The sequence below is a fragment of the Ruegeria sp. H8 genome, assembly GCF_056532905.1.
The window spans coordinates 509,706-565,602 of the sequence record NZ_JBQFNY010000001.1; the positions used below are offsets into that span (position 1 = coordinate 509,706).

The following is a 55,897-nucleotide window of genomic DNA, read 5'->3' on the forward strand; positions in this document are numbered from 1 at the left end:
CGGATCAACCGCCGCATTGGTCGCCTATGCGCTGAAACACCGAAATTAAGAGCGAAAAAATGCCGCCCACGGCCGTGTTGGGCTGCATTCTTTTATTGTCAGACAATTAAATGATTGGCAGGGTTCCTCCGTAGGAAACGACTGTATTGACGCATCGGGTCACGCCCCAAGCCGTCAATGCCAGATGGATAAGGCAGAGGCCATCCAAGGTCTCGCCAAGGACGGGAGGATGTCCATGCTAGGACAGATGATGACGCAGCCCCTGCTGGTTTCGTCGCTGATCGATCATGCAGACCGCTATCACGGCCAGACCGAGATTGTTTCGGTTGAAACGGATGGAACGGTCACTGAAACCAACTGGTCCGAGATTGCGGAGAATGCCCGACGAATGGCGTCGGCCTTGACCAATCTGGGGCTGGAACCGCAGGACAGAATCGGGACACTGGCCTGGAACAATCGGCGGCATCTTGAAATCTATTTTGCCACGTCGGGCGCGGGCTATGTCTGTCACACGGTCAATCCCCGCCTGTTCCCCGAGCAGCTGACTTTTATCATCAACCATGCCCAGGACAGGGTTCTGTTCTTTGATGCGACGTTCATTCCGCTGGTCGCCGCGCTGCATGACGCTTTGTCCGAAGTTCAGCATTTTGTCCTCATGGGGCCTCGCAATGAAGAGGCTGCGGCTCAGGTTCCTGATCTGAAGTTCTATGACGAGTTGATCCAGACAGGAGATGCGGATTTCCAATGGCCTGACCTGGATGAAAAGACGGCCTGCGGTCTGTGCTATACGTCGGGAACCACGGGCAACCCCAAGGGCGTGTTGTATTCCCATCGGTCAACACTGCTGCACAGCTTTGCATCGAACACACGGGATGTGATCGGGTATTCAGCGATGGATGTTGTCATGCCGGTTGTGCCGATGTTCCACGTCAACGCCTGGGGGTCGCCCTACGCCTGCGCCATGTCGGGATCGCGGCTTGTGCTGCCCGGGCCGGATTTGCACGGCGAAGCGCTGGTCAATCTGATCGACACCTATGGCGTGACTTTGGCCATGGGCGTGCCGACCATCTGGCAGGGCTTGCTGGCCCATGCCGCGGCATGCGGAACCGAACTCAAAAGCCTTGAACGCACGGTTATCGGCGGCGCCGCGTGCCCTCCGTCGATGATCGAAACGTTCCGCGAAACCTATGGCGTTGACACGGTCCACGCCTGGGGCATGAGCGAGATGAGCCCGCTGGGAACGACGAATTATCCCTTGGCCAAACACCTGAAGCTGCCGCCGGAGGAACAGCACAAGATCCGTCTGAGCCAGGGCAGACCACCCTTTGGGGTCGAGTTGAAAATCGTGGACGAAGATGGGAATGATCTGCCGCATGACGGCGAAACCCAGGGCGATTTGATGGTGCGGGGTCACTGGGTTCTGGACAGCTACTTCCAGTTGCAGGATCAGGGTCTGTTGCAGGATGGCTGGTTCGCCACCGGGGATGTGGCCACTTTGGACCCGGATGGCTACATGACCATTCGCGACAGATCCAAGGACATCATCAAATCCGGCGGGGAATGGATCAGTTCGGTCGAGCTTGAGAACATCGCCGTGGCCCACCCCCAGCTTGCAACGGCCGCCGTGGTTGGTGTTCCGCATCCGAAATGGGATGAACGCCCCTTGCTGGTTGCCGTGAAAGCCGATGGTGAAAATCCCGGCGAAGAGGATTTGCTTGCCTTTTTCGAAGGCAAAATCGCCAAGTGGCAGATCCCGGACAAGGTTGTCTTTGTCGACGCATTGCCGCTGAGCGCGACCGGAAAGGTATTGAAACGCAAGCTTCGGGCCGAGTTCGGCGACGCCCTGACAGGCTAGGTCTGCTGCGTTATGGGGAACTGGCTCCGGCGGTAGGGATCGAACCTACGACCAATTGATTAACAGTCAACTGCTCTACCGCTGAGCTACGCCGGAACGGTTCGCGCCGTATAGCAATCCGGTTTCCCGACGTCCAGAGGGTGCGTGTGTTTTTCGACGAAAAAAACCGGCATAAATCGATGTGATTTTTGACGGTAACGCAGGTCTGAACGAAGGGGGGATTTTGGCTCCGGCGGTAGGGATCGAACCTACGACCAATTGATTAACAGTCAACTGCTCTACCGCTGAGCTACGCCGGAACTGAGGCGCATATAGCAACCCCGATTCCGGACGTCCAGTGGTTAAGTACGAGAACCATCAAAAAATTTTGCAGTTTTAGCGAACCCGCCGGAAAACAGATGAAACTGACAGGGGGCCAATGGGGGTCACTTTGTTTTTCCCAGTCAGATCAACGAGATGAGCAAAAACGTTGCGCTCGGCCGCGGGCAACAATGCCGCTGGCGTATCCGTATAGATGCGCTCGGCCAGATGCCGCGCTGTCCCGTCTTCTTCTTCCAATGCGCTCAGAATCTGGGCCTCGCGGGTCTGGCGATGTGCAATCAGCCAGTCCAAACGTTCGGCAGGGCTGGTGATCGGTGCGCCATGGCCTGCATGGAAAACTGACCAGTCGCGCGCGCGCAGCCGATAGCAGGCAGTCATGAAGTCGGTTAGATCACCATCCGGAGGGGACACCAACGAGCTGGCCCACCCCATGACATGATCCGCCGTGAAACAGATGTTCTGCCAGGCCAGAGCAATGTGATTGCCCAGATGGCCCGGTGTGTGAATGACCTCAAGCTGCCACCCGTCGCCATTGATGGTCTCACCATCCGCCACTTCGGCATCAGGGCGAAACGTGGTGTCGATGCCTTCGCCGCCGCCGGTCAGCCCCTGCGCGGCAAGATCGGTCATGACGGCGCTGCGCCCCGCCTCGGGCCCACCATAAGCATAAATCGTCGCCCCTGTGCGCGCCGCCAGCGGAGCTGCCAAGGGTGAATGGTCCACATGCGTATGTGTGACAATGATATGGCTGATCCTTTGACCCGGCGCCAAGGAATCCAGAATTGCGCCCAGATGTGCCTCGCTTGCGGGGCCTGGATCGATGACGGCAATGTCGCGTTCACCCAGCAGATACGTGTTAGTACCGCGATAGGTCATCGGAGAGGGATTCGGGGCCAGAATACGCTGCAAACCCGGATGCAGTTCCTCTGGCTGGCCGACGGGCGGATCGAAATCATCTGGTGCCTGCATTCTGTGCTCTTTCTCTTGTCCGGGCAGCCCGTTAGGTTTAGCGCATGTCTTCGCACTGGCTCAAACCTTATATGCCTCGCAGTCTTTACGCCCGGGCGGCGCTGATCCTGGTTTTACCTGTGATCGTGCTGTTGCTGGTCGTGGGAATCGCGTTCCTTCAAAAGCATCTTGAGGATGTCACCGGCCAGATGACGCGCGCGGCATCCCGCGAGGTGATGCTGATTTCGACAATGATCGAGGACGCTGAAACGCAACAACAGGCGCTGGCGTCGATTCGTCCCGATTTGCAGGCCCTTGAGATGAAGGCCAGGTTTCTGGGCGTCAACGAACAGCCTGAGATTGGCGCGCGGCGATGGTACGATTTCATCGCCCCGCAGGTCGAATCCGAACTGTATGCCAGGTTGCCCAATCTTGCCGCCGTGGCGTTACCCAGCAGCAAAGAAGCGCGGGTTTATCTGAAGACGCATCTGGGGTTGCTGCAATTGACGTTCGATCGGCGCAGGTTGTCGCCCGCGGCTCCGCATCAATTGATCGTCACCATGGTGTTCTTTGCGGTCATCATGACGACGATCTCCTTTCTTTACATGCGGAATCAATTGCGTCCCATTACGCGCCTCGCTGATGCGGCGCAGGCATTCGGGCGGGGGCGAATCGTTCCGTATTCACCCGGTGGTGCTATCGAGGTGCGCGCGGCGGGAAATGCGTTTCTGGACATGCGGTCCCGGATCGAACGCCAGATCGAACAACGGACGTTGATGCTGTCGGGTGTCAGCCACGATCTGCGGACCCCGTTGACACGTTTGAAGCTTGGACTGTCGATGTTGCCGGAAGACGAGGCCGCACCGTTGCAAAAGGATGTCACGGAAATGCAATCGTTGCTGGATGCGTTTCTGGATTTTTCGCGTGGGGCTGCCGAGGGATCGACGGAAGAGGTCCAACCGGATGAATTCCTCCGCCAGATCGTGGATGATGCAAAACGGGCCGGTCATCAGGCAGAGCTGATCGCGGTCGAAGGGCAGGGGACGGTCATGATACGCCCCATGGCTGTACGCCGGGCGGTGGAAAACCTGATTGGAAATGCCATGCGCTATGGCAGCCGGGCCGAGCTCAGCCTGTTTTTGAACGCGAAATCGATGCGCATCCGCGTTGAGGATGACGGCCCTGGTATACCTGCGGACCAACGTACAGAGGCGGTAAAGCCTTTCACGCGACTCGACCCGGCTCGCAATCAGAATCAGGGCAGTGGCGTTGGCCTTGGTCTTGCGATTGTGGCGGATGTCGCGCGCGCGCACGGTGGAGCTTTGCGTCTGTCGAAAAGTGAACGTCTCGGAGGGCTCTGCGCGGACATTATTATCGGGCGATAGACCCCCTGTTATGTCTGCGCATGGGGTTCAATTTTGTTAATTTGTCTCGCCATGGCATCCTGTCCCCATAGTTTTTTGCTTTTTTGGGGGCGCATAGGATGGTTATCGCAGGATTCGTGAAATTGGCCGAAAAGGGGTTTGTCGGGTGCGCGACACTTGCGGCCTTGCTGCCTCTTTGGCAGTGGTATGACGAAACCGATGAAAGGCGGGTGGAACGCCTGACCGGTTTTATCGGGGCAGGCGATACATGTCTGAAATGGTTGCGGTCCGACCTGATCGAGCCGTTGGCATCCGAGTTGTGGCATGCGTCGCAGCAGGACGTGGTGGAAGGCGACGAGGATCTGGCACCTCTTCCGGTTCAGGTGCGTGCCAATATGGCGATATTTTGCGCTGAAATGCTGGACTATTTGCAGAATGACTTCGGCAAGTTCGATGAGCCTCTTGCCTATGATTACTACATGATGATCATGGATGCGTCGTTCTGGGTCGATCCTGATGAATTCGAGACCTATTTGGAGGCGGTGCATCAAGATCCGAGCCTGTCCGGCAGTCACGAGGATTACAGCTTTGGTGGGCGCGACGGCTATTCCTATGAATGGCAAGTAACCCAAGAGGAGCTCGACGCCTATTTTGGGTTCGAAGATTCGGACGGATAAGCCAGCGCATCAACGTCCAGACGGCAACAACCCACTCGGATGTTTCGGCGAAATGGTAGGCCCGGAGGGACTCGAACCCCCAACCAAAGCGTTATGAGCGCTCTGCTCTAACCAATTGAGCTACAGGCCCGCCTAGGCGCTTGGGTATCACGGTGAACAGCCGCGTCAAGCCTGACCGTTGCAACAAACGCCACAATCGACTAACCCGCCCGCAAAGCTTTCTTGAGGGACCGGACATGACAGCGGGTAAAAACGGAATCACCTATGCCGATGCAGGTGTGGATATCGACGCAGGCAACGCCCTGGTCGATCGGATCAAACCCGCCGCCAAGCGGACCAACCGCCCCGGTGTGATGAGCGGTCTGGGTGGATTTGGCGCGCTGTTCGATCTGAAGGCTGCCGGATACCAGGACCCGATCCTGGTCGGTGCGACGGATGGTGTGGGCACCAAGCTGCGGATTGCGATTAATACCGGCGTCGTGGACGGGGTCGGCGTCGATCTGGTGGCCATGTGCGTGAATGACCTGATCTGTCAGGGGGCCGAGCCGCTGTTCTTCCTCGACTATTTCGCGACCGGCAGGCTGGATACCGATACGGCGGCGCGGATCATCGAAGGGATTGCCGAAGGCTGTGCGCAGTCTGGCTGTGCCCTGATCGGTGGTGAAACCGCCGAGATGCCGGGAATGTATCCCGATGGCGATTTTGATCTGGCCGGATTTGCAGTCGGTGCGATGGAACGCGGCGCAGATCTGCCCGCGGGCGTTCAAGCCGGTGACGTCCTTTTGGGTCTGGCCTCGAACGGGGTGCATTCCAACGGCTATTCGCTTGTGCGCAAGCTGGTCGAACTGTCCGGTCTGGGCTGGGATTCGCCGTCGCCCTTCGGAGAGGGCAACTTGGGTGAGGCACTTCTGACGCCCACACGCCTTTACGTGAAACCGGCTTTGGCTGCGGTTCGTGCGGGTGGTGTTCACGCGCTGGCGCATATCACCGGCGGCGGGTTGACCGAAAATCTTCCGCGCGTGTTGCCCCAAGGGCTGGGGGCCCGGATCGATCTGGATAGCTGGCAGTTGCCCCCTGTCTTCGGTTGGATGGCGAAGACCGGCAGTATCGTTGAGTCTGAAATGCTCAAGACTTTCAATTGCGGCATCGGCCTTATTGTCGTGTGCACCGCGGACAAGGCGGGTGAGCTGTCGGCCCTGCTGGCGGATGCCGGTGAAACCGTCGCTCGGATCGGTACTGTCACGGAAACGCCCGGCGTTGCCTATTCGGGCAAACTGCTGTGAGCCAGAAGCGCGTCGCGATCCTGATCTCCGGGGGCGGGTCGAACATGGTGTCGCTTGTTGACAGCATGACCAAAGATCATCCGGCGCGGCCCTGTTTGGTGTTGTCTAATGACGCGCAGGCAGGCGGGCTGAAAAAAGCTGCGGACCGTGGCATTCCGACCGCAGTGGTTGATCATCGCCCTTTCAAGGGGAACCGCAGCGCCTTTGAAGCCGAGCTTTTGAAGCCCCTGCAAGAGGCGCAACCCGACATTGTCTGTCTGGCTGGCTTCATGCGGGTTCTGACAGCGGATTTCGTGTCTCGGTTTCAAGGGCGGATGCTGAATATCCACCCTTCATTATTGCCAAAATACAAAGGGTTAAACACCCATGCCCGCGCGATTCAAGCCGGAGATTCCGAACACGGCTGCTCGGTGCACGAAGTGACGGCGGCACTGGATGACGGCCCGATTCTGGGCCAGGCACGGGTGCCGATCCATGCCGATGATACACCGGAAACGCTGGCTGCGCGGGTGCTGGTGTGGGAGCATAAGCTCTACCCTGAAGTGCTGCGGCGCTTTGCAGAAGGCAACAGGTCGCCCGTCCTGTTGCCGTGAACGCTCGGTGGGTGATTTACACCCGTGCAATAATCGGCCTATGGTCGTCGACAACGCTCGGGACGAGTACAAAAACGGGCAGGCACAAAAACAAGAGCGATACTAGTACGGCGCATGAAAACCCTGACGACGACGCAAGAGCTGGCCGATTTCTGCAAGGCCGCCGAAGGCTATCCCTATATCACGGTCGACACCGAATTTCTGCGCGAGCGGACGTACTACTCCAAGCTATGCCTGGTGCAGTTGGCTGTCCCGTCCGAGGATGAAGACAGCGCGGTTCTGGTCGATCCGCTTGCCGATGGCTTGTCGCTTGACCCGCTTTACGATCTTTTCCGGAATGAAAGCGTGGTCAAGGTGTTCCATGCTGCCCGCCAGGACCTTGAGATTTTCTGGGTCGAAGCCGGCGTTTTTCCCAAGCCGCTGTTCGACACACAGGTCGCAGCGATGGTGTGCGGCTTTGGCGAACAGGTTGGCTATGAAACTCTGGTTCGGAAAATCTGCAAGCAGGGCGTCGACAAGACCTCTCGGTTCACCGACTGGTCCCGGCGCCCGTTGACCGATGCTCAAAAAAACTATGCTCTGGCAGACGTGACGCATCTGCGCGGGATCTATGAATACCTGGCCGCAGAACTTGAAAAGACGCAGCGCAGCCATTGGGTTGCCGAAGAATTGCGGACGCTGACACAGCCTGCCACATATGACATCCGCCCTGAGGACGCATGGAAGCGGGTAAAGACGCGTACGAACTCGGCCAAGTTTCTGGCCGTAGTGCGGGAATTGGCGCAGTTTCGCGAAGCCTATGCGCAGGAAAACAACGTGCCACGGAACCGCGTATTCAAAGACGACGCGCTGATCGAGCTGGCATCGACCAAACCCAAAACACATTCGGATTTGGGCGGATCCCGCCTGTTGCTGCGCGAAGCCCGCAAAGGGGCGATCGCCGAAGGTATTCTGGCAGCGGTCAAGCGTGGCGTGAATTGCCCGCCCGACAAATTGCCCAAGGTCGACACTTCGCGCGACAAGCTCAAGGTCAATCCGGCGCTGGCTGACCTGCTGAGGGTTCTGCTGAAGTCCAAAACCGAAAGTTCAGGTGTTGCGGCGAAATTGATCGCCACAAGTTCGGACCTGGATCAGATTGCGGCCGGCGAGCGGGATGTTCCAGCCTTGTCGGGATGGCGGTTCGAGGTCTTTGGCGAGGATGCTCTCAAGTTGTGCGAAGGAAAGATTGCCCTGGCGGCCAAAGGGCAGTCGGTCAAGGTCGTGTCCCTGTAACCGCGCTTACCGGCGCCGTGATTCCAGTGCGTTCTGTTGTCCGACCACGCGGACCAGCCGAATACCTTCCAGTTCCTGATTCGAGATATTGATGGCGTCCGATACCATCCGGGTACGTTCCGACCCTTGCGGCGTCTCATAGCTGGGGTAGTTCACACGGAACACGAATTCCAAAGTTCCGTTCTTCTGGTTTTCTTCCTTTTCAACAGGAACCAGACGCGCGTTGAATGCCCCCTGTCGGACAGCCGTGCCAGACGCATAGATGATCGCGCCGGTGGGGGTTGGGTCGATGCGCAACTCGTCGATCTGACCAATTGGAATGCTGGTGTCTTCGGCATCGGGGCGGGAAAACAGGCCGGTTCCTCCGCCTTGCTTCGGAACCAGTGCGTCGGCGGCATTTGGGTCGGGCGGTGTTTCGGCTTCGACAGATCTGCTGGATCCGAACCAGTTTGAAGGGTTCACCCGAGAGTCACGCCAGCTGCTGCATGCAGTCAGGGTCAGCGTGGCGATGATGAGAACGGACAGAGATTTTTGCATGGACCCACAGACTTTCACACGAGTTCAGGCAATGGGTTAGCGCATATTCTTCGCGTTGAAAAGCCACCGCGGGGGCTGGACAGTGGCGGGTCACCGGCTTAGGTCACAATTGTGAATGCAACCAAAGGATCACCGCATCATGGCCACGCCCGCCTTTGAAGAGATTGTCGAGGATTTCGAGTTTCTCGAGGATTGGGAAGACCGGTATCGCCATGTTATCGATCAGGGCAAGGCGATGGAGCCGTTGGACGACGCATTCAAGGTTCCGGCGACAAAAGTGCATGGATGCGCCAGTCAGGTCTGGCTGCATCCGATGATTGAATCCGGCGTCTTCAAGTTCGATGGTGACAGCGATGCACTGATCGTGCGTGGGCTGATCGCTGTTCTTCGATCCTTGTACAACGGTTTGCCCGTGGCCGAAGTTCCCAAAGTCGATGCGGGGGCGGAACTGGCACGCCTTGGCCTGAACGACCACCTGTCCGCTCAGCGCTCAAACGGCCTGCGGTCGATGATCGAACGCATCCGGCAGGTCGCACAGGAAAACGCCTGACCTCATCTTGGGCGGTTTGCCCAGTCCGACAGCGTGTTTTCCAGATCGCCGTAACCGGTGAACCGGCGTTCGAATTCAAGCCCCATCCGGTCTGCGCATTCGCGCGCGCGTTCCGTCAGTTCTGGTCTGTCGATCTGGGCCTGATAGACAAGTTTGGTGTAATTGCCGAAATACATGTCACGCAGTTCCGGGTAGCGGTCCAGGCCCAGTGGTTTCCAGACAAAGGCGTCGAATTGCCGGGCCAGGAAATCTGTCAGATAGAACGCGGTTGTTTCGTCTTCTCCGCGGTCCTGAAAGGCCTGATTTCCTTCGAAGAAGGAATAGCAATGGGGACCCTTCACCATTTCGACCCCAAGTTTCTCGCAGGCGGCCTGAAGCAGACCCCCGGTGCCGCAATCGGCGTAAACGATGTAGATCTTGTCAAAATCGCCTTGATGCTTGGCCACGGCGTCTTCCACGGCCTGGGTGATCCGCTCCGGGTGAACGTGCAGGATCGCCGGCAGGCAGGTCAAAGCCATGTGATCCCAGCCATTCCGTGTTTTGATGTCCAGTATTTCGCGCGCAAGAGCGCCGCAGGCAATCAACAGGATGCCTCCCTTGCCCGTATCGTCATAACCCTTCGTGGTCAGGCTTGCATCATCTGGCAGGGATTCGTTTGACATCACTTGGCATCCTCCGGGGCTTTAGCCATAGGAGGATGATTGGGGCCGTTGGGCAAGCCCCGATCCGACATCTCATGTCAGGCCGCCGACGCATGCGCTTCGAACGCGGTCAGCAGGGGCCGGGCCAGCGGACCGTACGCGGCAACACCGTTCAGCGACAGTTCCGGAAACAGCGACAGGATTTCTTGCCGTGCGGCAGACCCGAGACTGTCCCAGATTTGCGCGCCGGGATGAAAGCTCTCGCTCAGGCAATCTTCGGCCCAGAGCAGCTCATGCCGGTCGAACAGCAAATGGATGTAGGTCACCACCCCTCCGGGTCGCAGTATGATGTCGGACCCGTTCACGAGATGTTTGGCAGGCGCCAGGGCTTCGCGATGTCCGGTGTGCAGCTCGAGACGCCAATCCCCAATCAGCATGCGGTGCTGTTGTGACACCAGAAGGTCGCGCGTGTTTCCGATGGCGCCTGCTTTGAAGAGAATTGGCGCATGCGGACCCGTTGCCTTGACGGTTCGCCGCCCCATCCAACGCAGGGGTTGCAGCCCATGATCATGGGTTACGATCCGGTCGCCGACGGACAGGGTTTCAATCGGTCGCGCGCCTTGTTCGGTGCGGATCATCGTTCCGGGGGTAAAGCAGGGCACCAGATCCCAATCTTCACGGCGGGATGTCAGGCCTGAATACCGGTTTCCGGCAAGGCTGTTGAGCGTGATCGAGCGGACAGGGCCAGCCTCCAAGGCGGATTGGTCCGAATTGTCCGAGAATTCCGGCATCAGATAGGTGTTGCCATTCACATCCTGCGCCACAACTGCGGAAATCCTGGCAGTTGATCCGTCAAAATAGGTGATCGTGGCGTTGTAGACCGAAGTGCCATCGAATGTCTGAGGCGTCCCGCCATCGATCGAAAACCGATCATTGGCCGACATGTTGTTCATGTTGTAATACGAACCCGGATTGCCGACCGGGCTCCAGGTGACGCTGTTGTGAGCCAGCGGATCGTTGGACCCGCCAAAGGTTTTCCCCACAAGCGCCGAAGCGTTTTCAGCTGTGTTGTTGCCTTCGAAACTGTCGATATCGGCAAGTTTGCCGAGCGAGATGGCTGTGAACGTAGTCGGCACGAGACCCCCTGAGGATGTGGATGCCTCGTTCTTTTAGACCTGCTTTGGTTTAGAATTGGATAATCCGGATTTTCCGGTGGCAAAGCGCTTCAGAATCGAAAAGGCCGCCCGGATCGGACGGCCTTTCAATCAGTATTATTCGGGTCTTAGCCAGCCAGTTGATTGTGCTTGCGGCCCACGAATTCCTTGGCGGTTTCCACTGCAACAGCTGCGTCGCGGCAATAGGCATCCGCGCCAATGGCCTTTCCGAACTCTTCATTCAGGGGCGCGCCGCCGACCAGAACGATGTAATCGTCGCGGACGCCCTGTTCGACCATCGTGTCGATGACCACTTTCATGTAAGGCATCGTAGTGGTCAGCAGGGCCGACATGCCCAGAATGTCGGGTTGTTCGTTTTCCAGTGCTTCCAGGTAGTTTTCGACCGGGTTGTTGATGCCCAGATCGACAACTTCGAAGCCCGCGCCTTCCATCATCATCGAAACAAGGTTCTTGCCGATGTCGTGGATGTCGCCCTTCACGGTGCCGATGACCATCTTGCCGACGCGCGGTGCACCGGTTTCGGCCAGCAGCGGCTTGAGAATGGACATGCCGCCCTTCATGGCGTTTGCGGCCAGCAGAACTTCGGGGACGAACAGGATGCCGTCGCGGAAGTCATGGCCCACGATGGTCATACCGCCAACCAGAGCCTTGGTCAGGATGTCATAAGGTGTCCATCCGCGTTCCAGCAGGATGTTGGTACCTTCTTCGATCTCTTCCTTCAGGCCATCATAGAGATCGTCGAACATCTGCTCGACCAGTTCGTCGTCATTCAGTTCGGACAGGACGATGTCTTCTTCGTCGGACATGGGGTATTCCCTGTGCTGGGCGGGCCATCGACCCGTGGTGGCATTTTTTTCCGTTTTGGCCAAAACGTCGCATCCTGACTGTGACGATTGCGACGTCGGTCGTTTCGGGACCGACCTATATGACAAAAAATGTGGGGGCTCGATAGAAAAGTCTGCAAGATCATCCTGCGGAGATTTCATCTCGCTTCAATCCGTCGGTGATTTGGCGGGGCTTGCGCCAAATTGGCGACGGGCCTATGTTTGCGAGGGAACAAAAGAAGAACAAACTGACATGACTATCGCGCGGACGATCAAGGCAAGAGGAACAACGACGAACGAAGCTGGTCGGTTTGAACGTTTTGCCACCACGGCCACCGAAGACGGGTGGGACATTGAGGAAGAATTGCCGCCGCTGCGGACCGAGACACGCGAAGAGGTTGCGCGCAGCGCTATTGCTTACAACCGATCCCCTGACTTGCCCTTCGATCGGTCGATCAACCCGTACCGGGGATGTGAACATGGCTGCGTTTACTGTTTTGCGCGGCCCAGCCACGCGTATCTTGGGCTATCGGCAGGATTGGATTTCGAAACCCGCCTGATCGCTCGACCCAACATGGGGCGTGTTCTGCGCAAGGAATTGTCTGCCAGATCCTACAAAGTCGCGCCGATTGCAATTGGTACGAATACGGACCCGTATCAGCCGATTGAGAAAAAGCACATGATTACAAAGTCATGCCTTGAGGTTTTGAGTGAGTTCAACCACCCGGTCGCGATCGTCACCAAGGGTACCCTGATAGAGAGGGATCTGGAGTTGCTTGCCGACATGGCATGCCGGGGGCTGGTGCGGGTTGGTATTTCGCTGACAACGTTGGATGCGGATTTGTCCCGCCGGATGGAACCACGGGCGCCGTCGCCTCTTCGGCGGTTGCGCGTGATCCGAACGCTGACGGAAGCGGGCGTTCCGGTGCGTGTCATGACGTCACCCATCGTGCCGGGGCTGACGGATCATGAACTGGAAAGCCTTCTGGAGGCCGGGAAAGAGGCTGGTGCGGATGCCGCAAGCTGGATCATGTTGCGCCTGCCGCGCGAAGTATCGCAGCTTTGGCAGGGCTGGCTTGCCGATCATGAGCCGTCGCGAGCGGAAAAGGTCATGTCCAAACTGCGGGAAATGCATGGAGGGCGGGATTACGATCCGCGTTGGGGGCACAGAATGCGGGGCGAGGGTGAGTATGCCGGGATCATCGCTCAAAGGTTCTTGAAGACCTGCAAACGTCTGGGGCTGTCCATAAAATCGGCCCCATTGCGTTGCGACTTGTTTGCGGTGCCACCGCAGCCTGGGGATCAGATGAGCCTTTTCTGAGGTCGTGCGCCCCGGCTTGTCCGGTGCTGTCTTGCGCGGGAAAACACCGGGTCGTCGCGCTCTCATTGCTTCAGCCCAAACAAAAAGACCCCGGCAGTACCGGGGCCTTCGAAACAGATTGACGTGAGGCGCGTATCAGCGATTTTCGATATCCACGTAATCGCGCAGCGTTTCGCCCAGGTACAGCTGACGCGGGCGTCCGATTTTGTTTTGCGGATCGGCGATCATCTCTTTCCACTGGCTGACCCAGCCAACAGTGCGTGACAGGGCGAAGATCGGCGTGAACATCGAGGTCGGGAAACCCATCGCTTCGAGGATGATGCCCGAGTAGAAGTCGACATTCGGGAACAGCTTTTTCTCGGCGAAGTACGGGTCTTCCAGCGCTTCGCGTTCCAGTTCCTTGGCAACCTGCAATTTCGGGTTGTCTTCAACGCCCAGCAGATCAAGAACTTCGTCTGCCGATTGCTTCATCACTTTGGCGCGCGGGTCGAAATTCTTGTAAACGCGGTGACCAAAGCCCATCAGGCGGAACGGATCGTTCTTGTCTTTGGCGCGGGCAATAAACTCGGGGATGCGATCAACGGTGCCGATCTCTTCCAGCATCTCCAGGCAAGCCTGATTTGCGCCGCCATGTGCCGGACCCCAAAGGCAAGCGATGCCGGCGGCGATACAGGCAAACGGGTTTGCCCCCGAGGACGACGCCAGACGCACGGTCGATGTCGAGGCATTCTGTTCGTGATCCGCATGCAGCGTAAAGATGCGGTCCATGGCGCGGCTGAGGATCGGGTTGACCTCATATTCCTCGGCAGGAACGCTGAAACACATGCGCAGGAAGTTCGACGCATAGTCCAGATCGTTGCGCGGATACACGAAAGGCTGACCGGTGTGGTACTTGTAGGCCCATGCAGCAATTGTCGGCATCTTGGCGATCAGACGATGCGATGCGATTTCACGCTGCTGCGGGTCCGAGATATCCGTTGAATCGTGATAGAAGGCCGACATCGCGCCGACAACGCCGACCATGATGGCCATCGGGTGCGCGTCGCGGCGGAAACCGCGATAGAAATACTGCATCTGCTCGTGCAGCATGGTGTGGCGAGTGATCGTGGTCTCGAATTTCTCAAGATCCTTTGCCGCCGGCAGTTCTCCGTACAGCAGGAGATAACAGACTTCGAGGAAATGCGATTTCTCGGCCAGTTGGTCGATCGGATAGCCGCGGTGCAGCAGTTCGCCTTTTTCGCCGTCGATATAGGTGATGGTGCTGTCGCAGCTTGCGGTCGAAGTGAACCCGGGATCGTAGGTGAAGACGCCGGCCTGACCATAAAGCTTTCGGATATCAATGACATCCGGACCAGCGGTCGGAGAATGAACAGGCAACTCATACTCTTTGCCGTGAACGGTCAGAGTGGCTGTTTTGTTGCTATCAGTCATGGTTGTCCCTTCTTCATTCATGCGCACGCCAGAGATACCTCCGGTGATACGGGCAATGACTGCGCGTGGACGCGCAGTCCGGGTGTTAGCGGAGCAGCGTTACCCGTTTATGAAGCTTGGGTTATTTCGCTGCTTCAGAAAGCCGCGCCAGGGTTTCTTCCCGTCCCAGCACAAGCATCATGTCAAAAACCGAAGGCGTAACGGCCCGACCCGCCAGGGCGGCCCGCAGCGGACCGGCCAGCTTGCCGAACTTGAGCTCTTTTGACTCGGCAAAGGAATTCAGTGCCTCCTCCAGTTCGTTCCGCGACCAGCTAGCATTTTGCAGATGCGGCGTCAATTCCGTCAGTATACCATCGGATACAGTTGCCAGTGCCTTTGCCGCCTTTTCATTCGGAACGATCGGGCGGCTTGTCAATGCAAAATGAGCCTTTTCAAGCAGTTCCGGGAAGGTACGCGCACGGTCCTTGAGGCAATACATCGCACGTTCTAGATCACTGGATTGTGTTTCAGTAAGGGGCGGAAGGTCTGCTGCAGACAGATATGCTTCGATCTCTTGCCGCAGTGCAGCATCATCCGAGACTGCGATATGCTGTCCACACAGGTTTTCAAGCTTTTTCAGATCGAACCGTGCAGGGCTTTTGCCGATCCCGTCCAGATCGAACCAGTCCTTTGCCTGCGCATCCGTGAAAAACTCATCGTAGCCATGACTCCAGCCCAGCCGGGCCAGGTAATTGCGCATCCCGGCTGCGGGATAGCCCATGGCCTGATATTCCTGCGCTCCAAGAGCACCATGGCGCTTGGACAGTTTCTTGCCGTCCGGCCCGTGAATCAGCGGGATATGCGCCCAGACCGGAACGTCCCAGCCCATGGCTTCGTAGATCATCATTTGTCGCGCGGCGTTGTTGAGGTGATCGTCGCCGCGGATGACATGGGTGACACCCATGTCGTGATCGTCGACAACGACTGCCAGCATGTAGACGGGTGTTCCGTCCGAGCGCAGAAGAATCATGTCGTCCAACTGGTCATTGCGGATGCTCACATCGCCCTGAACCTGATCGTGGATCACGGTCACCCCGTCCTGAGGCGCCTTGATTCGTATGGCAAAAGGTGCATCCGGATGTGTCGCAGGATCGGCGTCACGCCATGGGCTGCGGAACAGGGTTGATTTCCCTTCGCTGCGCGCCTGGTCCCGGAAAGCCGCAATTTCTTCCTGGGTCGAGAAACACTTGTAGGCCTTGCCCTCGGCCAGCAACTGATGCGCGACCTCGGCGTGACGGGCGGCCCCTTCGAACTGGCTGACCACATCACCGTCGTGATCAAGGCCAAGCCAGGCCATGCCCTGAAGGATCGCGGCGGTCGCCTCGGGTGTCGAACGTTCGCGATCGGTGTCTTCGATCCGCAGCAGGAATTTGCCGCCCCGACCACGTGCATACAGCCAATTGAACAATGCAGTGCGCGCGCCGCCGATATGCAGGAAACCGGTGGGCGAGGGGGCAAAACGAGTGACGACCTGTTCAGTCATGGTGAGGATTAACCTTTTGGTAACCGTATCTGGCATAGTTTGAAGCCTGTCTAACGAGCCCGAAGGACGGGGGCAACCATGCGTGTTCTTGCACGGGTCGAGGCCGCGCTGCTGCACCAGACAGGCTACCTTTTCCCTTGGACGCCGGTTTTGCTGGCGACCGGGATTGGTCTTTATTTCGGCGTCCGCGTCGAACCGGATTGGTCAGTTTATGCCGGTCTTGTCTGTCTTGGAATCGCTCTTGTCGCCTTGCGCCGCCGGCTGCCACCGGGGGTGGGAACGTTGACAATCGGGGGGGTGCTGATCGTTGCCGGTTTCCTTCTGGCGGGCGTTCGCGCCCATATGGTGGCAGAACCGGTACTGTCGTGGCGATATTATGGCCCTGTCGAGGGGAGGGTCGTCGCCATGGATCGGTCTGCCTCGGATGCGTTGCGGTTGACGCTTGATCAGGTACGCATAGGGGATGTACCTCAGGAGCGCAGGCCGCAGCGCATCCGTCTTTCCGTTCATGTTCCAACGGGCGCAATCGCACCGGGGCAGCGTATTATGACCACCGGTCATCTTTCGCCGCCGCAGGGCCCGGTCGAGCCCGGAGGTTTCGACTTTCGCCGCCACGCCTGGTTTCAACGATTGGGCGCGGTCGGCTATACCCGCGTCCCAATCATGACCATCGCACCAGCGGCCGAGGGGATCGACGGCATTCGGGTCACTGCGATCCGCATGGCCATTTCGCAGCGGGTCAGGCAGATTCTGCCCGGTGAAATCGGTGGATTTGCCGCCGCCGTTACCACCGGAGATCGCAGCGGGATGGGGCAGGAGACGCTATCATCCTTGCGGGCGTCCAATCTGGCGCATCTGCTGGCCATTTCCGGGCTTCATATGGGGCTTCTGACAGGCTTCGTATTCGTTGCGTGTCGGTTGGGGCTGTCGTTGTGCCCCCCCGTGGCGTTGCGAGTTCCGGTTCGGAAGGTGGCTGCTATTCTCGCGCTTTGTGCCGCAACCCTTTATCTGTTGTTGTCCGGGGGCAACGTTGCAACCGAACGGGCCTTTGTCATGGTCAGCGTCATGCTCGGGGCCGTGTTGATCGACAGACGCGCGATTTCGCTGCGTGCGGTTGCTGTTGCCGCCGTAATCGTGCTGGTTCTTCGGCCCGAGTCGCTGATGAGCCCCGGATTTCAAATGTCCTTCGCCGCAACCACAGCCTTGGTCGCCGTCTTCGGAGCGTTGCGAGAGATGCGCCCGATGCCCGGCCCAAACTGGCTGAAGCCCGTCGCCGGCGTGGTGATGTCATCGGCAATTGCAGGCCTTGCAACAGCCCCCATAGGTGCCGCGCATTTCAATACGATGTCCCATTACGGTCTGCTGGCCAACCTGCTTTCCGTTCCTGTCATGGGTCTTTTTGTCGTGCCCTCCGCCGTCGGTGCGGCGCTTCTGGCCCCGTTTGGACTGGAGGCAATTGCCCTGACCGTCATGGGGTGGGCGTTGCATTGGATCCTTACGGTTTCGGACTGGGTGTCGCACCTTGATGGCGCACAGGGGTTTGTCGTCAGCCCGCCTTGGTACATCCTGCCCCTGGTCGCATTCGGCGCCTTGTGGATGGCCTTGTGGCAGGGACATGCACGATGGGCCGGAGCGGTGCCTGTTGTCCTGGCATTTCTGCTTTGGAACTCGGGGCACAGACCGGATGTCCTGATCGCTGAAAACGGCGGATTGGTGGGGGTTATGACCGACAAGGGGCGGGCCCTCAGCAAAAGCAAAGGCAGCGGGTTTGTCGCCGGTGTCTGGCTTGAAAATGACGGAGACGGTGTTGATCAGATCGAGGCGGCGCTCAGATGGCCGGACAGCGACATCGTGCAACGATACCCGCTGAAGGATTTTGAGATCATCCATATCACCGGAAAACGGGTGGCGCGGGCGTTTGACGAATGTCAGGAAAACCAGATCATCATCTCGGCCGTTGCGCTTGCCCTGCAAGGTTCGTGCGGGGTATTCGATCCGGAACGGTTGTACGAAACCGGAAGCCTGTCGGTTTCGAACGGAAAACTGACCTCGAGCGCGGACATGACCGGCCATCGGCTTTGGTCCCCGAAACCAGCCGGGGACCGTCATTCCAAGCAGGCTCAATAGGTGCGGATGAGTCCGACCAACCGGCCCTGAACCTTGACCTTTTCTTCGGGCAGGACGCGCGTTTCATAAGCCGGGTTTGCAGCCTCAAGCGCGATTGCGTTGCCGCGGCGGAAGTACCGCTTGAGGGTCGCTTCCTGATCCTCGACCAAGGCAACCACGATGTCGCCGTTATCCGCGGTCGAGGTTTCCCGGATGACGACCACGTCACCGTCATTGATGCCAGCGTCGATCATCGAGTCGCCGCGAACTTCCAATGCATAGTGCTGACCCTGTCCCGAAACCATGGGGCCGGGAACGGCCACGTGATGCGATACATGGCTGATTGCTTCGATGGGAACACCGGCTGCGATCCGGCCCATGACCGGCAGCTCGAGCGCGTCCACCGATACAGGCTCCACATTCGCAGGGCGGGGGCCTTTGGGCCGGTCGCCTTCGATCACACGTGGCGTAAATCCAGCTGTCGGCTCACCGCCAAGGCTTTCGGGCAATTTCACGATCTCAATGGCCCGAGCGCGATGGGCAAGGCGGCGGATAAACCCACGTTCTTCCAATGCGGTGATCAACCGGTGAATGCCGGACTTCGACCGCAGGTCGAGAGCAGCCTTCATTTCATCAAAACTGGGCGGAACACCGTCCGCCTGCACGCGTTTGTGGATGAATTCCAGCAAATCCAATTGCTTCTTGGTCAGCATCGCTCACACCTCGTCGCTCATGCGTTTTCTTTTGTTCTACGCATGTTCACGTTTTGTGTCAACGAATTTGAGGGCAGGTCAGATCGGCAGGTATTCGACCATTTCCCCGATGTCGCGCGCCGGATCGTGTGGGGCGCGGACCAATAGCGCGTTGGACTGAGCCAATACGCTGAGAAGGGAACTGTCCTGATCTGCGCAAGCTTCGATACCGGCATCCGTCACCACGGCGCGCATATAATGCTCGCGCGGGCCGTTCTCGGGCAAAGGACCACTCAGCCGGGCCGTGCGGAAGGGTGGCAGCACCTGTTCAAGCCCCAGCATCCGGCGCACCATCGGGGCCAGAAACAGATAGCCGCAGACCATGGCGCTGACCGGATTGCCCGGCAACCCGACCATCGCCGCGTTGCCGATACGACCGGCCATCAGGGGTTTTCCAGGGCGCATTCGGATCTTGTAGAAGGATTGCTTCATCCCCAACCCCTGCGAGACGTCCGACACGAGGTCATAATCGCCAACCGACGCCCCGCCGATCGTCACGACCAGATCCGCCCCCTGCGCAAGACCAAAGGCCGTTTCAAGTGACGATACAGTGTCCCGCGCGATCGGAAGCACGCGCACCACAGCCCCCAATCCTTCGAGCATTACCTTTAGGCCAAATGTGTTCGAGGCGATGATCTGATCCGGGCCGGGTTCTTCCCCGGGCATGACCAATTCATCACCAGTCGAGATGAGGGCGATCACGGGTTTGCGCGAAACCGGGACGCGAGGGATGTTCATCGCGGCCATCAAGGCCACATCTTCAGCGCGGATCAATCGCGGGGCCGATATGGACGTGCCAGCCTTGAAATCCACGCTAGCGGGTCGGATGTTCGTTTTGGCGCCGGGTGTGTCCGTGATCGTCAGAAGATCACCGCGGCGATCCGTATCCTCTTGAATCACAACGAAATCCGCGCCCTCGGGCACAGGGGCGCCGGTATAGATGCGAACCGCCTGTCCGGGGCCTACAGTGCCCTCAAAACGACGCCCGGCCGCTGACTCGCCCACAACTTTGAACATGGCGTGCAGTTCGACCTCGTCAGATTTGACTGCGTAGCCATCCATGGAAGAGGCGGCAAAAGGCGGTTGATCCCGCGTGGCCGTGACGTCCCGCGACAGAACGCGCCCTGCGGACTGGGCCAGTGGAACCTCTTCGGCCGGCAATGGCCCCACAAGATCGAACAACAGGGCGCGTGCCTCTTCGACAGTAATCATTTCGCCTCGTAACGCCCTGATTTACCGCCATCTTTGAGCAGAACGCGAATGCCGCCTATCTCCATCGCCTTATCGACGGCCTTGGTCATGTCGTATACGGTCAAGGCGGCTGTCGATACGGCGGTCAGCGCTTCCATCTCGACCCCGGTCTGGCCCGAGGTCTTGACGGTGGCCTGGATCCGAACACCCGGCAGGTCCGGGTCAAGAGTCAGCTCGACGGCCACTTTGGTCACCGGCAAAGGATGGCACAGCGGAATGAGGTCCGGCGTTTTCTTTGCGCCCATGATGCCGGCCAAGCGGGCAATGCCCAGAACATCGCCCTTCTTGGCGCGACCTTCGGAAATGATTTCAAAGGTTTCCGGCGCCATCCTGATGTAACCTTCGGCAATAGCGACGCGATCTGTCACCTCCTTGTCCGAGACATCGACCATATGTGCCTGACCTTGGGCATCGAAATGGGTCAGCGGCATCACATCACTCCGGGGATCAGCGGGTTTGACAGGATATGGCGCGTTGCCGCTTCAACATCGTCCTGGCGCATCAGGCTTTCTCCGATCAAGAAGCAGCGGGCCCCATAGCGTGCAATGTCCTTCAGATCGTCTGGTGTACCCAGTCCGCTTTCGCACACGATGGTGCGATCGGCGGGCACCAGCTTGGACAGGCGGCGTGTCGTGTCGAGCGTTGTCTCGAAGGTTTTCAGATTGCGGTTGTTGATACCGATCAGCGGGCTTTTCAGCTGTGCCGCGCGTTCAAGCTCGGCCTCGTCGTGTACTTCGATCAGAACGTCCATTCCCCAATCGAACGCAGTTTTTTCCAGTTCAGCCGCCTGATCATCACTGACCGAGGCCATGATGATCAGAATGCAATCCGCCCCCAGGGCGCGTGCTTCGACCACCTGATACGGGTCGTACATGAAATCCTTGCGCAAGGCGGGCAGGGATGTCGCCTCGCGCGCCTGCGTCAGATACTCTTTTTTGCCCTGAAAGCTGGGGGTGTCGGTCAGGACGGACAAACATGTCGCGCCACCATCCTCATAAGCCTTTGCAAGAACTGGCGGGTCGAAATCCGGACGGATCAGCCCCTTGGACGGGCTGGCTTTCTTGATCTCGGCGATCAGGCCATAGCCTTGCCGTGAGGCGTGTTGCAACGCACTGGCAAAGCCACGGGGTTCCGAGGCGGACCGGGCCTCACTTTCCAGTGTTTCCAGGGATTTCTGCGCTTTGTCCGCCGCGACTTCTTCCAGTTTGTAGGCTTTGATTCTGTCCAGAACGGTTTCGGTCATGCGGCTTCCTGTGTCTTGGCGGCCAAGGCCGTGATTTTGTTTTTGGCATTGCCACTGTCGATGCTTTCAGCAGCCATGGCCACGCCTTCGCGCAGATCTTTTGCCGCTTCGGCGACGACCAGAGCGGCGGCCGAATTCAGCAACACCGCGTCACGATACGCGGACGGGGCTCCATCCAGCAAAGCCCGAAACGCAACGGCGTTTTCCTCGGGCGAGCCACCGATGATGTCCTCGAACGGATGCACCGGAAGACCTGCGTCTTCGGGGTGCAGTTCGACCTCTTTCACAATCCCGTCTTCCAGAGCGGCGATCCAGCTGATGCCGGTGATCGTAAGCTCGTCCGTCCCGTCCGAACCATGCACCAACCAGGCGCGGTCCGAGCCCAGCAGGCCAAGCGTTTCGGCCATCGGGCGGATCAGGTCGCGGCTGAAGGCGCCGGTCAACTGCCGTTTGACGCCGGCAGGGTTGGTCAGGGGGCCGAGAATATTGAAGATCGTGCGCGTTCCCAATTCTTGCCGGGACGGCATCACATGGGCGATGGCAGGGTGGTGCATGGGCGCCATCATGAAGCCGATTCCAACGTCTTTCAGCGCATTTTCAACGACTTGCGGGCCAACCATGACGTTGATGCCCATCTGGCCCAATGCATCCGCTGCGCCGGATTTCGAGCTCAGGTTGCGATTGCCGTGTTTCGCGACCGTGACTCCGGCACCGGCCACGACAAAAGCGGTCGCGGTCGAGATGTTCAGGGTGCCTTTGCCGTCGCCGCCGGTGCCGACGATATCCATCGCCCCCTCGGGTGCGTTTACGGCATTGCATTTCGAACGCATCACGGCGGCTGCCGCGGCGTATTCATCGACCGTCTCACCGCGTGTCCGCATGGCCATCAGCAATCCGCCGATCTGGCTGGGCGTGGCTTCGCCATCGAACAGTATGGCAAAGGCTTTTTCGGCCTCGGCACGTGTCAAAGGACGATCGGCAGCTGCTCCGATCAGCGGTTTAAGCGCGTCGCTCATGCCGAGACTTTCAGTTCTTGCAGGAAGTTTTTGAGAAGGGCGTGACCGTGCTCGGATGCGATGGATTCCGGATGGAACTGCACACCGTGGATCGGCAATTCCTTGTGCTGCAATCCCATGATCGTGCCGTCATCCAGCTCGGCCGTGATCTCCAGGCAATCGGGCAGGGTCTCGCGCTCGACCACCAGCGAATGGTAGCGCGTAGCCTCAAAGGGTGAGGGCAGACCGGCAAACAACCCCTTGCCGGCGTGCTTCACCGTGCCCATCTTGCCGTGAACGATCTCGTGGCATCGAACCACCTTGCCGCCAAACACCTGGCCTATGGTCTGATGGCCTAGGCAAACCCCCAATAGCGGCGTTTTGGTTTCAGCGGCCGCTTCCGTCAGCGCCAGGCAAATCCCCGCCTGATCCGGGTCGCAGGGGCCGGGGCTCAGCAGAATGCCGGCGGGGTTCATGGCCATCGCTTCCTGTACATCCAGCGCATCATTTCGGCGAATGACCATTTCGGCACCAAGTTCGCCTAAATAATGTACCAAATTGTAGGTAAACGAGTCGTAGTTGTCGATCAGCAGCAGCATTTGGGCACTTATCTTCGCTTGGGCATTTCGGGCTGGCGATGCAGCCCCGGGCCACGGTATAATGTCCGCACATACATGCTCAGGCTTGAGCGGCAGCGTCAAGAGGACATACCGTTTCTGGCGCGTTCAATTGGCCGAGCGCCACACCAGATGGCGCAGAGCTGGACGAGGCAGAGGAAAGAGGCGAAAGGCAGGAAAATGGGCGGATTTTTCGGAGGAATGGTCGCGGGCGCGATCGTTGTTTTGATCTTGGGTGCGGTTGTGTCACTCAAGACGCCGATGGTGAATACCCCGGTTGTTGCAACCGAAGCACCGGCGCCGACGATTTCTGAAACTCCCGAGGCTCCGGCTGAAGTGGCGGACGCCGGATCTGACGCCGATCTGGTGGAACTTGCCCCGCGTGCGCCAGAAGCCGCCGATGACGCCGGCGAGGATCTGGCCGATCTGTCGGGGCTGGAAACGTCTATCGATTCCCAGCCGGTTGTCGGCGCGGCAACGGACGCGCTGAACCAACCGGAAGCGGCAGATGCAAATGAAGTGTCATTCGTGATCGAAGCGCCCGCCGCCCTGCCAGAGCCAAGTCAGGTTCCCGCAATTCAGCCAGACGATGCGCTGCCTGCCGTCATTGATGAAACACCGGCCCCGCCGGCAGAGCCCGAGAACACCGAGGTGGCCGCGCTTGCGCCCGAGCCAGACCCTCTGCCACGGGCAGCGCCCGAGCCGGAGCCAGAGTCGACAGAGGCCGAAGAACAGAACCCCTTTGAAAACAGCCCGATTGCCGTGGAAGGGGATGAAGACACCATGCCTCGCGAACTGCCGCGCATCGCTGCGCTGCCCCAGATCGGGGGTGAGCAGAAAGCAAGTGCCAGCTCGATCATCGGAAAACGCGTCGTTCCGCTGACGGAACGGGATGATGAGCCCGTCGTGGAACAGGCCTCGGCTGAACAGCCGAAATCGACCAAGCCGATCGAGCGTTTTGCGGCAAAGTTCGAAAACCCCGAATCCAAGCCGCTGATGTCCATTATTCTGATTGATGACGAGGGTGCATTCGGGTCCGAGGCGTTGCAGGACTTTCCCTATCCGGTCAGCTTTGCCGTGAACCCATCGGATCCTGACGCGGCAGAAAAGATGGCCCGTCACCGCAAGGCCGGGTTCGAGGTGCTGGCCCTGGCGGATCTGCCCGAGGCCGCAAGCGCGCAGGACGCCGAGGTGTCGCTGTCGGTGTGGCTGGATACCCTGCCGGAAACGGTTGGTATTCTGGAAGGTGTGAACAGCGGGATTCAGGGCAATCGCAAACTGGCTGATCAGGTCGCCGCGATTGCTGCGGGAACCGGCCGGGGGCTGATTACGCAGGACAATGGGCTCAACACCGTGCAGAAACTGGCGGCGCGAAACGGAATTCCGTCCAGTGTCGTTTTCCGCGATATCGACGGCGCACGGCAGGATCCGAAAATCATGCGCAGATTCCTGGATCAGGCCGCGTTCCGTGCGGGTCAGGAAGGGACAGTGGTCATGCTGGGACGCGTGCGTCCCGAGACGATTTCAGCCCTATTGCTGTGGGGGCTGGAAGATCGGGGCAACCGCGTGGCAATGGCTCCGATCTCGGCCGTCATGATGAAACAGGTGCAGTAATCTTCGCAGAATGCAGAGAAAAGGGGCGGTGATCACCTGATCGGCCGCCCCTGTTTTTTTTAGCCGTTTCCGTTGCCGGTAAACCGCGCGGAATCTGCCGCCGCGCGCCGTATGGCGTTGGATTTATGAACAGTTTCCATGAACTCGGCTTCGGGGTCGCTGTCGTAAACAACACCACCCCCAGCTTGGATATAGAGTTTCTGATCTTTCACGATGGCGGTACGCAGGGCGATACACATGTCCATGTCGCCGCCCGCGCTGAAATAGCCGACGCCGCCGCCGTAAACACCGCGTTTTTCCGGCTCCAGCTCGTCGATGATCTCCATCGCGCGCACTTTGGGCGCACCCGAAACCGTTCCTGCCGGCATACCCGCAAAGAAGGCGTCCAGCGCGTCTTTGTCTTCGGCCAATTCGCCCACAACGTTCGATACGATGTGCATCACGTGGCTGTAGCGTTCGATGATGAACTCTTCTGTCGGTCGTACGGTGCCGATCTTTGACACACGACCGGTATCGTTGCGACCCAGATCCAGCAGCATCAGATGCTCGGCCAGTTCTTTCTTGTCGGCCAGCAGATCCAGCTCGTTCGCCTTGTCTTCTTCGGGCGTCGCGCCGCGTGGGCGCGTGCCTGCGATGGGGCGAATGGTGACTTCGTTGCCAAAGACACGCACCAGGATTTCGGGGCTTGCGCCCACCACCTGAAAACCGCCGAAGTTGAAGTAGAACATGAAGGGTGACGGATTCGTGCGCCGCAAGGATCGGTAGAGTGCAAAAGGCGGCAGCGGAAAATCCTGCGTCCAGCGTTGAGCCGGGACAACCTGAAAGATGTCACCCGCGCGGATGTATTCCTTGGCCTTTTCAACCGCCTCCATATAGCCGGATTTGGTGAAGTTCGACACCGGCGGGGCGACTTCGCGCGCGTCGCCCAGATCGCGGGTTTCCGCGGGCATGGCCCGTTCCAGGTCGCGGACCGCATCCATCACACGCTCAGCCGCCTGGGCATAGGCCGCCTTGGCCGATTGGCCGTCGCTGGCCCAGACGGGTGAAACCACCGTCACTTCACCCTTGACCCCATCCAGCACCGCGATGACAGACGGGCGCAGCATGATCGCATCAGGCAAACCCAGTGGATCAGGGTTCACATCCGGAAGGTGTTCCACCAGCCGAACCATGTCATAACCCAGATACCCGAACAGCCCGGCAGCGGCCTGTGGCAGGTCATCGGGCAATTCCATGCGGCTTTCGGCAAGAAGCGCCCGCAGATTGTCCATCGGGTTGCCATCTTGGGGCAAGAACGCCTCGGCATCGAAACGGGCCGAACGGTTCAGTTCCGAGGTTTCCCCGTGACAGCGCCAGACCAGATCAGGTTTCATGCCGATGATCGAATAGCGGCCACGAACCTCACCGCCTGTCACCGATTCCAGCATGAACGCATCTTTCTGCGCGCCCGTCAGCTTGAGCATCAGTGAAACAGGTGTGTCCAGATCGGCGGCCAGACGCGTATATACAACCTGGTTTTCGCCCGCCTCATAGGCGCGCGCGAAGGTTTCAAAGTCGGGTGTCAGGGCCATATCTGTCTCGTTTAAAAGCTCGCCTGCACGGCGTTCAGCGCCTGTTGATCCACCACGGGGCGCGCCCGGGTCTGGGCGTCACGTACGTAGGCGTTGAAAATATTTTGTGCCAGAGCCTGATCCATCTGCGAGCTCAGGGCATCACGCAACTGACGCAGTTCATCAGTATCCGCCGGCGGCAGGGTTTCATCCAGACGCACTATCCAAGCCGCACCATTACCCGAAACAACGCGCAGCTCACCCGGTTCCATCGCGAAAACTTCGTTCATGAAATTGGCTGGAACATCATCCAGAAACGCTGTGCGGGTCAGGGCATTTTCGACGCGGAAGGGCAGGCCGGTGGCTGCGAAATCACCGTCAGGTGCCAGTTGGTTCAGAATGGCATCTGCCTTTTCGCGCAGGGCTTTGTTGATCTCGGCCTGTTGCCAGGCCTCGGCGACACGGTCGCGCGCGCTCTCCAGCGGTTCCGGGCGACGCGGCAGAACCTCGTTTAGGCGCAGGGCAAAAATTGACCCGTCTTCGAGGAAGGCGATTTCAGGGAAATCCCCTTCCTGAACGGCTTCTGCGGCCGCTCGGAACCCGTCATAGGCCGCAACGCCTTCGTCGCTGTCACGGGTCCAGTCGATCTGACCCAGTTCCATTTCGGTTTCTTCCGCCAGTTCTTCCAGCGTGGCACCGCCCGCCAGCATATCGTTGATATCTTCGGATTGCGCCTCGATCAGACGGCGGGCGCGTTCAGTCGCCAACTCTTCGCGAAGTGCCGGCTCGGCCTCTTCAAATGGAACAGTGTTCGCGGCCAGTGATCCGTTGACGCGGAACAGGGCCGGACCGAACACCGAAGGCAACGGGCCCACGACTGTGTCAAGCTCGGCCGCAAAAACAGCGTCCGCCGCTTCGCCCAGATCCTCACGCGTCACGTCGCCCAGATCAATGTCATTCAGTTCCAGATCGCGATCCCGAACCAACTGTTCGAACGTTGTGCCGCCAACCTCAAGCTGCGCCAAAGCGTCCTTGGCGGCCTGTTCGCTTGGAAAGTTCAGACGTTCGACCAGACGGCGTTCGGGCTGGTTGTATTCGTCGTTTCGTTCTTCATAAAGCTTGCGCAGCGCGTCTTCGTCGATGTCGACCGTGTCCACCAACATTGCTGGCGACAGAATCGCATAAGTCAGCTGCTTGGTGCGGGGCAGCATGAACTGTTCCCCATTGTCATCATAGAATGCCTGGATCTGTGCGTCCGTTGGTTCGGCTACAGGAGTATCCAGCGCTTCCGTCCCAACAGTTGCAACCGTAAAGCTGCGCCGCGCGCCGATATAATCGATCATCGTGTCCGTCAGCGTTTCCGGCATTTTCACGCCGCCCATGATTGCGCCCTGCACGATCGTTCGGGCGGATTCCTTGCGCAGATCGGATTCGAATTCGGAATCGGTCATGCCGACCTGTTCCAGCTGAAAGCGATAGGATTCACGGTCAAAAGTTCCGTTGACACCCTGAAAGGCCGGGATCGAGATGATCTCTTGCTGAAGGTTCTCATCGCCGATGGAAATCCCAAGCTGACCGACCTCGTTGTCCAGCGCCGCCAAAGCGGTCAGGCGGGCAAGGGCGTTTCGGTCCAGACCCAGGTCGCGGGCTTGCGACATCTGCAAAGGTTGCCCGGACTGTGCCTCTACCGCTCGAATCTCGCGCTGCAATTCGCGCACGTAGTCATCGACCGAGATGCTTTCGTCTCCGACTGTCGCAACTGTGCGGATCGTCCCGCTGAGGTTGACCGCGCCAAATCCCGCAAGGCCCAGCATCAGCAGGCCCATCAGAATCCAGACAAAGGTTTTCGAAAGACTTTTAGCGCCTGCGGCCATGATGCCCTCTTGTTTTTTCGGCAGAGTTCTGCCCTGTCGGTTGCGGCCCTGAATACGACGCACACCGCCGAGGGGCAAGCTTAGAAGGGCAGGTCCTGCAACCGGTCGAACAATTGGCCCAGCCCGGCCCGATCCAGATTGGCAAAAGCAATGCGGACCTGCCGTTTTCCAGCCGGGTCATGATCGGGCATGAACATGGTTCCGGGCAACAGCAGCACGCCGGCTTCGCTGACCAGACGGCGCGCAAGCTCGTCTGACGGCATGTCGAACGGATGTTCGAGATAGGCAAAATAGGCGCCAAGTCCCAAAAGCCGCCACCCCCGTGCTTCAAGCGCCGGCATGCCTTCTGCAATGGCTGCGCGGCGGTCAAGAATTTCGTCACGCTCGCAGGCCAGCCATTGCGACAGGTTTTGCATACCCCACAACGCTGCGAACTGGCCGATCTGGCCCGGGCAAATGGCGACCGTATCCAGAAATTTCTCGACCTCGGACAACAACGCCGGGCTTGTTGCGATGGCACCCACCCTGTGGCCCGTCAGACGATAAGCTTTGGAGAAAGAGTAAAGATGGACAAGTGTTTCGTCCCACCCGGGTTGCTGAAACAGATCATGCGGGGGGCCGCTGCGGCTGTCGAAATCGCGATAGGTTTCATCGACGATCAGGCGGATCCCGGTTTCACGGGCCAGGTTAAAAAAGGCTCTGACAAGTTCGGCAGGGTATTCGACGCCGCCCGGATTGTTGGGCGTGACCAGCGCAATGGCGCGTGTCTTGTCGGTAATCAATCCGCGCGCACGCTCTGGATCGGGCAAAAGATCATCGCCGGTCGGCAGGTCCACGGACCGTACTCCGGCCATATCCAGCCACATTTTGTGGTTGAAATACCATGGGGTTGGCAGAATGACCTCATCCGCTTCGCCGGTGATCGCCGATATCACGGCCGAAAACGCCTGATTGCAGCCCGAGGTGATGGCGATCCGAGGTGCATCTACCTGCGCCGCATAGTGAGCACTGATCTGCGCCGCCAGTTCGGTGCGCAGATCGTCATTGCCCAATACCGGGCCGTAAAGATGCGCGCTGTCTTCGCGCACAGCAAACTCGGCCATAGCCCGCCGCAAGGCCAGCGGCGGCGGATCAACCGGGGCCGCCTGGCTTACGTTGATCAACGGGCGGTCGGATGGGAAGGCAACGCCCTCGACCCATCGGCGCGCCTCCATCACCGGAGGTGCGAATGTTGCGGCGGTACGGCTGAGCGTCATGAGCGGTCTACTAATCAGAAATCAATCGGTGCCGCGATACGGCTCGACATATTGAAGGGCCATATCCCATGGGAAGAAGATCCATGTGTCCTGGCTGACTTCGGTGATGAAGGTATCCACCATCGGGCGGCCCTTGGGTTTGGCGTAAACCGTCGCGAAATGCGCATTCGGGTACATGTCCCGAACCAGTTCCAACGTCTTTCCGCTGTCGACCAGGTCGTCGATGATCAGAATACCGGTTCCGTCACCCATCAGGTCGGCGTCCGGAGATTTCAGCACCTCTGCTTCACCCTGTTCCTGGTGGTGGTATGAACGCACGCTGATCGTATCGACCGTACGGATGTCCAGTTCTCGGCTGACGATCATCGCAGGCGCCATGCCGCCGCGCGTGATCGCGACAACACCCCGCCAGTTGCCATCATCAGGACCTTGCCCGTCAAGACGCCAGGCCAGCGCACGCGAATCGCGATGAATCTGGTCCCAGCTTATATGAAAGCCTTTTTCGTGGGGCAGGCGGTCCTTGGCGCTCATGTTATTAACCTTTTTCAACGTCCGGGGCGTCAACGGCCTTCATGCCGACGATGTGATACCCCGAATCCACATGCAGATTCTCACCAGTGACACCGCTGGACAGATCCGACAACAGGTACAGCGCCGAGTTGCCGACGTCATCGATCGTCACGTTGCGGCGCAGGGGCGAGTTATATTCGTTCCACTTCATAATATAGCGGAAATCGCCGATGCCGCTGGCGGCCAGCGTCTTGATCGGCCCGGCCGAGATCGAATTCACGCGGATCCCATCCTTGCCCAGATCCTCAGCCAGGTATTTGACCGACGCCTCCAGCGCGGCCTTGGCGACGCCCATGACATTATAATGCGGCATGACCTGCTCGGCGCCGTAATAGGTCAGGGTCACGGCGCTGCCGCCCTCTGACATCATCTTTTCGGCACGCTGCATCACGGCTGTGAAGGAATATACCGACACATCCATCGTCAGTTTGAAGTTCGCGCGGCTGGTGTCGACATAGCGACCGCGCAGCTCGTTCTTGTCGGAAAAGCCGATGGCGTGGACGACGAAGTCCAGCTTGCCCCATTTCTCTTCCAGAGCTGCAAAGAGCGCGTCGATGGATGCTTCGTCACTGACGTCGCAGGGCAGAACAATTTCGCTGCCCAATTGTGCCGCCAGCGGATCGACGCGCTTTTTCAAAGCCTCGCCCTGATAGGAAAAGGCCAGCTCGGCCCCGGCATTCGACAAGGCGCGGGCGATTCCCCATGCGATTGATTTGTCATTGGCCAGTCCCATGATGAGGCCGCGTTTGCCGGCCATCAACTGATTTGACATGTTCGGTTCTCCGCCTGTCTTCGCGTTATGTTGAGTTGGTTTATGCCATTGGTTGCGTTGCATCAAGGCCGTGCGCTCTTGCCCGCAGCGAGTTCTCGCCTTAGGTTCGACGTTAATACTTTCCAGGGGATGGAAATGACCGAGCGTGATGGCATCTTTGCTGGCTCCGATCCGTTTGAAATAGCGGCCCGGTGGCTTGCCGAGGCTGAAGAAACCGAATTGAACGACCCGAATGCGATTGCGCTAGCAACCGTTGATCCGGATGGCTTGCCAAATGCACGCATGGTGTTGCTCAAGGAAATCGAAGCGGACTCGTTTGTTTTTTATACGAACTACGAAAGCGCCAAGGCCAAGGAACTGGATGCCGCCGGAAAAGCTGCATTTGTGATGCATTGGAAATCTTTGCGGCGTCAACTTCGTGTTCGTGGTACAATACGTCGTGAAAATGGGCCCCAAGCAGATGAGTATTATGCATCAAGGTCATTGAAAAGCCGACTGGGCGCGTGGGCTTCAAAGCAGTCTCAACCGCTTTCAAGCCGGGCAGCTTTGATGGCAGAGGTCGCGAAAGTGACGGCGAAACTTGGGCCAAATCCACCGCGTCCGCCGTTTTGGGGCGGGTACAGATTGACGCCCACCGAGATTGAGTTCTGGGCCGATGGAGCGTTCCGCTTGCATGACCGGTTCAGATGGCAACGAATTGAGCCGGGATCGGCATGGCATGTTGAAAGGTTGAATCCATGACGTTCACGTGTCGTGAAATGCAACAGGCAGAAAATAAACGATTTTTTCAGCTTGAATTTGCCTGCCATTCCCATAAACAACAAACCCTTAACGAACTGTTGAAATTCGCGATGGGAAAACCGTGCCAGAAGACCTGAACAACATGTACCGCGTCCGTGGACACGTAAAATGGTTCGACCCTGCCAAGGGTTATGGCTTTGTTGTATCCGAAGAGGGCGGCCCGGATATTCTGTTGCACGTGAATGTTCTGCGCAATTACGGCCAGAGTTCGGTTGCGGATGGCGCCAGCATTGAAATCATGACTCACCGCACGGACCGAGGGGTTCAAGCGGTCGAGGTCGTTGCGATTGATCCGCCGGCGCGGACCGACTCGATGATGCTTGCCGATTTCGCCGAGCTGGATCCGGAGGCTATCGCAAAGGCGCCGCTGGAAGCCGCACGGGTGAAATGGTTCGACAAAGGCAAGGGTTTCGGATTTGCCAATGTCTTTGGGCGAAATGAAGACGTATTCCTTCATATCGAGGTATTGCGCCGGTCGGGTCTTGCCGATCTGCAACCAGGTGAAGCTCTGGCCATGAGGGTGATCGACGGCAAGCGTGGTCGGATGGCCGCGCAGGTTCTGGCCTGGGAAGCGGCTTTGGATAGCTGAACCGGATGAAACGGCTTCGGATACTCTTGACCATATTCGTAACGTTGTGGGCAGGAGTTGCCGCTGCTGCTTGCAGATCGGATCGTGTCACACTCAGAAATGACAGTGCGACCGTGCAATTTAACGTGGAAGTCGCCGTTACTCCGCAAGAGCGATCCCGCGGTTTGATGTTTCGCGAATCGTTGCCGGCTCGATCCGGTATGCTGTTCGTCTTTGATCCGCCTCAACCCGTTGCTTTCTGGATGAAGAACACACTGATCCCGCTCGATATGGTTTTTCTCGATCGCACCGGTTTGGTGACGCGTGTGCATGAAGGGGCGATTCCGGGTGATCTTACGCCGATTGAAGGGGGCGATTCCGTATATGCGGTGCTTGAAATCAATGCAGGATTGTCCGCGCGCTACTCCATCGGGCCCGGGACACAGATGAAGCACGAAATTTTTTCGCAAGGACCTGCAATTTGGCCCTGTTAGGGCTTTTCAAATCAGATCGGCGTCGTTAGGAAGGCGCACGGTCCGGGGCGTGGCGCAGTCTGGTAGCGCACCTGTTTTGGGTACAGGGGGTCGTAGGTTCGAATCCTGCCGCCCCGACCACTTCCATCAAGCTAATTCGGCGAGCCACCCATTGTCTGGTAGAGCTCGCTGATGGCTTGATTCAAAACCTTACTTTCGACCGGAACTTCAACTGCCGCACCGGTTTTTTGCGGGACGTGGAAGAAAACACGCGCGTCCACGCGATACCCTGCGTTTGTTTTTGTTGACGTAAGACGCATGACGCTTTGGGGCAGTTCCTGCGGATGGCCGTCATAGTTCAGAATCAGAAAAGCTGTCGCCTTCGGGGGCAGGAACTCACTGCATTCAAAAACTTGGTTCCCGGTTTTCTTGAAAGACTCGCCAGGGCCCGAGCAACTGGTTTCAAACGTATCGAACAGCCGTTTCGGGAAGGATTCAAACTGTGCGCTGCGTGACGGGATGGGCACATCTTGTGGTGCGCATGCAACGATGCAGGCCATGGCCGGGAAAAAATGAAACAACTTCATTCGTTTGAGCTCCCTCGCTCTTGGGTAAACCGTTCGGCACATGGCGCAGGTCTGTTTGCCCGGACGGTATCGATTCCCTTTCAAGGTAACCAGCATGCCATTGGTTGATCAAATCCAGATAACTATGCTGGTAAAAACGGGAATTCATTTTGAGAGCGCAAAACGTCGGCGGAAATTCGCCGTGGATGAAGCTGTGGAGGAATCGCGGCCTGCACGCAGAAGGCCTCATGCAACCATCAGGTCAATAAAAAAGATTTGGAAAATGACCGAAAAAGGGCGTTGACCTACTATGGGAACATACGTCAAATTGTATGGGCCAACGAGATTGCCACAACATCTGGTGTATATTCCAGAAAAGGCAGCGGGCGAGGGTCGGATAAGCACAAACGATTATCGTGCGGCCGCATTAGCGGCATTGCGCTGTCCAAGGCAGCGAACAGTACCTTTTTGCACGCTTCTCAGGGCGTTGTGGGCGACACCCTGCAACATAAGATTTGGTGTCGGGAATCTGAAATTGAGCTGAATGAACCAGGGCTGCGGACATGAAGATTGAAAGAAAATTCACCAAACCGGATCAGGACGCCTATGCGGAACTGAATTTTGTGTCGGCAACATCTGAAATCCGAAATCCGGACGGTACAATTGTCTTTCGTCTTGATGACATCGAAGTCCCTTCCAGCTGGTCGCAGGTTGCAAGTGATGTGATTGCGCAGAAATACTTCCGCAAGGCGGGGGTACCCACCAAGCTCAAGAAGGTGAAAGAAAAAGACGTTCCTGAATTTCTGTGGCGATCGGTTCCCGCGGAAGGCGCAGAGTTCGAAGGAGAAACATCGTCGAAGCAAGTGTTCGACCGTCTGGCCGGTGCTTGGGCCTATTGGGGCTGGAAGGGCGGCTATTTCTCGACCGAGGAAGACGCGCGCGCCTATTTCGACGAGATGCGCTATATGCTGGCGACCCAGCGTGCGGCGCCAAACTCGCCGCAGTGGTTCAACACCGGCCTGCACTGGGCCTATGGAATCGATGGCCCGGCGCAGGGGCACCACTATGTCGACTACAAGACCGGCAAGCTGACCAAGTCGAAATCGGCCTATGAACATCCTCAGCCGCACGCGTGCTTCATCCAGTCGGTCGATGATGATCTGGTGAACGAAGGCGGCATCATGGACCTGTGGGTGCGCGAGGCGCGCCTGTTCAAATACGGGAGCGGCACAGGCACCAACTTCAGCCATCTACGTGCAGAAGGCGAGGCGCTGTCGGGCGGCGGCAAATCCTCGGGCCTCATGGGCTTTCTCAAGATCGGCGACCGCGCCGCTGGCGCGATCAAATCAGGCGGAACAACCCGTCGGGCAGCAAAGATGGTGATCGTCGATGCAGATCACCCGGACATCGAGCAATTCATCGAATGGAAGGTGATCGAAGAACAGAAGGTGGCCTCGATCGTTGCCGGATCGAAGATGCACGAGAAGATGCTGAACGGCATTTTCGAGGCCATCCGCACATGGGACGGCGCGCAAGACGATGCGTATGATCCCAACAAGAACGACGCGCTGAAAAAGGCGGTTCGTGAAGCGAAAAAGGTCGCAATACCAGAAACTTACATCAAGCGTGTTTTGGATTATGCTAAGCAGGGCCACGACAGCATCGAGTTCCCGACCTATGATACAGACTGGGATTCGGAGGCGTACAGCTCGGTTTCGGGACAAAACTCGAACAATTCCATCCGCGTGACCAACGCGTTCCTCAAGGCGGTTGAAAAGGATGCCGATTGGGAGCTGATCAACCGCACCGACGGCAAGGTGGCCAAGGTGGTCAAGGCGCGGGATTTGTGGGAAAAGGTCGGCCATGCGGCCTGGGCCTGTGCCGATCCGGGCATCCAGTTCCATGATACGGTCAACGAGTGGCACACATGCCCCGAAGATGGTGAGATCCGCGGCTCGAACCCGTGCTCGGAATACATGTTCCTGGATGACACGGCCTGTAACCTGGCCTCGATGAACCTGCTGACCTTCCTCAAGGATGGTGAGTTCCAGGCAGCGGATTACATGCACGCCTCGCGCCTGTGGACCCTGACGCTGGAAATCTCGGTGACCATGGCGCAGTTCCCGTCGAAGGAAATCGCGCAGCTGTCTTATGACTTCCGCACACTGGGTCTGGGTTATGCCAATATCGGCGGTCTGCTGATGAACATGGGCTACAGCTATGACTCGGACGAAGGCCGGGCGATCTGCGGTGCGCTGACCGCGATCATGACCGGTGTGGCTTATGCGACTTCGGCTGAGATTGCCGGTGAGCTGGGCGCATTCAAAGGTTATGAGCGCAACGCCGAGCATATGCTGCGTGTCATCCGCAACCACCGCCGCGCGGCGCAGGGTGTGACGGAAGGCTACGAGAAACTAGCCGTCAAACCGGTGCCACTGGATCACGGCAACTGCCCGGACAAGCGCCTGGTCGATCTGGCCATGTCCGCCTGGGACGAGGCGCTGAGCCTTGGTGAGAAGAACGGCTATCGCAACGCGCAGGCCACCGTGATCGCGCCCACCGGCACCATCGGTCTGGTGATGGATTGCGACACCACCGGGATCGAGCCTGACTTTGCGCTGGTGAAGTTCAAGAAGCTGGCCGGTGGCGGGTATTTCAAGATCATCAACCGCTCGGTGCCATCGGCGCTGGAAAAGCTGGGCTATTCCTCGTCGCAGATCGAAGAGATCGTGTCCTACGCAGTTGGTCACGGCACCATCGGCAATGCGCCGGGGATCAACCACACCTCGCTGACCGGTCATGGCTTTGGCCCGAATGAACTGGCCAAGGTGGACGCCGCGCTGGAAAGCGCCTTCGACATCCGGTTCGTCTTCAACCAGTGGACACTGGGCGAGGATTTCTGCACCGGTGTTCTGGGCATCCCGGCGACCAAGCTGAATGACCCGACATTCGATCTGCTGCGTCATCTTGGTTTTTCCCGTGCGGATATCGAGGCGGCCAACGACCATGTCTGCGGAACCATGACGCTGGAAGGTGCGCCGCATCTGAAGGAAGAGCATTATTCGATCTTTGATTGCGCCAACCCGTGCGGAAAAAAAGGCAAGCGTTTCCTTGGAGTTGAAAGCCATATCACCATGATGGCGGCGGCGCAGAGCTTCATCTCGGGTGCGATCTCGAAGACGATCAACATGCCGAATGACGCGACCATCGAAGATTGCCAGAAAGCCTATGAACTCAGCTGGTCGCTGGGTGTGAAGGCCAACGCGCTCTATCGTGACGGTTCGAAACTGTCGCAACCGCTGGCGGCAGCACTGGTCGAGGATGACGACGAGGCGGCAGAGGTGCTGGAGAGCGGCTCGGCGCAGGAAAAGGCCGTCGTTCTGGCCGAAAAGGTGATCGAGAAGGTTGTGGTCAAGGAAATCATCCGCAGCCATCGTGAAAAACTGCCGCATCGCCGCAAGGGCTATACCCAGAAGGCAATCGTTGGTGGCCACAAGGTCTATTTGCGCACCGGTGAGTTCGAAGACGGCCAGCTGGGCGAGATTTTCATCGACATGCACAAGGAAGGTGCCGGCTTCCGTGCGATGATGAACAACTTTGCCATCGCCGTGTCGGTCGGTCTGCAATACGGCGTGCCGCTGGAAGAATTCGTGGACGCCTTCACCTTCACCAAGTTCGAACCCGCGGGGATGGTGCAGGGCAACGACTCGATCAAGAACGCAACGTCAATCCTGGATTACATCTTCCGCGAACTGGCCGTATCCTATCTGGACCGCACCGATTTGGCCCACGTGAAACCCGAAGGCGCAACCTTTGACGATTTGGGTCGGGGCGAGGACGAGGGTGTCTCGAATGTTTCGGAAATCAGCGATACAGCCGCGTCCAAGTCGTTGGAAGTGCTGAAACAAATCAGCTCTACCGGTTATCTGCGCAAGCGCTTGCCGCAAGATCTGGCTGTGTTCAATGCGGGTCAGGTCGAGGTGAACGGCATGGCTGAACCGGCGGCTTCCTTTGAAGCATCGGCAGCCGAAACGGCGGTGGCCACAAGCATGGACGCCCGCACAAAGGCCAAGATGCAGGGGTACGAGGGCGATCCCTGCGGCGAATGCGGAAACTACACACTGGTGCGCAACGGCACCTGCATGAAATGCAACACCTGTGGCGCGACAAGCGGGTGTAGCTAAGGAAAGCGCCCCGGCACCCCGGGGCGTAGGGGTCGGACGCTGCCCTAGGTAACCGACCCCGACGAATTCGGAGAAAGGACACAAGACTTACCAGATGTCCTTTCTTCACTCGGCCGACATGCCCGTGTTGGCCGGGAACAGGGTGGGGCGGAATATTTGCTCCCTCCCACTCTTTCACGGAACGGGTGCGCTCGTTCCATGCGACGTCCAGGCCGCAGGCAAAAAAACACCGGGCGGTCAACGAAATGAGCCTGGATGGCGAAACTGACAGGGGGCTTCGGCCCCCTTTCTTTTTTGCGCCTGATTGCCCGGACAAGCGCGGTCTTGCCGGATCGGGCCATACTTGTCGGGCAAGTTCTGCCGAAACGGGTCTGGCAAGGTTTTGCCCGGCGGTGTGTCGCAACACCGACTCGGGCAAACACGCAAAGATTGGCGCGACTTCCCGGAAATCACGCAAAACGGGTGACGCCTGCGGCTGTTCCGGTGTTTCTGGGGCCTGTCCGGACGAAGACATAATCAACTTATCCAGGAGGCACGAAAATGAAACCGCAGTACTTGATTGGGATTTCCATTGCTGCACTGACCTTGCCGGGAGTGCTCTCGGCGCAGTCCTCAACCGACGCCAATGGCGATGGCGTTCTGACCATCGAAGAAATTCAGGCCGTGTTGCCCGACGTTGACGCCGATACATTTTCGGCGATGGACGCAAATGGCGACGGGGCGCTGGATGCTGATGAAGTGGCCGTTGCACAAGAGGCAGGTTTGCTTCCACCCAGCAACGGGTAAACAAGAAAGGGCGGCTCGACACTCATCGGGCCGCTTTTTCAGATGTTATAACGGCAAGTGAATGTTGAATTTTTCCCGAATCTCAGCATCCAGAAGCGGGTCGAACCGGGCCGCCGACGGGGTGGACAGGATCTCATTCTTTCGGGCCACTGCCTTTTCAACCAGATCCGGCTTGCCAAGCTCCACCCATTCCTTGGGGGACGAGCGGTCACCAAAGGTCGGATAGACATAGTCGGCCTGCATACGGCTGAGGGTCGCATCGGTGCCCAGATAATGACCGGGGCCGCCCATGCACACGGATGCGATCTGATCCAACGCCAGGGTTTCATCGGTCACTTCGATCCCGCGCACACAGCGTTGTGCCTGACCGATCAGGTCGTCGCTGAGGATGAGACTTTCAAAGCAGAATCCCAGCAGCGAGGCGTGCATGCCAGCGGCTTCATATACCATGTTCAGACCGGACAGCCCGGCCATCACGTTCGAGCACATCTGTTCCCACCCGGCCTGCATGTCGGGCAGCTTCGAATCTGATGCACCGGCCGCCGCGCCCCCCGGCAAATCGTAGAAGCGGTGCATCTGGGCGCAGCCTGCCGTCAGCAGGGCTTGTTCACCGGAACCGATGGACATTGCTCCGGTCCGCAGATCAAGACCAAAGGGCCAGGTGCCGAAAACTGCGGGTGCGCCGGGACTTACGGCGTTTACATAAACCAATCCCGCAAGGCATTCTGCCGTGGCCTGGGTGATTGCTCCGGCGATGGTTGATGGCGCGGTGGCACCGGCCATTCCGGCTGACAGCAACAGAACCGGCATTCCGGCCTTGATGCATTCCTCCATCACTTCGCAGCTTTCAGTGGCGAATTTCATCGGTGGGACGACGAAGCAGTTCGAGTTCGACACGAATGGTCGCTCGCGATATTTGTCTTCGCCGCCCGCGATCATGTAGATCATCTCCATCGCTGGGGCGACATGGCTGGGTTCCGTGAAGGATGTGCCGACGTGTTTGAATGTTCCTGAACAGCTGGCGTAGATCGTGTTCAGGTCCATTTCCAGGTTGTCCGCGATGTCGCGACAGACCATGGGGCGCTGAACAAAATGAATATTGTCAAGCTGTTGGCAGATACGTGCGGCATCGTGCAAATCCTGAACGGTTGAATCGCGATACTCGCGACCATGCACGTCGACCATGGAAACGGCTGCACCAGCCGTGCCGTAATGTACTTTTGTACCTGTAAGGTCCAGATCGGTTTTTCCGTCACGGCTGTACAAAGTGACATTGCGGTTCGCCTTTGCGATCGTGTCTTCGACAAGCGCACGGGGAAAGCGGATGCGGCCATCGTCGCCCAAAATGCAGCCTGCACCAACCAGATAGTCGATCCCGCTTTGCGGCGCGTCCGCCAGACCAATGGTTTCCAATGCGATCAGGGCGGCCTCGTGGATACGTTCGATCTGTGCCTGGGTCAGGACATTCAGGACACCGCCCTCCATACCGGGGCGCACGGGACGCAGATGTTCAGGCAATGCGGTTGCACGGGCAGCGCGACGCGCAGCGCGACCGCCGCTGCGCGATGTGTTGCGGGATTGGTCGTTCATTTCTTTTTCCGATCTGTGAGAGATGTTTGGGGAACTGGCAAATGGCCGCTTACGGCCGTCCTCTCGCTGCACGCCCCCGGTCCGCACCAATGGTGCGGCTGATCAGGCTGATTTTCCAGTCGTGGTCAGTCATTCCGCCTCTCAACGTTTGGCGCAACAATTCCAAAACACGGCGACGCAATCTGTTCTGTTTGCGACCTCAACGGAATTTACTTCAGCAAATATCTGCCCAACAAACCTCTGACGGAATTCTAAGGCAGATTTTCTCCCCCGAGGACAGAAATCTGTTATACTGCATTCACTTACTCTTGAGCTTTGCGTGCAAGGAATTGAACTCTGACAAAAGCGATCCCAGTTGAATTATAAGTTAACACATGATCTGAAGCCCGAGTGAAATCGCGTTGAAACAGACTTTTGAACTTTTTTCTGTCCTGATTGTCGTGGCTCTGACGGCCAGCGCCAGCCCGGTTTTGGCAGAGGATTGGACAGGGGGGTACGTTGGGCTCAGCTTTGGGTACGCGGATGCGGATGGACCGGGTGGATCAAGCGGGGACGACACCGCCTTTGGTGCGCATGTAGGCTATGATCAGGATTTCGGGGCTTTCGTTCTGGGCGGTGAACTTGAATACAACCGCCTTTCCCTGAACCTCAGCCAGTCTCAGGGCAGTCTGGACAGCATGACCCGATTGAAACTGCGTGGCGGGTACGATTTCGGCAGCGCGCTGGGGTATGTCGTCGTTGGCGCGGCACGGGCCGAAACATCCGTCGACAGCGATACCGCCGCTGTTTACGGGATCGGCATCGCTTATCCGATTGGCGAGAATTTTGTCATCAGCGGTGAGGCGCTGCGGCAAGACTTCGATGATGTCACCCGATCCACCGGTGGTCTGGATTCTAACGTCTTCAACTTGCGTACAACGTTTCGTTTCTGACAACAGGCTTATTCAGCTGCGTGCTTCCTCGCAAGATGCGACGCGAATTCGCAAAGCGTTTTCAGCGCAACCGCAAAGCGTTCATCCGCTACGGTCATGGCCACCCGTATGTGCCCGGCAGCGGCCTTGCCGAAGCTTTCGCCGGGCATGACGGCAATTTTGTGTGCGTCCAGCAGCGCGTTGGCAAACGCGTCCCCCGACATCCCGGTCGCGCGGATATCCAGCATCAGATACATGGCGCCCTGCGCGGGGACGAGGCCAACGATGTTTTGCGAGGCCAGAATATCCATGGCCAAGGCACGGCGGCGGCGGAACGGAGCAGCGATTTTTTCTTCAAGTTCAACACCCGCGGTCAGCGCAAAACTCGACGCGTCCTGTACGAACCCGGGAACGCCGTAGGTGGTGTGGGTCGCCAGATTGATCAGATGGGCGATGACCTCCTGTGGGCCGACGACCCATCCACATCGCGACCCGGTCATGGCGTGGGACTTGGACATGGATCCAACCACAAGCGTTCGCTCTGCCATGTCGGGCAGCGCACGCGGAGAAAGATGTTCACCGTCCCAGACCTGCGTGTCGTATACCTCATCCGAGATCAGCCAGAGATCGCGCCGCCTGCACACGTCAGCGACCGCCTCGAGCGATTGACGGGAATAGACCACGCCGGTCGGATTGTTCGGCGTGTTGATCAACAACGAAACCGCGCCTTCAGCAGCGGCATCGATCCGCTCGGCCTGAGGCTGGAAAGCGTCATCGGCCGGGTTTTGAACCGCACGGGCCACAGCGCCAACACCCCGAATCGTGCCGGGATAGGTGGCGTAGTAGGGATCGAGATACAATCCGACATCACCGGGATCGCAAACGGCCATATGTGCCGCGAACAGGGCAGCTTGCCCGCCGGGGGTGATCAGGACGTTGTTCCGAGAGGTCGGAACGCCAGTGCGGGTCTGAACCCGTGCGGCGACCGTGTCGCGCAGCAGGTCCGTGCCGGGCACCATCGCGTAACCTGTATGGCCGTTGCGGGCCGACAGCTCCATCGCCCGAAGAATCGAAGGGTCGGTTCGGGTGTCATGTTCACCGATCGTCAATTCGGTTACGGCTTGTCCTTCACTCAACATCCTGCGCGCGCGATAGAACACGTCCCAGCCATCGCTGCCGCCGCCGGTGATCTGCGTGATGCGTTCAGACAATCTCATGAAATCGCCCCTGGTTGCTTTGCGCTGAATGGGGCAGAGCAGTGGCCGTTTGTCAATCAGCTTCGCGGCGCCAGCGTTGCCTGAAGCTTTTTGGTCAGCGATGCGCGTACGAGGTCATAGGAAACCGTCAAACGATGGCGCAGCTCCTCGGTCTCGGCATCAAACGGCAGGCGGACCCAGCTGCGGTGAAAATAGGGGGCTTTCACCGCGACACCGGCATCAATCAGCATCTGAGCCGTCTCCGCATCGGGTGTTTTGACGGAAACACCGTCATTTGCAATTCCGATACAGGCAAACATCTTGCCGCCAACTTTCCACGCGTCATGACCGCCGCCCCATGGGTCTGACAGTTCTGCACCGGGAAATTCCTTGCAGATGGAATTGATGACGTCTCGGTCCATGACGGGCACTCTGCCGGACCCGGTGAACAAACTCAACGCTTGGCTTGGCGGGGATCCCGTGCTAACCGAGGGGCATGAACCCGGTGACCTGCATCATTATCTGCTGCATTACCTGCTGATATATCAAGCGGGCCGGTTTCTTTCGTTTTCATCCCTGAGACAAGTTGCTAAGCCCGCGCCAACGCGCAAGCCTTTGCTGTTTTCTAGGAGCCCGACCGATGACGACGATCAAGCTGCACAACACGCGGACGCGGACGAAGGAAGATTTCGTACCGATCGACCCTGACAACGTGCGGATGTATGTCTGTGGTCCGACGGTCTATGACCGCGCCCATCTCGGCAATGCCCGCCCGGTGGTCGTGTTCGACGTTCTTTATCGTCTGTTGCGCCATGTCTATGGCGCAGAGCACGTGACCTATGTGCGCAATTTCACCGACGTGGACGACAAGATCAACGCCACGGCGCTGGCCCGCAAACAGGCGGGCGCGGAAGGCACGCTGGAGCAACTGGTGCAGGAACGGTCGGATGAGACCATCGGCTGGTACCTGCATGATATGGGCGCTTTGGGCACGTTGGAGCCGAACGAGATGCCGCGCGCGACCCAGTTCATCGCGCAGATGATCGCGATGATCGAAGACCTGATCGCCAAGGGGCATGCCTATGCCGCCGAAGGCCATGTTCTGTTCGCGGTGGATAGCTGGAAAGAAAGCTACGGCAAGCTGTCGGGGCGCTCGGTGGATGACATGATCGCCGGCGCGCGGGTCGAGGTGGCACCCTACAAGAAGAACCCGATGGATTTTGTTCTGTGGAAACCCTCGACCGACGAACTGCCGGGCTGGGACAGTCCATGGGGGCGGGGACGTCCGGGCTGGCACATCGAGTGCTCGGCCATGAGCTATGAGTTGCTGGGTGAGAGTTTTGATATCCATGGTGGCGGCAACGACCTGATGTTCCCGCACCACGAGAACGAGATCGCCCAAAGCAAATGCGCACACCCGCAGGGTGAATTCGCGCGGGTCTGGCTGCACAACGAGATGTTGCAGGTCGAAGGAAAGAAAATGTCCAAATCGCTGGGCAATTTCTTTACCGTGCATGATCTGCTGGAGCAGGGCGTTCCGGGCGAAGTGATCCGCTTTGTCTTTTTACAGACGCATTATCGCAAGCCGATGGACTGGACCGAGAAGAAAGCCCGCGAAGCAGAGGCGACGCTGCGCAAGTGGCGGGCGCTGACATCGGGCATCGAACCCGCTGCCAGCGCGGCACCTGAAGTGATCGCAGCGCTGAGTGACGATCTGAACACAGCAGGTGCCATGGCCGAGCTTTACCGTCTGGCGTCAGATGGAGACGCTGCGGGATTGCTGGCAAGCGCACAAATACTGGGTTTGCTGCTGCCCCAGATGGGGGGCTGGGCGGACACGGCGTCCATAGACCTGAGTGCCCATGCAGATCGCTTGGCAAAGGCCCGCGTATCTGCAATGGAAAACAAGGATTTCTCGGAGGTCGACCGCCTCAAGGCGGCGTATGTTGCGGCAGGGCTTGAGGTTCGAATGAGCAAGGAAGGTGTTGAACTGGTGCCGGGCGCCGGTTTTGATGCCGCCAAGCTGGAGGAGGTCTGATGACCAGAGAACGCCTCTATCTTTATGACACGACGCTGCGTGACGGGCAGCAGACCCAGGGTGTGCAGTTTTCGACCGCCGAAAAGGTGCAGATCGCGCAGGCGTTGGATGCTTTAGGTGTGGATTACATCGAAGGCGGCTGGCCCGGGGCGAACCCCACCGACAGCGCGTTTTTCGAGGCTGCGCCAAAGACCGCGGCCCGGTTGACGGCCTTTGGCATGACCAAGCGGGCGGGGCGCTCGGCCGAGAATGACGATGTGCTGGCTGCGGTGATGAATGCGGGTACGCAGGCCGTCTGTCTGGTTGGCAAGTCGCATGATTATCACGTGACCCATGCGCTTGGCATTTCGCTTGAAGAGAACACGGAAAACGTTCGTGCTTCGGTGGCGCATATCGTGGCGCAAGGGCGCGAGGCGCTGTTTGATGCCGAACATTTCTTTGACGGGTACAAGGACAACGCCGAGTACGCGACGGAAGTTTGCCGGGCCGCGCTGGAAGCGGGCGCGCGATGGGTTGTGCTGTGTGACACCAACGGTGGAGCATTGCCGTCCGAGGTCGGGCGGATCGTGTCCGAAGTGATCGCGGCCGGTCTGCCGGGTGAACGGTTGGGTATCCACACCCATAACGATACCGAGAACGCAGTGGCCTGTTCTCTGGCAGCGGTCGAAGCAGGTGCACGGCAAATTCAGGGAACGCTGAATGGTCTGGGGGAACGCTGCGGCAACGCAAACCTGACGGCGCTGATCCCGACATTACTGCTGAAAGAACCCTATGCCTCGCAGTTCGAAACCGGCGTCAGCCCTGATGCGCTGGCCGGGCTGACCCGCATCAGCCGCATGTTGGACGATGTCCTGAACCGGGTCCCCAGCAAGCAGGCGGCTTATGTGGGCGCGTCGGCTTTTGCGCATAAGGCGGGGTTGCACGCCAGCGCGATCCTGAAGGACCCATCGACTTACGAACATGTAGACCCGGCGAGCATAGGCAATGAACGTATCATTCCGATGTCGAACCAGGCGGGTCAGTCGAACCTGCGCAAACGCCTGACCGAGGCGGGGCTGAGCGTCAAAGCCGGTGATCCCGCATTGGGCCGCATCCTAGAGCGGATCAAGGATCGTGAAGCGGAAGGGTATTCCTACGACACCGCGCAGGCCAGTTTCGAACTGTTGGCGCGGGATGAACTGGGACAACTGCCTGAATTCTTCGAGGTCAAGCGCTACAAGGTCACTGTTGAGCGTCGGAAGAACAAATACAACAAGATGGTCAGCCTGTCCGAGGCTGTCGTCGTGGTCAAAGTGGACGGTGAAAAGAAACTGTCGGTCAGCGAGTCCATGGACGACTCCGGAAACGACAGGGGGCCTGTGAACGCGCTGGCCAAGGCGCTGGCGAAGGATTTGGGCCAGTATTCGCAGATTTTGTCAGACATGCGCCTTGTCGATTTCAAGGTCCGTATCACCCAGGGCGGGACCGAAGCGGTGACCCGCGTCATCATCGACAGCGAAGACGGCCAGGGGCGGCGCTGGTCGACGGTGGGTGTCAGTGCGAACATAGTTGATGCGTCCTTTGAGGCGCTGCTGGATGCGATCCAGTGGAAACTGGTCCGTGATTGCGATCCGCAAAAGGCAGCAGCCGAGTGAGTGTGACCTTCGACGATGATGTCAAAGCCTGCGCCGCGCTGGTTCAGCGAGCGGATCCTGACCGGTTCCGCGCGACGATGGCTGCTCCGGTCGCGGCTCGCGTGGTTTTGTTTCCGATCTATGCGTTGAATGTCGAAGTCGCCCGCGCGCCATGGGTGACGCAAGAGGCCATGATTGCCGAAATGCGGCTGCAATGGTGGCGCGACGCGTTGCAGGAGATTGCAGAAGGGTCCGCGGTGCGGCGGCACGAGGTGGTGACGCCTCTGTCGCGGGTCCTGTCGCCGCATCTGGCAGGCGTACTGGATGAATTTGTTGCCGTAAGACGTTGGGAAATATACCGGGATCCGTTCGAGGATCAGGAACATTTTGACGCCTATATCAACCACAGTTCCGGATCTCTTTTCGTCGCCTCTGCGCAGGCGCTGGGTGTGGCGAATGAAAGCGTGTTGCGCGATTTCGGGTACGGAGTCGGTGTGGCAAATTGGTTCCGCGCCATTCCCAAACTGGAAAAGCGGGGGCGCGTACCTTTGCTGGATGGTACGACGGGCGGCGTTCAGCAACTGGCCCAATACGCTTTGGACCGATTGCGCAAGGCGCGATCAAACCGGGGCGACATCGCACCTGAGGCGCGTCCCGCGCTGTATGCAGGCTGGTTGGCGGAACGGGTGCTGAAGCAGGCCATCGCCCAACCCGAGCGGGTGGCGGCCGGAACGCTTGAACCAGGCGAAATGCGTCAGCGACTGTCCCTGATGTGGACCGTCGGCAGCGGGCGCTGGTGATCAGACCCTTTCGGGATCGGCCGGGCGCAGAACCAGCCACAGCAATGCGCCACCTGCCAGTGTCAGCAAGGGGATCATGGCCAGGTTGACGGCGTTCCACCCCTCGATCGCGGATCCGCCCGAGCAGTTCATCAACCCGCCCGAGGCCAGCGATGCAAGTGTCACACCGCCAAACACCAGCAGGTCATTGAGGCCCTGCATCCGACCACGCTCTTGCGGTTCATGAGATGCGGCCAGCATCGTGGTCGCGCCGATGAAGCCGAAATTCCAACCAATGCCCAGAAGGACGAGGGCAACAAAAAAGTTCCCCAATTCAACGCCTTGCAGCGCAATCACTCCTGATGCGGCAAGTATGGCCAGGCCCAGAGCGACGATCTTTTCAATGCCAAATCGGGCGATCAGGTGCCCGGTGAAGAAGCTGGGAACATACATTGCCAGCACGTGACTTGTCACGATATCCGCCGCGTCATTGGCCGAAAACCCACATCCGACAACCGCAAGCGGTGTCGAGGTCATGACGAGATTCATCAGCGCATAAGACACCATGGCACAGATGATCGCGACGGCAATGCGGGGCGTTTTCAACAGCTCGATCCGTGACCGCCCCTTGGGTTCATCAGCCGCAGGTTTCGCAGGCGTCGGAATGTCGAGAAAGAAGAACAGCGCCGAGCCCAGAACGTTGATGCCGATTACGGCCATATATGTTCCCAGAAACGGGATGACGTATGCTTCAGACGTCAGCTTCACGATCTGAGGCCCAATGATGGCGGCCGCCAATCCGCCCGCCATGACATATGAAATCGCCTTGGGGCGGAAATCGTTTGAAGCGGTGTCTGCTGCTGCAAAGCGATAGAACCCGTGTGCGCTCATATAGATGCCGGTCAGCAGGCTGCCGACTAGAAAGATGGGGAACGAGCCCAGAAACAGGCCATAGGCCCCGATCAGCCCGCCCAGTGCACCGGCGGTTGCCCCGACAAGGAACCCCACGCGACGGCCCCATTTTTGCATGATGGCCGAGATCGGCGTGGCTGCCAGCATCGATCCCAGAACGATCAGGGATATCGGCAGCGTCGCCAGGCAGGGGTTCGAGGCCAGCGATTGACCTGCAAGCCCGCCGACGATGAACATCATCGGCATCTGCGCGCCCAGTATGGCTTGGGCAGCCACCAGCACGGCCACATTGCGTTTGGCCTGCCGGTCGTCCGGAAGGGTTGAAATCATGGTCATGGGCGAATGGTTATCGGCTAAGTGTTTGAGGCACAAGCGGGTTGCATCTGCGTCACATGCGCCTAACGTGCCCCGAGATAGCAGAGCAGGGAGGCCGCATGTCCGCAGGCCGCATCATCGAAACACCGGACTGTGTTGCCGAAGGGGCTGAATGGCTGGCCCAAACCTGTCCGCGCATGGCGTATGCGATGGATCAGACCGGCCCTTTGCCGCTGCGCCGCCGCCCCGATGGGTTTGCGCAATTATTGAGTGCAATCGTCAGTCAGCAAGTCAGTGTGGCTTCGGCCAATGCGATCTGGAAACGGCTTCAGGATGCCAGGTTGACCGGTCCGCGCAAGATCCTGTGGGCAACGGATGATGATCTGCGGGCAGTTGGCCTGAGCCGTCAGAAGATCCGATATGCGCGGGCTCTGGCCGAGGCACGCATCGACTATAAGGCGTTGCGCGATGCAACTGACGCAGATGTCGTCGCCACATTGACGCAAGTTCCGGGTATCGGTGTCTGGACAGCCGAAATCTATGCCATGTTCTCGCTGGGTCGCGCAGATGTCATCGCACCCGGTGATCTGGCCCTGCAAGAGGCGGCGCGCATCCTCTATGACTTGCCTGAACGTCCGACGGACAAGGAACTGCGCAAAATGGCCGAGGCCTGGTCGCCCTGGCGTTCGGTTGCGGCGCGGGTTCTGTGGGCCTATTACCGGGTTGCAAAGCAAAGAGAAGGGATCAGATGACACGGGTTTTGAATGCGCTCCGGAAAGAGCCTGTTTCGGGTGATACGCGCTCGGTCGTGGTGTTCGTGCATGGCTATGGCGCAAACGGTGCCGATTTGCTGGGTTTGGCCGATCCGCTGGGCGAACACCTGCCTGATACGTTGTTCGTGGCCCCCGACGCCCCCGAGCAGATCCCTGGAATGCCAAACGGGTATCAGTGGTTCCCGATTCCGTGGATCGATGGATCTTCCGAGGAAGAAGCCCGCCGGGGCATGGAAATGGCTGTCGAGGACTTCAACGCCTTTCTGGACGCACTGATGGTGGACGAAGATGTTCTGCCCGAACAGGTTGTGCTGTTTGGCTTCAGCCAAGGCACCATGATGAGCCTGCACGTTGCGCCGAGGCGGGAAGACCCCGTGGCCGGGATCGTAGCCTTTTCAGGTCGTTTGCTGGAACCCGATCTGTTGGTGGATGAAACCGTCAGCCGGATGCCTGTCTTGCTGGTGCATGGCGACGCCGATGATGTCGTTCCGCCACAATCCCTGCCGGAAGCGGCCGAAGCCTTGCAGGCTGCCGGTTTCAAAGAGGTCTATGCCCATGTCATGAAAGGCACCGGGCACGGTATCGCCCCGGATGGGCTGAGCGTTGCGCTGGCTTTCATGCGCGACAAGCTGAGCCTTTAGTGTTTGGAATCTGATCTGCGGAGCGCCCATGCGTTCCGCACCGGATCAAGTCCAGAGGTGCGCTTCGGCGAACTCGACCGAGTTTCCGGCCGGGTCGCGCACATACAAAGACCGCACGCCGCCGGGCCAGTCAAACTCGGCATCTACCGGAATATTCCAGTCCAGAAGGTGTTTGCGCATCACTGCGATTTCCTCTCGTGACAGCACAAGACACACATGTCCGGGGCCGCGCGCGCCGTGGGGCGGAACCGGCATACCGGGGTCAAGCGGCGGTTGTTCGGTCTGGTCGGGATTGAATATCAGCAGGACCGACCCGCCAATGCGATAGAATACATGGCGGTCAGCGACACGTTGTATGCGTTCGAGCCCAAGAACTTCGCCGTAAAACTGTTCTGCCGCGTCCAGGTCATCAACATAGAGCGCCGCTTCCAGAATGGCCGAAGGGGCCGGGATGTCAGGCGTTTTCTTCATGACCCCAGTTTAGCAGATCGGGGCAGGGTCTGTCACCGGCGCGGGCGACGGTCGCGCTTGCGTTGAGGGGCCGTGTTCAGTGTCGGCATTGGCAGACTGTCCCACTGCCCGGGCTCAAGATCATCCAGGGTCCAGTCTCCGATGCGGTAACGGATCAGGCGCAGCGTCGGCAGGCCCACGGCAGCAGTCATCCGACGCACCTGTCGGTTTTTGCCCTCACGTATGGTCAGTTCAAGCCAGCTGTCCGGTACCGTCTTGCGTTCACGGATCGGCGGGGTGCGCGGCCAGAGCATTTCGGGCTCGTCGATCCGGCGGGCTTTGGCAGGACGGGTCAGACCGTCCTTCAATTCGACCCCGTTGCGAAGCGTTTTCAGGGCAGCCTCGTCGGGGGTGCCCTCAACCTGAACCCAATAGGTTTTGGCCATCTTGTGCTTTGGGTCAGAGATCTGGGATTGCAGCTTTCCATGATCCGTCAGCAGTATCAAACCTTCACTGTCACGGTCCAGCCTGCCCGCCGGATAGACGCCCGGCAGATCGATGAAATCGGACAGCGTGCTGCGCGGGCTGTCCGAATTGGCGCGGTCGGTGAACTGCGGCAGAACATCATAAGGTTTGTTGAAGCGAATGAACCAGGACATGATCTGCGCATAGCCTGAAGATTACCCCCGGTGCAAGCTGTGGATAACTGTCATGTGCCTGTTACGGATTCGCGTTACCCCGTCTGCGACATATTGTGGAAAATCAGGGCTTGTCAGAGTTTTAACACGATATATAGTTATAAAAAGACCGGGGCGGGTGCTCCCCGCTCTGGTGTCACAAGCGGGCAGCTGAGAGCGAGGAGCGATTCTGTGATGGACGGAGACTTCAGGACCGAATTTGTAAGGGAGCCGGGTGCGCTCAAACAACACCCGGCCCTGGTTTTGAACGCCGATTATCGCCCCTTGTCCTATTACCCGCTGTCACTGTGGCCCTGGCAAGAAGCGATCAAGGCGGCCTGGCTGGATCGGGTCGATATCGTGGCTGAATATGACGAGGTCGTCCGCAGCCCGAGCACCGAGATACGAATACCCTCGGTCGTTGTTTTGAAAGACTATGTAAAACCCAGAAAGCGCGTGGCCTTCACGCGCTTTAATTTATTTTTGCGGGATGAATTCCGCTGCCAGTACTGCGGCAGCCGGGACAACCTGACCTTTGACCATGTGGTGCCACGGGCCGCCGGTGGTGTGACCAGTTGGCAGAACGTGGTGGCGGCGTGCAGCCCGTGCAATCTGCGCAAAGGGTCGAAATCGCTGCGCCAGGCTCGGATGACCTTGCGCAAGCCGCCACGTCAGCCCGATGCCGAAGCGTTGCGCAATATCGGACGGAAATTCCCACCGAACCACCTGCATGAAAGCTGGATCGATTTCCTGTACTGGGATGCAGAGCTGGACGAGTTCTAGGCCGCGCGAGATTTCCATGCGGCCAGCCAGATCAGTACCAGCACAGCAGAAGCAATAGCGTTCCAGCCAGCCATCGAGATGCCGAACATCTCCCAAGGGATATCATCGCACCGCACCAAAGGCGCGGACATGATTTGATCGAACAGATCGTCAGCGGACAGACCGCTGATGCTGCCGGATGTGCAGCTGCTTGGGCCTTCCCACCAACCTTGTTCAACGCCGGCGTGAAATGCACCCACCGCCGAAGTCGTCGCGGCCGCTGCTGCGCCCAGCAAAGGAAGAAAGGTCAGCCTTGGCAATGCCAGCGCCACGGCGCCGATCGCGATGGCCACTGCATGAGGATAGCGCTGCCAGATGCACATCTTGCATGGCGCAAGCCCGCCGAGATGCTGAAAGCCAAAAGCGGCCAGAAGAAGGGCCAGTGATCCAAGACTTGCCACCGCGACAAGTTGCGAACGTCTCGTCATAAGTATTTCACCACCAGGAATCCGCCAAACAGGAGGATGATGAACAAAGTGAACATTAGCCCCAGGCGCTTTTCGATGAAGTCGCGGATCGGCTCACCGAATCCCCAGAGCAGACCTGCGACCAGGAAGAACCTCAAGGCGCGGGCCAGAATCGAGGTCGCGATGAAGGTTCCAAGCGGCATGCCGGTCCAGCCGGACATAATGGTGATGACCTTGTAAGGGAAGGGGGTCACACCCGCCGTCAGAACGGCCCAGAACCCGAAGTCGTTGAACCGGGTATTGAACTCTTCCATGGCATGGGCTTTCCCCATGGATTCCAGAATGGGCTGCCCGATGCTTTCATAGAAAAACGCACCAATCGCATAGCCCAGCATGCCCCCCAGAACCGAAGCCACCAGTGCCACGGTTGCGATCAGCCACGCCCGGGACGGGCGGGCCAGAATCATCGGAATCATCAACACATCGGGGGGAATCGGGAAGAACGAACTTTCGATGAAAGCCACGATGGCCAGCGCCCACAGCGCGTGAGGGTGTTCGGCCAGACGAATGGTCCAGTCATAAAGCGATCGTAACATAAAGCACTCAAATCCCGTTTTCGGTCTGAAGCCCAGCCAAACCATGCGCCTGACGGACCGTCAACAGTCGAGGGCGAAACAAATGGAATATTGGATGGTTTTTGCCTCTGGACCTTCGCTCGGATGGGCGCTAATCCAGTGTTCGTGGCCCAAGTGGCGGAATGGTAGACGCAGGGGATTCAAAATCCCCCGCCTTCACGGGCGTGAGAGTTCGAGTCTCTCCTTGGGCACCACAGTTCCGACAAACTCAGAACACCGTCCGTCCTCTTGGCGGGGTGCCGTGATCAAGGTGATGATCCGCAACCTAGATCTTCATGTCCTGTTTGAGGTCCTCTGTAGCAGCCCGTGAATGCCACGACGTTCCGGGCCTGCTTCAACGACAGATCATCAGGCCCCCGGCCGGGGGGGATCTTGAACCGGGTTGGTGTTGAAGGGCCTTTGCCAGATTCGCCGGAACGTACGACCGTGACTTGCCCTGCCTCCTTGTCCGAAACGCGGTTCGCTCTGTTTCACGGTGATTAGCGCCGGGAATGAGGGCAGGTTTTGAATATGAAGTGATGGGATGAACCCGGACGGTACCCCGTGAACTGATGGGGAAAGTTCGGGATTTATGCTCATATATGCGAATTGGCGCAGGTCAGACCGGTGCCGGCCTTGACATTGCGGGTATCTGAATGAAACCTCGAAAGGGTTGGGAGAAATTGGGAAATTCAAAGATTTGTAGCCGTTGCGATGCGGGCCGGTTTGTATTATCGGCACGCTTCCCTGAGCAGGTGATCAAACTTGATTTCCAACTGCCAGACAAAAAAAGTGGGAGTTAACAGATGAAAAACAGCAGCAAACTGAGCGTCGGCGCCTTCGTCACCGCAGCCCTTCTGGCTCCGGCGGCATATGCCGAAGAGTTCATTACAATCGGTACCGGCGGTGTCACCGGCGTTTACTATCCGACCGGCGGCGCGATCTGTCGTCTGGTCAACAAAGGCCGGAAAGAGCACGGCGTGCGCTGCTCGGTCGAATCGACCGGTGGTTCAGTCTACAACATCAACACCATCCGCGAAGGCGAGCTGGAGTTTGGTGTGGCCCAGTCCGACTGGCAGTACCACGCCTATAACGGCACCTCGAAATTCGAAGAAGCCGGCCCGTTCGAAGGCCTGCGCGCCGTGTTCTCGGTGCACCCCGAACCCTTCACCGTGGTGGCCCGCGCCGATTCCGGCATCACCAACTTTGAAGACCTGAAGGGCAAGCGCGTCAACATCGGCAACCCCGGTTCCGGTCAGCGCGGCACCATGGAAGTTCTGCTGGGCGAGATGGGCTGGACCACAGATGATTTCGAACTGGCGACCGAGCTGAAAGCGGCTGAACAGTCGGCAGCCCTGTGCGACAACCAGATCGACGCGATGGTGTACACCGTTGGCCACCCCTCGGGTTCGATTCAGGAAGCCACCACCGCGTGTGACTCGGTTCTGGTGAACGTCAGCGGTGAGGCCGTGGACAAGCTGGTCAACGAAAACTCGTTCTACCGCAAGGCAACCATTCCCGGTGGCATGTACCGTGGATCTGACGAAGACACCTCGACCTTTGGTGTGGGCGCGACCTTCGTGACCTCGGCCGATGTATCGGAAGATGCGGTTTACGCGGTCGTCAGCTCGGTCTTTGAAAACTTCGATGACTTCAAAAAGCTTCACCCGGCGTTTGCGAACCTGAAGCCCGAAGAGATGATTGCGGATGGCCTGTCGGCTCCGCTGCATCCGGGTGCCGAGAAGTACTACAAAGAAAAAGGCTGGATTCAGTAAACCAGACCTGACGCAGGGTGCCCACGGGCGCCCTGCACAAAACCCGTGTGAAACGGGATTTCAGCAGGCCGAACAATGGCCGCGACGGGGAGACATTTGATGAATTCCGACACTCAATCCAATCGTCCGCTTTCCGAAGAAGAGCTTCAGGATCTGGTTGCATCTTCTGACGCAGGAGGGCGCAATCCGGTCGGGAACGTGGGCGTTTTCCTTGCGGTCGTGGCCGCGATCTGGTCGATATTTCAAGTTGTTCTGGCCTCGCCCCTGGCGAATTATGTCTTGCCCGGAAGCGTCGTGAACAATGCTCGGCAATTCCATCTGGCTTTTGCTTTGTTTCTGGCCTTTGCCGCTTATCCGGCGCTCAAATCCAGCCCCCGGAACTATATTCCGGTTCAGGATTGGATCATGGGACTGGTGGGCGCGTTCGTCGCGCTGTATGGCTATTTCTTCTATGACAAGATCGTCAATGCGGGCGGTTTGGCCGACGACACCGACAAATGGGTTGCGTTGCTTGGCCTGGTGCTGTTGTTCGAGGCCGCGCGCCGTGCGCTTGGCCCGGCCATGGCAATTATCGCGACCATTTTTTTGGCCTATGTCTTCTTCGGTGCCTCGGAATGGGTGCCCGAAGTTATCCGCTGGAAGGGCGCGAGCCTAAAAAAGGCGATGAGCCACATGTGGATCACGTCCGAGGGCGTGTTTGGTATCGCACTGGGTGTTTCCACAAAATTCGTCTTCCTGTTCGTGCTGTTTGGCGCATTGCTGGATAAAGCCGGAGCAGGGAACTACTTTATCAAGATGGCCTTTGGGGCCCTGGGCCACCTGCGCGGTGGTCCGGCCAAGGCGGCGGTTGTGGGCTCGGCTGCGACCGGCCTGATCTCGGGCTCGTCGATTGCCAATGTTGTCACCACCGGTACTTTCACCATCCCGCTGATGAAGCGCGTCGGGTTCAGCAGTGAACAAGCGGGCTCGGTCGAGGTTGCCAGTTCGGTCAACGGACAGATCATGCCGCCGGTGATGGGGGCCGCTGCATTCCTGATGGTGGAGTATGTGGGCATCTCATATGTCGAGGTGATCACCCATGCCTTCCTGCCGGCAGCGATTTCCTACATCGCACTCGTTTACATCGTGCACCTTGAGGCCGTGAAGCGAAACATGCCCACGCTGGGCGACCGCGATGTGCATCTGGCGCGGACCGTGGTGGGGATGCTCGGCTTCTTCCTGGTGTTTGCAGGTCTTTGCTATGGGTCACAATTCCCGGTGGATGCCGTGACAAGCTGGGTGCCGTCGGCCGCTGGGATCGTGCTCAGCCTGATTATCTGCGCGGTATATGTCGCACTGCTTTATCTGGCGGCACAGGTGCCTGACCTGGAACCGGACGACCCTAACGCAAAAGAGGTTACGCTTCCGGTCATCGCCGATATCTACAAAGCTGGCCTGCATTACCTGCTGCCGATCATCGTTTTGGTCTATTTCCTGATGATCGAACAGAAGTCACCGGGCCTTTCCGCCTTCTGGGCCACATCGCTGCTGTTTGTCATCCTGCTGACGCAGAAGCCGCTGAAAGCGATGTTCCGGGGGCAGAGCAACCTGTACAACACTTTCATCGATGGTGTTGCCGACCTGTGGCAAGGTCTGATCGACGGGGCACGCAATATGATCGGCATCGCGCTTGCCACGGCAACCGCGGGCGTGATCGTGGGAACCGTCACGTTGACGGGTGTTGGTCAGGTGATGGCCGATCTGGTCGAGTTCCTGTCGGGCGGCAATCTGATCCTGATGCTGGTCATGGTCGGGCTGCTCAGCCTGATCCTGGGCATGGGTCTGCCGACAACCGCGAACTATATCGTTGTCAGCTCGTTGATGGCCGGAGTGGTTGTTGAGTTGGGCGCCCAAAGCGGGCTGATCGTTCCATTGATCGCTGTCCACCTGTTCGTGTTCTATTTCGGGATCATGGCCGACGTGACACCTCCGGTCGGGCTGGCCAGTTTTGCTGCCGCGGCTGTGTCGGGCGGTGATGCGATCAAAACCGGTTTCACGGCGTTCTTCTACAGCCTGCGCACCGTGGCGCTGCCCTTCGTGTTCATTTTCAACA

At 58.6% G+C, this 55,897-nt stretch carries 52 protein-coding genes and 5 tRNA genes (2 of these 57 only partly in view); 27 read left to right on the forward strand and 30 right to left on the reverse strand.

What is annotated here, in order from left to right; all coding sequences use genetic code 11:
• Positions 1-49, forward strand: the 3' portion of a protein-coding gene (gene pgi / locus ACR0A2_RS02435) for a glucose-6-phosphate isomerase (RefSeq protein WP_480833935.1). It extends 1,556 nt beyond the left edge of the window; 49 of the gene's 1,605 nt are visible here — the last part of the coding sequence; its start codon lies off the left edge, out of view; it ends in the stop codon at positions 47-49.
• Positions 50-235: 186 nt separating this feature from the next.
• Entirely contained in the window at positions 236-1,855 is a 1,620-nt protein-coding gene (locus tag ACR0A2_RS02440) for a long-chain-fatty-acid--CoA ligase (protein ID WP_480833936.1), read from the forward strand.
• Between the two features lie 21 nt (positions 1,856-1,876).
• Here the strand turns inward: ACR0A2_RS02440 and ACR0A2_RS02445 are convergent.
• The 3 genes from ACR0A2_RS02445 to ACR0A2_RS02455 all read right to left on the reverse strand — a co-directional run bounded on the left by ACR0A2_RS02445 (position 1,877) and on the right by ACR0A2_RS02455 (position 3,145).
• A tRNA-Asn gene (locus ACR0A2_RS02445) sits at positions 1,877-1,951 on the reverse strand.
• Positions 1,952-2,079: 128 nt separating this feature from the next.
• Positions 2,080-2,154 (reverse strand) — tRNA-Asn (locus ACR0A2_RS02450).
• Positions 2,155-2,230: 76 nt separating this feature from the next.
• Positions 2,231-3,145, reverse strand: a complete 915-nt coding sequence (locus ACR0A2_RS02455) for an MBL fold metallo-hydrolase (protein WP_480833937.1) — start codon at positions 3,143-3,145, stop codon at positions 2,231-2,233.
• 44 nt (positions 3,146-3,189) lie between these two features.
• On the opposite strand from ACR0A2_RS02455, the gene ACR0A2_RS02460 reads away from it, so the two are divergent.
• Together ACR0A2_RS02460 and ACR0A2_RS02465 are read left to right on the forward strand one after the other, a co-directional pair.
• On the forward strand, positions 3,190-4,509 hold the full coding sequence (locus tag ACR0A2_RS02460; protein ID WP_171362788.1) for an ATP-binding protein: 1,320 nt from the start codon (positions 3,190-3,192) through the stop codon (positions 4,507-4,509).
• A 98-nt stretch (positions 4,510-4,607) separates the two neighbouring features.
• A complete protein-coding gene (locus ACR0A2_RS02465) occupies positions 4,608-5,165 on the forward strand; it encodes a hypothetical protein (RefSeq protein ID WP_152458112.1) in 558 nt (185 codons plus the stop codon).
• Between the two features lie 53 nt (positions 5,166-5,218).
• On the opposite strand, the gene ACR0A2_RS02470 is transcribed toward ACR0A2_RS02465, so the two are convergent.
• Positions 5,219-5,295 (reverse strand) — tRNA-Ile (locus ACR0A2_RS02470).
• A 106-nt stretch (positions 5,296-5,401) separates the two neighbouring features.
• On the opposite strand from ACR0A2_RS02470, the gene purM reads away from it, so the two are divergent.
• From purM to rnd, 3 genes are all read left to right on the forward strand, one after another.
• Positions 5,402-6,448, forward strand: a complete 1,047-nt coding sequence (gene purM / locus ACR0A2_RS02475) for a phosphoribosylformylglycinamidine cyclo-ligase (RefSeq protein ID WP_480833938.1) — start codon at positions 5,402-5,404, stop codon at positions 6,446-6,448.
• Positions 6,445-7,041, forward strand: a complete 597-nt coding sequence (gene purN / locus ACR0A2_RS02480) for a phosphoribosylglycinamide formyltransferase (protein WP_480833939.1) — start codon at positions 6,445-6,447, stop codon at positions 7,039-7,041. Before purM ends, purN begins: the two co-directional genes overlap by 4 nt.
• A gap of 114 nt (positions 7,042-7,155) precedes the next feature.
• Positions 7,156-8,313, forward strand: coding sequence for a ribonuclease D (gene rnd, locus ACR0A2_RS02485; RefSeq protein ID WP_480833940.1), 1,158 nt, complete (start codon positions 7,156-7,158; stop codon positions 8,311-8,313).
• Between the two features lie 6 nt (positions 8,314-8,319).
• Here the strand turns inward: rnd and ACR0A2_RS02490 are convergent, their stop codons facing one another.
• The gene (locus ACR0A2_RS02490; protein WP_480833941.1) at positions 8,320-8,850 is read right to left on the reverse strand and encodes a hypothetical protein; all 531 of its coding nucleotides are present in this window, start codon (positions 8,848-8,850) and stop codon (positions 8,320-8,322) included.
• A gap of 139 nt (positions 8,851-8,989) precedes the next feature.
• Here ACR0A2_RS02490 and ACR0A2_RS02495 point away from each other — a divergent pair, with 139 nt between their 5' ends.
• The gene (locus tag ACR0A2_RS02495; RefSeq protein ID WP_480833942.1) at positions 8,990-9,400 is read left to right on the forward strand and encodes a SufE family protein; all 411 of its coding nucleotides are present in this window, start codon (positions 8,990-8,992) and stop codon (positions 9,398-9,400) included.
• 2 nt (positions 9,401-9,402) lie between these two features.
• Here the strand turns inward: ACR0A2_RS02495 and ACR0A2_RS02500 are convergent, their stop codons facing one another.
• The 3 genes from ACR0A2_RS02500 to ACR0A2_RS02510 form a co-directional block, all read right to left on the reverse strand.
• Entirely contained in the window at positions 9,403-10,062 is a 660-nt protein-coding gene (locus tag ACR0A2_RS02500; RefSeq protein ID WP_480833943.1) for a DUF1638 domain-containing protein, read from the reverse strand.
• A 77-nt stretch (positions 10,063-10,139) separates the two neighbouring features.
• Positions 10,140-11,177, reverse strand: coding sequence for a Hint domain-containing protein (locus tag ACR0A2_RS02505; protein ID WP_480833944.1), 1,038 nt, complete (start codon positions 11,175-11,177; stop codon positions 10,140-10,142).
• A 146-nt stretch (positions 11,178-11,323) separates the two neighbouring features.
• Positions 11,324-12,022, reverse strand: a complete 699-nt coding sequence (locus ACR0A2_RS02510; protein ID WP_152458104.1) for a corrinoid protein — start codon at positions 12,020-12,022, stop codon at positions 11,324-11,326.
• A gap of 271 nt (positions 12,023-12,293) precedes the next feature.
• Between ACR0A2_RS02510 and ACR0A2_RS02515 the strand changes: the two genes are divergently transcribed.
• A complete protein-coding gene (locus ACR0A2_RS02515) occupies positions 12,294-13,361 on the forward strand; it encodes a PA0069 family radical SAM protein (protein ID WP_480833945.1) in 1,068 nt (355 codons plus the stop codon).
• Positions 13,362-13,496: 135 nt separating this feature from the next.
• On the opposite strand, the gene gltA is transcribed toward ACR0A2_RS02515, so the two are convergent.
• Positions 13,497-14,792: a citrate synthase gene (gene gltA, locus ACR0A2_RS02520; RefSeq protein ID WP_209503811.1), complete on the reverse strand. Its 1,296-nt coding sequence runs from the start codon at positions 14,790-14,792 to the stop codon at positions 13,497-13,499.
• Positions 14,793-14,913: 121 nt separating this feature from the next.
• Positions 14,914-16,314, reverse strand: a complete 1,401-nt coding sequence (gene gltX, locus ACR0A2_RS02525; protein WP_480833946.1) for a glutamate--tRNA ligase — start codon at positions 16,312-16,314, stop codon at positions 14,914-14,916.
• Positions 16,315-16,392: 78 nt separating this feature from the next.
• Between gltX and ACR0A2_RS02530 the strand changes: the two genes are divergently transcribed.
• Entirely contained in the window at positions 16,393-18,441 is a 2,049-nt protein-coding gene (locus ACR0A2_RS02530; RefSeq protein ID WP_480833948.1) for a ComEC/Rec2 family competence protein, read from the forward strand.
• On the opposite strand, the gene lexA is transcribed toward ACR0A2_RS02530, so the two are convergent.
• The 6 genes from lexA to ACR0A2_RS02560 form a co-directional block, all read right to left on the reverse strand.
• Positions 18,435-19,133 (reverse strand): transcriptional repressor LexA, encoded by a 699-nt coding sequence (lexA, locus tag ACR0A2_RS02535; RefSeq protein WP_152458099.1) that lies wholly within the window; start codon positions 19,131-19,133, stop codon positions 18,435-18,437. The two genes, ACR0A2_RS02530 and lexA, sit on opposite strands and share 7 nt — an antisense overlap.
• 78 nt (positions 19,134-19,211) lie before the next feature.
• Entirely contained in the window at positions 19,212-20,384 is a 1,173-nt protein-coding gene (locus tag ACR0A2_RS02540) for a molybdopterin molybdotransferase MoeA (protein WP_480833950.1), read from the reverse strand.
• A complete protein-coding gene (moaC, locus tag ACR0A2_RS02545; protein ID WP_224855993.1) occupies positions 20,381-20,854 on the reverse strand; it encodes a cyclic pyranopterin monophosphate synthase MoaC in 474 nt (157 codons plus the stop codon). The genes ACR0A2_RS02540 and moaC overlap by 4 nt, the downstream gene beginning before the upstream one ends.
• Complete coding sequence (gene trpC / locus ACR0A2_RS02550) at positions 20,854-21,666, reverse strand: indole-3-glycerol phosphate synthase TrpC (protein ID WP_480833951.1); 813 nt, start codon at positions 21,664-21,666, stop codon at positions 20,854-20,856. The genes moaC and trpC overlap by 1 nt, the downstream gene beginning before the upstream one ends.
• On the reverse strand, positions 21,663-22,682 hold the full coding sequence (gene trpD, locus ACR0A2_RS02555) for an anthranilate phosphoribosyltransferase (protein ID WP_480833952.1): 1,020 nt from the start codon (positions 22,680-22,682) through the stop codon (positions 21,663-21,665). Before trpD ends, trpC begins: the two co-directional genes overlap by 4 nt.
• Positions 22,679-23,260, reverse strand: coding sequence for an anthranilate synthase component II (locus ACR0A2_RS02560; protein WP_480833953.1), 582 nt, complete (start codon positions 23,258-23,260; stop codon positions 22,679-22,681). The genes trpD and ACR0A2_RS02560 overlap by 4 nt, the downstream gene beginning before the upstream one ends.
• A 198-nt stretch (positions 23,261-23,458) precedes the next feature.
• Between ACR0A2_RS02560 and ACR0A2_RS02565 the strand changes: the two genes are divergently transcribed.
• Positions 23,459-24,892 carry a divergent polysaccharide deacetylase family protein gene (locus ACR0A2_RS02565; protein WP_480833954.1) on the forward strand — a complete coding sequence of 478 codons (1,434 nt, stop codon included), beginning with the start codon at positions 23,459-23,461 and terminating at the stop codon, positions 24,890-24,892.
• 59 nt (positions 24,893-24,951) lie between these two features.
• Here ACR0A2_RS02565 and trpE read toward each other — a convergent pair whose 3' ends face one another.
• From trpE to fabI, 5 genes are all read right to left on the reverse strand, one after another.
• Positions 24,952-26,463, reverse strand: coding sequence for an anthranilate synthase component I (trpE, locus tag ACR0A2_RS02570; protein ID WP_480833955.1), 1,512 nt, complete (start codon positions 26,461-26,463; stop codon positions 24,952-24,954).
• Positions 26,464-26,474: 11 nt separating this feature from the next.
• Entirely contained in the window at positions 26,475-28,316 is a 1,842-nt protein-coding gene (locus tag ACR0A2_RS02575; protein ID WP_480618351.1) for a peptidylprolyl isomerase, read from the reverse strand.
• A gap of 80 nt (positions 28,317-28,396) precedes the next feature.
• Complete coding sequence (locus ACR0A2_RS02580) at positions 28,397-29,572, reverse strand: aminotransferase (RefSeq protein ID WP_480833956.1); 1,176 nt, start codon at positions 29,570-29,572, stop codon at positions 28,397-28,399.
• Between the two features lie 21 nt (positions 29,573-29,593).
• Complete coding sequence (gene gpt / locus ACR0A2_RS02585; RefSeq protein ID WP_152458089.1) at positions 29,594-30,103, reverse strand: xanthine phosphoribosyltransferase; 510 nt, start codon at positions 30,101-30,103, stop codon at positions 29,594-29,596.
• A 4-nt stretch (positions 30,104-30,107) separates the two neighbouring features.
• Positions 30,108-30,914 carry an enoyl-ACP reductase FabI gene (gene fabI, locus ACR0A2_RS02590; RefSeq protein WP_171228263.1) on the reverse strand — a complete coding sequence of 269 codons (807 nt, stop codon included), beginning with the start codon at positions 30,912-30,914 and terminating at the stop codon, positions 30,108-30,110.
• Between the two features lie 135 nt (positions 30,915-31,049).
• Here fabI and pdxH point away from each other — a divergent pair, with 135 nt between their 5' ends.
• The 4 genes from pdxH to ACR0A2_RS02610 all read left to right on the forward strand — a co-directional run bounded on the left by pdxH (position 31,050) and on the right by ACR0A2_RS02610 (position 32,897).
• Positions 31,050-31,655, forward strand: a complete 606-nt coding sequence (gene pdxH / locus ACR0A2_RS02595; RefSeq protein WP_152459861.1) for a pyridoxamine 5'-phosphate oxidase — start codon at positions 31,050-31,052, stop codon at positions 31,653-31,655.
• 142 nt (positions 31,656-31,797) lie between these two features.
• Positions 31,798-32,304 carry a cold-shock protein gene (locus tag ACR0A2_RS02600; protein ID WP_174829352.1) on the forward strand — a complete coding sequence of 169 codons (507 nt, stop codon included), beginning with the start codon at positions 31,798-31,800 and terminating at the stop codon, positions 32,302-32,304.
• A gap of 5 nt (positions 32,305-32,309) precedes the next feature.
• The gene (locus tag ACR0A2_RS02605; protein ID WP_152458086.1) at positions 32,310-32,777 is read left to right on the forward strand and encodes a DUF192 domain-containing protein; all 468 of its coding nucleotides are present in this window, start codon (positions 32,310-32,312) and stop codon (positions 32,775-32,777) included.
• A 43-nt stretch (positions 32,778-32,820) separates the two neighbouring features.
• A tRNA-Pro gene (locus ACR0A2_RS02610) sits at positions 32,821-32,897 on the forward strand.
• An 11-nt stretch (positions 32,898-32,908) separates the two neighbouring features.
• Here the strand turns inward: ACR0A2_RS02610 and ACR0A2_RS02615 are convergent.
• A complete protein-coding gene (locus tag ACR0A2_RS02615; RefSeq protein ID WP_480833957.1) occupies positions 32,909-33,439 on the reverse strand; it encodes a hypothetical protein in 531 nt (176 codons plus the stop codon).
• Between the two features lie 446 nt (positions 33,440-33,885).
• Between ACR0A2_RS02615 and ACR0A2_RS02620 the strand changes: the two genes are divergently transcribed.
• Together ACR0A2_RS02620 and ACR0A2_RS02625 are read left to right on the forward strand one after the other, a co-directional pair.
• Positions 33,886-37,506, forward strand: a complete 3,621-nt coding sequence (locus tag ACR0A2_RS02620; protein ID WP_480833958.1) for a vitamin B12-dependent ribonucleotide reductase — start codon at positions 33,886-33,888, stop codon at positions 37,504-37,506.
• Between the two features lie 540 nt (positions 37,507-38,046).
• Positions 38,047-38,292 carry an EF-hand domain-containing protein gene (locus ACR0A2_RS02625; protein ID WP_117868858.1) on the forward strand — a complete coding sequence of 82 codons (246 nt, stop codon included), beginning with the start codon at positions 38,047-38,049 and terminating at the stop codon, positions 38,290-38,292.
• Between the two features lie 45 nt (positions 38,293-38,337).
• Here the strand turns inward: ACR0A2_RS02625 and ACR0A2_RS02630 are convergent, their stop codons facing one another.
• A complete protein-coding gene (locus ACR0A2_RS02630; protein WP_480833959.1) occupies positions 38,338-39,882 on the reverse strand; it encodes a trimethylamine methyltransferase family protein in 1,545 nt (514 codons plus the stop codon).
• A 401-nt stretch (positions 39,883-40,283) separates the two neighbouring features.
• Here ACR0A2_RS02630 and ACR0A2_RS02635 point away from each other — a divergent pair, with 401 nt between their 5' ends.
• The gene (locus ACR0A2_RS02635; RefSeq protein WP_253283440.1) at positions 40,284-40,814 is read left to right on the forward strand and encodes an outer membrane protein; all 531 of its coding nucleotides are present in this window, start codon (positions 40,284-40,286) and stop codon (positions 40,812-40,814) included.
• Between the two features lie 8 nt (positions 40,815-40,822).
• Here ACR0A2_RS02635 and ACR0A2_RS02640 read toward each other — a convergent pair whose 3' ends face one another.
• Both ACR0A2_RS02640 and ACR0A2_RS02645 read right to left on the reverse strand, forming a co-directional pair.
• Complete coding sequence (locus tag ACR0A2_RS02640; protein ID WP_480833961.1) at positions 40,823-42,010, reverse strand: pyridoxal phosphate-dependent aminotransferase; 1,188 nt, start codon at positions 42,008-42,010, stop codon at positions 40,823-40,825.
• A 56-nt stretch (positions 42,011-42,066) separates the two neighbouring features.
• On the reverse strand, positions 42,067-42,411 hold the full coding sequence (locus ACR0A2_RS02645) for an MmcQ/YjbR family DNA-binding protein (protein WP_480833963.1): 345 nt from the start codon (positions 42,409-42,411) through the stop codon (positions 42,067-42,069).
• Between the two features lie 218 nt (positions 42,412-42,629).
• Here ACR0A2_RS02645 and cysS point away from each other — a divergent pair, with 218 nt between their 5' ends.
• The 3 genes from cysS to ACR0A2_RS02660 are packed head-to-tail and all read left to right on the forward strand — an operon-like array spanning position 42,630 to position 46,440.
• Positions 42,630-44,027: a cysteine--tRNA ligase gene (gene cysS, locus ACR0A2_RS02650; RefSeq protein WP_480833964.1), complete on the forward strand. Its 1,398-nt coding sequence runs from the start codon at positions 42,630-42,632 to the stop codon at positions 44,025-44,027.
• Complete coding sequence (gene cimA / locus ACR0A2_RS02655) at positions 44,027-45,661, forward strand: citramalate synthase (RefSeq protein WP_480833965.1); 1,635 nt, start codon at positions 44,027-44,029, stop codon at positions 45,659-45,661. Before cysS ends, cimA begins: the two co-directional genes overlap by 1 nt.
• Positions 45,662-45,663: 2 nt before the next feature.
• On the forward strand, positions 45,664-46,440 hold the full coding sequence (locus ACR0A2_RS02660; protein ID WP_480834463.1) for a squalene/phytoene synthase family protein: 777 nt from the start codon (positions 45,664-45,666) through the stop codon (positions 46,438-46,440).
• On the opposite strand, the gene ACR0A2_RS02665 is transcribed toward ACR0A2_RS02660, so the two are convergent.
• Positions 46,441-47,667 carry an MFS transporter gene (locus ACR0A2_RS02665; protein WP_480833966.1) on the reverse strand — a complete coding sequence of 409 codons (1,227 nt, stop codon included), beginning with the start codon at positions 47,665-47,667 and terminating at the stop codon, positions 46,441-46,443.
• Between the two features lie 98 nt (positions 47,668-47,765).
• Between ACR0A2_RS02665 and ACR0A2_RS02670 the strand changes: the two genes are divergently transcribed.
• Both ACR0A2_RS02670 and ACR0A2_RS02675 read left to right on the forward strand, forming a co-directional pair.
• Positions 47,766-48,398, forward strand: a complete 633-nt coding sequence (locus tag ACR0A2_RS02670) for a DNA-3-methyladenine glycosylase family protein (protein ID WP_480445209.1) — start codon at positions 47,766-47,768, stop codon at positions 48,396-48,398.
• On the forward strand, positions 48,395-49,060 hold the full coding sequence (locus tag ACR0A2_RS02675; RefSeq protein ID WP_152458076.1) for an alpha/beta hydrolase: 666 nt from the start codon (positions 48,395-48,397) through the stop codon (positions 49,058-49,060). Before ACR0A2_RS02670 ends, ACR0A2_RS02675 begins: the two co-directional genes overlap by 4 nt.
• Before the next feature lie 45 nt (positions 49,061-49,105).
• Here the strand turns inward: ACR0A2_RS02675 and ACR0A2_RS02680 are convergent, their stop codons facing one another.
• Together ACR0A2_RS02680 and ACR0A2_RS02685 are read right to left on the reverse strand one after the other, a co-directional pair.
• On the reverse strand, positions 49,106-49,531 hold the full coding sequence (locus ACR0A2_RS02680) for a VOC family protein (RefSeq protein WP_171632270.1): 426 nt from the start codon (positions 49,529-49,531) through the stop codon (positions 49,106-49,108).
• 32 nt (positions 49,532-49,563) lie between these two features.
• The gene (locus ACR0A2_RS02685; RefSeq protein WP_480833967.1) at positions 49,564-50,169 is read right to left on the reverse strand and encodes an rRNA large subunit pseudouridine synthase E; all 606 of its coding nucleotides are present in this window, start codon (positions 50,167-50,169) and stop codon (positions 49,564-49,566) included.
• A 213-nt stretch (positions 50,170-50,382) separates the two neighbouring features.
• Here ACR0A2_RS02685 and ACR0A2_RS02690 point away from each other — a divergent pair, with 213 nt between their 5' ends.
• Positions 50,383-50,970 (forward strand): HNH endonuclease, encoded by a 588-nt coding sequence (locus tag ACR0A2_RS02690; RefSeq protein WP_152458073.1) that lies wholly within the window; start codon positions 50,383-50,385, stop codon positions 50,968-50,970.
• Here ACR0A2_RS02690 and ACR0A2_RS02695 read toward each other — a convergent pair.
• Together ACR0A2_RS02695 and ACR0A2_RS02700 are read right to left on the reverse strand one after the other, a co-directional pair.
• On the reverse strand, positions 50,967-51,437 hold the full coding sequence (locus tag ACR0A2_RS02695; RefSeq protein ID WP_224855945.1) for a disulfide bond formation protein B: 471 nt from the start codon (positions 51,435-51,437) through the stop codon (positions 50,967-50,969). The genes ACR0A2_RS02690 and ACR0A2_RS02695 overlap by 4 nt on opposite strands.
• A complete protein-coding gene (locus ACR0A2_RS02700) occupies positions 51,434-52,012 on the reverse strand; it encodes a YqaA family protein (RefSeq protein WP_480445206.1) in 579 nt (192 codons plus the stop codon). Before ACR0A2_RS02700 ends, ACR0A2_RS02695 begins: the two co-directional genes overlap by 4 nt.
• 147 nt (positions 52,013-52,159) lie before the next feature.
• On the opposite strand from ACR0A2_RS02700, the gene ACR0A2_RS02705 reads away from it, so the two are divergent.
• The 3 genes from ACR0A2_RS02705 to ACR0A2_RS02715 form a co-directional block, all read left to right on the forward strand.
• A tRNA-Leu gene (locus ACR0A2_RS02705) sits at positions 52,160-52,245 on the forward strand.
• A gap of 591 nt (positions 52,246-52,836) precedes the next feature.
• Complete coding sequence (locus tag ACR0A2_RS02710) at positions 52,837-53,805, forward strand: TAXI family TRAP transporter solute-binding subunit (RefSeq protein ID WP_152458069.1); 969 nt, start codon at positions 52,837-52,839, stop codon at positions 53,803-53,805.
• 99 nt (positions 53,806-53,904) lie between these two features.
• Positions 53,905-55,897, forward strand: the 5' portion of a protein-coding gene (locus ACR0A2_RS02715) for a TRAP transporter permease (RefSeq protein ID WP_480833968.1). The gene runs 617 nt beyond the window's last position; only the first 1,993 of its 2,610 coding nucleotides appear in the window; its start codon is at positions 53,905-53,907; the stop codon falls past the right edge of the window.

Coding starts and splice junctions, on each gene's coding strand:
- ACR0A2_RS02440 (WP_480833936.1), top strand. CDS start 236: ATGCTAGGACAGATGATGACGCAGCCCCTGCTGGTTTCGTCGCTGATC.
- ACR0A2_RS02455 (WP_480833937.1), bottom strand. CDS start 3,145: ATGCAGGCACCAGATGATTTCGATCCGCCCGTCGGCCAGCCAGAGGAA.
- ACR0A2_RS02460 (WP_171362788.1), top strand. CDS start 3,190: ATGTCTTCGCACTGGCTCAAACCTTATATGCCTCGCAGTCTTTACGCC.
- ACR0A2_RS02465 (WP_152458112.1), top strand. CDS start 4,608: ATGGTTATCGCAGGATTCGTGAAATTGGCCGAAAAGGGGTTTGTCGGG.
- purM (WP_480833938.1), top strand. CDS start 5,402: ATGACAGCGGGTAAAAACGGAATCACCTATGCCGATGCAGGTGTGGAT.
- rnd (WP_480833940.1), top strand. CDS start 7,156: ATGAAAACCCTGACGACGACGCAAGAGCTGGCCGATTTCTGCAAGGCC.
- ACR0A2_RS02490 (WP_480833941.1), bottom strand. CDS start 8,850: ATGCAAAAATCTCTGTCCGTTCTCATCATCGCCACGCTGACCCTGACT.
- ACR0A2_RS02495 (WP_480833942.1), top strand. CDS start 8,990: ATGGCCACGCCCGCCTTTGAAGAGATTGTCGAGGATTTCGAGTTTCTC.
- ACR0A2_RS02500 (WP_480833943.1), bottom strand. CDS start 10,062: ATGTCAAACGAATCCCTGCCAGATGATGCAAGCCTGACCACGAAGGGT.
- ACR0A2_RS02510 (WP_152458104.1), bottom strand. CDS start 12,022: ATGTCCGACGAAGAAGACATCGTCCTGTCCGAACTGAATGACGACGAA.
- ACR0A2_RS02515 (WP_480833945.1), top strand. CDS start 12,294: ATGACTATCGCGCGGACGATCAAGGCAAGAGGAACAACGACGAACGAA.
- gltA (WP_209503811.1), bottom strand. CDS start 14,792: ATGACTGATAGCAACAAAACAGCCACTCTGACCGTTCACGGCAAAGAG.
- gltX (WP_480833946.1), bottom strand. CDS start 16,314: ATGACTGAACAGGTCGTCACTCGTTTTGCCCCCTCGCCCACCGGTTTC.
- ACR0A2_RS02530 (WP_480833948.1), top strand. CDS start 16,393: ATGCGTGTTCTTGCACGGGTCGAGGCCGCGCTGCTGCACCAGACAGGC.
- lexA (WP_152458099.1), bottom strand. CDS start 19,133: ATGCTGACCAAGAAGCAATTGGATTTGCTGGAATTCATCCACAAACGC.
- ACR0A2_RS02540 (WP_480833950.1), bottom strand. CDS start 20,384: ATGATTACTGTCGAAGAGGCACGCGCCCTGTTGTTCGATCTTGTGGGG.
- moaC (WP_224855993.1), bottom strand. CDS start 20,854: ATGCCGCTGACCCATTTCGATGCCCAAGGTCAGGCACATATGGTCGAT.
- trpC (WP_480833951.1), bottom strand. CDS start 21,666: ATGACCGAAACCGTTCTGGACAGAATCAAAGCCTACAAACTGGAAGAA.
- trpD (WP_480833952.1), bottom strand. CDS start 22,682: ATGAGCGACGCGCTTAAACCGCTGATCGGAGCAGCTGCCGATCGTCCT.
- ACR0A2_RS02560 (WP_480833953.1), bottom strand. CDS start 23,260: ATGCTGCTGCTGATCGACAACTACGACTCGTTTACCTACAATTTGGTA.
- ACR0A2_RS02565 (WP_480833954.1), top strand. CDS start 23,459: ATGGGCGGATTTTTCGGAGGAATGGTCGCGGGCGCGATCGTTGTTTTG.
- trpE (WP_480833955.1), bottom strand. CDS start 26,463: ATGGCCCTGACACCCGACTTTGAAACCTTCGCGCGCGCCTATGAGGCG.
- ACR0A2_RS02575 (WP_480618351.1), bottom strand. CDS start 28,316: ATGGCCGCAGGCGCTAAAAGTCTTTCGAAAACCTTTGTCTGGATTCTG.
- ACR0A2_RS02580 (WP_480833956.1), bottom strand. CDS start 29,572: ATGACGCTCAGCCGTACCGCCGCAACATTCGCACCTCCGGTGATGGAG.
- gpt (WP_152458089.1), bottom strand. CDS start 30,103: ATGAGCGCCAAGGACCGCCTGCCCCACGAAAAAGGCTTTCATATAAGC.
- fabI (WP_171228263.1), bottom strand. CDS start 30,914: ATGTCAAATCAGTTGATGGCCGGCAAACGCGGCCTCATCATGGGACTG.
- pdxH (WP_152459861.1), top strand. CDS start 31,050: ATGACCGAGCGTGATGGCATCTTTGCTGGCTCCGATCCGTTTGAAATA.
- ACR0A2_RS02600 (WP_174829352.1), top strand. CDS start 31,798: ATGTACCGCGTCCGTGGACACGTAAAATGGTTCGACCCTGCCAAGGGT.
- ACR0A2_RS02605 (WP_152458086.1), top strand. CDS start 32,310: ATGAAACGGCTTCGGATACTCTTGACCATATTCGTAACGTTGTGGGCA.
- ACR0A2_RS02615 (WP_480833957.1), bottom strand. CDS start 33,439: ATGCTGGTTACCTTGAAAGGGAATCGATACCGTCCGGGCAAACAGACC.
- ACR0A2_RS02620 (WP_480833958.1), top strand. CDS start 33,886: ATGAAGATTGAAAGAAAATTCACCAAACCGGATCAGGACGCCTATGCG.
- ACR0A2_RS02625 (WP_117868858.1), top strand. CDS start 38,047: ATGAAACCGCAGTACTTGATTGGGATTTCCATTGCTGCACTGACCTTG.
- ACR0A2_RS02630 (WP_480833959.1), bottom strand. CDS start 39,882: ATGAACGACCAATCCCGCAACACATCGCGCAGCGGCGGTCGCGCTGCG.
- ACR0A2_RS02640 (WP_480833961.1), bottom strand. CDS start 42,010: ATGAGATTGTCTGAACGCATCACGCAGATCACCGGCGGCGGCAGCGAT.
- ACR0A2_RS02645 (WP_480833963.1), bottom strand. CDS start 42,411: ATGGACCGAGACGTCATCAATTCCATCTGCAAGGAATTTCCCGGTGCA.
- cysS (WP_480833964.1), top strand. CDS start 42,630: ATGACGACGATCAAGCTGCACAACACGCGGACGCGGACGAAGGAAGAT.
- cimA (WP_480833965.1), top strand. CDS start 44,027: ATGACCAGAGAACGCCTCTATCTTTATGACACGACGCTGCGTGACGGG.
- ACR0A2_RS02665 (WP_480833966.1), bottom strand. CDS start 47,667: ATGACCATGATTTCAACCCTTCCGGACGACCGGCAGGCCAAACGCAAT.
- ACR0A2_RS02670 (WP_480445209.1), top strand. CDS start 47,766: ATGTCCGCAGGCCGCATCATCGAAACACCGGACTGTGTTGCCGAAGGG.
- ACR0A2_RS02675 (WP_152458076.1), top strand. CDS start 48,395: ATGACACGGGTTTTGAATGCGCTCCGGAAAGAGCCTGTTTCGGGTGAT.
- ACR0A2_RS02680 (WP_171632270.1), bottom strand. CDS start 49,531: ATGAAGAAAACGCCTGACATCCCGGCCCCTTCGGCCATTCTGGAAGCG.
- ACR0A2_RS02685 (WP_480833967.1), bottom strand. CDS start 50,169: ATGTCCTGGTTCATTCGCTTCAACAAACCTTATGATGTTCTGCCGCAG.
- ACR0A2_RS02690 (WP_152458073.1), top strand. CDS start 50,383: ATGGACGGAGACTTCAGGACCGAATTTGTAAGGGAGCCGGGTGCGCTC.
- ACR0A2_RS02695 (WP_224855945.1), bottom strand. CDS start 51,437: ATGACGAGACGTTCGCAACTTGTCGCGGTGGCAAGTCTTGGATCACTG.
- ACR0A2_RS02700 (WP_480445206.1), bottom strand. CDS start 52,012: ATGTTACGATCGCTTTATGACTGGACCATTCGTCTGGCCGAACACCCT.
- ACR0A2_RS02710 (WP_152458069.1), top strand. CDS start 52,837: ATGAAAAACAGCAGCAAACTGAGCGTCGGCGCCTTCGTCACCGCAGCC.